This window comes from Coprobacter sp. (assembly GCF_982436375.1).
The window spans coordinates 1-41,514 of sequence record NZ_CEWDCG010000003.1; the positions used below are offsets into that span (position 1 = coordinate 1).

The 41,514-nt window shown below is 38.8% G+C and carries 35 protein-coding genes; 19 read left to right on the plus strand and 16 right to left on the minus strand.

What is annotated here, in order from left to right:
* Positions 1–431: 431 nt before the first annotated feature.
* The 3 genes from rpsA (at position 432) to AC1WHX_RS00320 (ending at position 4,426) form a co-directional block, all read left to right on the plus strand.
* Positions 432–2,231, plus strand: coding sequence for a 30S ribosomal protein S1 (rpsA, locus tag AC1WHX_RS00310; protein WP_009317779.1), 1,800 nt, complete (start codon positions 432–434; stop codon positions 2,229–2,231).
* A 235-nt stretch (positions 2,232–2,466) separates the two neighbouring features.
* Positions 2,467–3,366 carry a hypothetical protein gene (locus tag AC1WHX_RS00315; RefSeq protein ID WP_009317782.1) on the plus strand — a complete coding sequence of 300 codons (900 nt, stop codon included), beginning with the start codon at positions 2,467–2,469 and terminating at the stop codon, positions 3,364–3,366.
* A gap of 145 nt (positions 3,367–3,511) precedes the next feature.
* Complete coding sequence (locus AC1WHX_RS00320) at positions 3,512–4,426, plus strand: ribonuclease Z (RefSeq protein ID WP_009317783.1); 915 nt, start codon at positions 3,512–3,514, stop codon at positions 4,424–4,426.
* A gap of 45 nt (positions 4,427–4,471) precedes the next feature.
* On the opposite strand, the gene AC1WHX_RS00325 is transcribed toward AC1WHX_RS00320, so the two are convergent.
* The 3 genes from AC1WHX_RS00325 to AC1WHX_RS00335 are packed head-to-tail and all read right to left on the minus strand — an operon-like array spanning position 4,472 to position 5,979.
* Positions 4,472–4,804, minus strand: coding sequence for a hypothetical protein (locus tag AC1WHX_RS00325; protein ID WP_122337966.1), 333 nt, complete (start codon positions 4,802–4,804; stop codon positions 4,472–4,474).
* Positions 4,805–4,817: 13 nt separating this feature from the next.
* A complete protein-coding gene (locus AC1WHX_RS00330; RefSeq protein WP_122337965.1) occupies positions 4,818–5,258 on the minus strand; it encodes a nucleoside deaminase in 441 nt (146 codons plus the stop codon).
* A gap of 7 nt (positions 5,259–5,265) precedes the next feature.
* Positions 5,266–5,979, minus strand: coding sequence for an SIMPL domain-containing protein (locus AC1WHX_RS00335; RefSeq protein WP_009317786.1), 714 nt, complete (start codon positions 5,977–5,979; stop codon positions 5,266–5,268).
* Between the two features lie 177 nt (positions 5,980–6,156).
* Between AC1WHX_RS00335 and AC1WHX_RS00340 the strand changes: the two genes are divergently transcribed.
* Genes AC1WHX_RS00340 through AC1WHX_RS00350 form a run of 3 tightly spaced genes read left to right on the plus strand, consistent with a single transcriptional unit; the run spans position 6,157 to position 7,687 of the window.
* Positions 6,157–6,522 carry a YraN family protein gene (locus AC1WHX_RS00340; RefSeq protein WP_022600338.1) on the plus strand — a complete coding sequence of 122 codons (366 nt, stop codon included), beginning with the start codon at positions 6,157–6,159 and terminating at the stop codon, positions 6,520–6,522.
* Positions 6,523–6,535: 13 nt separating this feature from the next.
* Positions 6,536–6,922 carry an MmcQ/YjbR family DNA-binding protein gene (locus tag AC1WHX_RS00345; protein ID WP_481228789.1) on the plus strand — a complete coding sequence of 129 codons (387 nt, stop codon included), beginning with the start codon at positions 6,536–6,538 and terminating at the stop codon, positions 6,920–6,922.
* 27 nt (positions 6,923–6,949) lie between these two features.
* Positions 6,950–7,687 (plus strand): biotin--[acetyl-CoA-carboxylase] ligase, encoded by a 738-nt coding sequence (locus tag AC1WHX_RS00350; protein WP_122337963.1) that lies wholly within the window; start codon positions 6,950–6,952, stop codon positions 7,685–7,687.
* Here the strand turns inward: AC1WHX_RS00350 and AC1WHX_RS00355 are convergent.
* On the minus strand, positions 7,662–8,546 hold the full coding sequence (locus tag AC1WHX_RS00355) for a tetratricopeptide repeat protein (RefSeq protein WP_022391292.1): 885 nt from the start codon (positions 8,544–8,546) through the stop codon (positions 7,662–7,664). The genes AC1WHX_RS00350 and AC1WHX_RS00355 overlap by 26 nt on opposite strands.
* Positions 8,547–8,720: 174 nt before the next feature.
* On the opposite strand from AC1WHX_RS00355, the gene pyrH reads away from it, so the two are divergent.
* The 3 genes from pyrH (at position 8,721) to rsgA (ending at position 11,239) form a co-directional block, all read left to right on the plus strand.
* Positions 8,721–9,431 (plus strand): UMP kinase, encoded by a 711-nt coding sequence (pyrH, locus tag AC1WHX_RS00360; protein ID WP_009317793.1) that lies wholly within the window; start codon positions 8,721–8,723, stop codon positions 9,429–9,431.
* Between the two features lie 161 nt (positions 9,432–9,592).
* The gene (frr, locus tag AC1WHX_RS00365) at positions 9,593–10,153 is read left to right on the plus strand and encodes a ribosome recycling factor (protein WP_009317794.1); all 561 of its coding nucleotides are present in this window, start codon (positions 9,593–9,595) and stop codon (positions 10,151–10,153) included.
* A 150-nt stretch (positions 10,154–10,303) separates the two neighbouring features.
* Positions 10,304–11,239 carry a ribosome small subunit-dependent GTPase A gene (gene rsgA, locus AC1WHX_RS00370; protein ID WP_022391291.1) on the plus strand — a complete coding sequence of 312 codons (936 nt, stop codon included), beginning with the start codon at positions 10,304–10,306 and terminating at the stop codon, positions 11,237–11,239.
* Positions 11,240–11,333: 94 nt separating this feature from the next.
* On the opposite strand, the gene AC1WHX_RS00375 is transcribed toward rsgA, so the two are convergent.
* From AC1WHX_RS00375 to AC1WHX_RS00395, 5 genes are read right to left on the minus strand one after another with little or no spacing between them, the layout of a single operon-like run.
* Positions 11,334–12,680, minus strand: a complete 1,347-nt coding sequence (locus AC1WHX_RS00375) for a TolC family protein (RefSeq protein ID WP_039927889.1) — start codon at positions 12,678–12,680, stop codon at positions 11,334–11,336.
* A 1-nt stretch (position 12,681) separates the two neighbouring features.
* Entirely contained in the window at positions 12,682–13,785 is a 1,104-nt protein-coding gene (locus AC1WHX_RS00380) for an efflux RND transporter periplasmic adaptor subunit (protein ID WP_031258244.1), read from the minus strand.
* 24 nt (positions 13,786–13,809) lie between these two features.
* Complete coding sequence (locus AC1WHX_RS00385) at positions 13,810–15,069, minus strand: ABC transporter permease (RefSeq protein WP_122337960.1); 1,260 nt, start codon at positions 15,067–15,069, stop codon at positions 13,810–13,812.
* 15 nt (positions 15,070–15,084) lie between these two features.
* Positions 15,085–16,329, minus strand: a complete 1,245-nt coding sequence (locus AC1WHX_RS00390; protein WP_303115566.1) for an ABC transporter permease — start codon at positions 16,327–16,329, stop codon at positions 15,085–15,087.
* Positions 16,330–16,336: 7 nt separating this feature from the next.
* A complete protein-coding gene (locus AC1WHX_RS00395; protein WP_009317800.1) occupies positions 16,337–17,011 on the minus strand; it encodes an ABC transporter ATP-binding protein in 675 nt (224 codons plus the stop codon).
* 426 nt (positions 17,012–17,437) lie between these two features.
* Between AC1WHX_RS00395 and AC1WHX_RS00400 the strand changes: the two genes are divergently transcribed.
* Positions 17,438–18,232, plus strand: a complete 795-nt coding sequence (locus AC1WHX_RS00400) for a thymidylate synthase (RefSeq protein ID WP_022391290.1) — start codon at positions 17,438–17,440, stop codon at positions 18,230–18,232.
* A gap of 44 nt (positions 18,233–18,276) precedes the next feature.
* Positions 18,277–18,771, plus strand: coding sequence for a dihydrofolate reductase (locus tag AC1WHX_RS00405; protein ID WP_122337958.1), 495 nt, complete (start codon positions 18,277–18,279; stop codon positions 18,769–18,771).
* A 71-nt stretch (positions 18,772–18,842) separates the two neighbouring features.
* On the opposite strand, the gene AC1WHX_RS00410 is transcribed toward AC1WHX_RS00405, so the two are convergent.
* Entirely contained in the window at positions 18,843–19,307 is a 465-nt protein-coding gene (locus AC1WHX_RS00410) for a PepSY-like domain-containing protein (protein ID WP_122337957.1), read from the minus strand.
* 289 nt (positions 19,308–19,596) lie between these two features.
* Complete coding sequence (locus tag AC1WHX_RS00415; RefSeq protein ID WP_122337956.1) at positions 19,597–21,645, minus strand: protein-disulfide reductase DsbD family protein; 2,049 nt, start codon at positions 21,643–21,645, stop codon at positions 19,597–19,599.
* 388 nt (positions 21,646–22,033) lie between these two features.
* Between AC1WHX_RS00415 and AC1WHX_RS00420 the strand changes: the two genes are divergently transcribed.
* The 4 genes from AC1WHX_RS00420 (at position 22,034) to AC1WHX_RS00435 (ending at position 28,534) form a co-directional block, all read left to right on the plus strand.
* Complete coding sequence (locus tag AC1WHX_RS00420) at positions 22,034–23,287, plus strand: exonuclease SbcCD subunit D (protein ID WP_481228790.1); 1,254 nt, start codon at positions 22,034–22,036, stop codon at positions 23,285–23,287.
* Positions 23,288–23,291: 4 nt separating this feature from the next.
* Positions 23,292–26,408: an AAA family ATPase gene (locus AC1WHX_RS00425; protein WP_270214307.1), complete on the plus strand. Its 3,117-nt coding sequence runs from the start codon at positions 23,292–23,294 to the stop codon at positions 26,406–26,408.
* A gap of 69 nt (positions 26,409–26,477) precedes the next feature.
* Positions 26,478–26,729 (plus strand): GlsB/YeaQ/YmgE family stress response membrane protein, encoded by a 252-nt coding sequence (locus tag AC1WHX_RS00430; protein WP_009317809.1) that lies wholly within the window; start codon positions 26,478–26,480, stop codon positions 26,727–26,729.
* A gap of 266 nt (positions 26,730–26,995) precedes the next feature.
* Entirely contained in the window at positions 26,996–28,534 is a 1,539-nt protein-coding gene (locus AC1WHX_RS00435) for a hypothetical protein (RefSeq protein WP_481228791.1), read from the plus strand.
* A gap of 355 nt (positions 28,535–28,889) precedes the next feature.
* On the opposite strand, the gene AC1WHX_RS00440 is transcribed toward AC1WHX_RS00435, so the two are convergent.
* The 4 genes from AC1WHX_RS00440 to AC1WHX_RS00455 all read right to left on the minus strand — a co-directional run bounded on the left by AC1WHX_RS00440 (position 28,890) and on the right by AC1WHX_RS00455 (position 31,945).
* Positions 28,890–29,864, minus strand: coding sequence for an alpha/beta hydrolase (locus AC1WHX_RS00440; protein ID WP_302545243.1), 975 nt, complete (start codon positions 29,862–29,864; stop codon positions 28,890–28,892).
* 65 nt (positions 29,865–29,929) lie between these two features.
* Positions 29,930–30,466 carry a flavodoxin family protein gene (locus tag AC1WHX_RS00445; protein WP_122337953.1) on the minus strand — a complete coding sequence of 179 codons (537 nt, stop codon included), beginning with the start codon at positions 30,464–30,466 and terminating at the stop codon, positions 29,930–29,932.
* 191 nt (positions 30,467–30,657) lie between these two features.
* A complete protein-coding gene (locus AC1WHX_RS00450; protein ID WP_022391282.1) occupies positions 30,658–31,287 on the minus strand; it encodes an outer membrane beta-barrel protein in 630 nt (209 codons plus the stop codon).
* Positions 31,288–31,300: 13 nt separating this feature from the next.
* Positions 31,301–31,945 (minus strand): DUF4136 domain-containing protein, encoded by a 645-nt coding sequence (locus tag AC1WHX_RS00455; RefSeq protein ID WP_122337970.1) that lies wholly within the window; start codon positions 31,943–31,945, stop codon positions 31,301–31,303.
* Between the two features lie 239 nt (positions 31,946–32,184).
* Here AC1WHX_RS00455 and AC1WHX_RS00460 point away from each other — a divergent pair, with 239 nt between their 5' ends.
* The 4 genes from AC1WHX_RS00460 (at position 32,185) to carB (ending at position 39,653) form a co-directional block, all read left to right on the plus strand.
* A complete protein-coding gene (locus AC1WHX_RS00460) occupies positions 32,185–32,880 on the plus strand; it encodes a 2-C-methyl-D-erythritol 4-phosphate cytidylyltransferase (protein WP_481228792.1) in 696 nt (231 codons plus the stop codon).
* Positions 32,873–34,969, plus strand: coding sequence for an ATP-dependent DNA helicase RecG (recG, locus tag AC1WHX_RS00465; protein WP_481228793.1), 2,097 nt, complete (start codon positions 32,873–32,875; stop codon positions 34,967–34,969). The genes AC1WHX_RS00460 and recG overlap by 8 nt, the downstream gene beginning before the upstream one ends.
* 279 nt (positions 34,970–35,248) lie before the next feature.
* Positions 35,249–36,184, plus strand: coding sequence for a M23 family metallopeptidase (locus tag AC1WHX_RS00470; protein WP_122337950.1), 936 nt, complete (start codon positions 35,249–35,251; stop codon positions 36,182–36,184).
* Between the two features lie 250 nt (positions 36,185–36,434).
* Positions 36,435–39,653, plus strand: a complete 3,219-nt coding sequence (gene carB, locus AC1WHX_RS00475; RefSeq protein ID WP_122337949.1) for a carbamoyl-phosphate synthase (glutamine-hydrolyzing) large subunit — start codon at positions 36,435–36,437, stop codon at positions 39,651–39,653.
* Between the two features lie 118 nt (positions 39,654–39,771).
* On the opposite strand, the gene AC1WHX_RS00480 is transcribed toward carB, so the two are convergent.
* On the minus strand, positions 39,772–41,106 hold the full coding sequence (locus AC1WHX_RS00480) for an NADP-specific glutamate dehydrogenase (protein ID WP_009317819.1): 1,335 nt from the start codon (positions 41,104–41,106) through the stop codon (positions 39,772–39,774).
* Positions 41,107–41,514: the final 408 nt, after the last annotated feature.

Consider the following 41,514-nt stretch of genomic DNA (forward strand, 5'->3'; position numbering starts at 1 on the left):
TTAAAGAATTAAATTTTTATCTTAAAAATAGAACACGATCATTCAATCTTCAGAAATGTTAATAAATATATAAAACACAAATTATGAGATCTAAACATTATGATAAATATACCTATTACACAAATTTCCAATAATACTAACAAGAAAGAATATACTACCAATCAATTAAAAAAAGAATAGTAAATAAGCATTTCCGCATTAACTCGATTGATATATTCGACAAGAGATAAAAAATACACAATTAAAATCCTGTATAAATTTTCCGCCCAAAATATCATCAAGAAGTGTTTGAATTTTATGAAAATATTTTATTTACAATCAAAAAAGGGTTTCAGAACTCTTTGTATATCAAAATAAATCACTACCTTTGCCCCGATTTTGAGACCATATAATGTCTAACTTATTAACAAGAAAATCAATTATTTAAACAAATGGATCAAGAATTAAAAAACTCACCCGTTGAAAATTTCGACTGGGATGCCTACGAAAAAGGCGAAGTGTTAGGTGAAAAAAGCCGTGAAGAATTGATCAACACTTATGATCAATCTCTTAACACTGTAAAAGACAAAGAAGTAACCGAAGGAACGGTTATCTCTATGAACAAAAGAGAAGTTGTCGTAAACATCGGTTACAAATCGGACGGCGTTATTTCGATGAACGAATTCCGTTACAACCCTGATTTAAAAGTCGGAGACACTGTCGAAGTGTATATTGAAAGTCAGGAAGATAAAAAAGGCCAATTGGTGCTTTCTCACAAAAAAGCGCGTGCTACCCGTTCTTGGGATCGTGTTAACTCGGCTCTTGAAAACGATGAAATCATTAAAGGGTTTATCAAATGCCGTACCAAAGGCGGTATGATCGTTGATGTATTCGGTATCGAAGCCTTCTTGCCGGGTTCTCAAATCGATGTTAAACCGATTCGAGATTACGATGTATTCGTGGGCAAAACTATGGAATTCAAGGTGGTAAAAATTAACCAAGAATTCAAAAATGTCGTTGTTTCTCACAAAGCTCTCATCGAAGCAGAACTGGAACAACAGAAAAAAGATATTATCGCCAAACTCGAAAAAGGACAAGTACTTGAAGGAACTGTTAAGAATATCACTTCTTACGGTGTATTCATCGACTTGGGTGGCGTAGACGGTTTGATTCACATCACAGATCTTAGCTGGGGACGTGTCAGCCATCCTGAAGAGGTCGTTTCACTCGATCAAAAATTGAATGTCGTAATCCTTGATTTCGATGATGAAAAGAAACGCATCGCTCTCGGCCTGAAACAACTTACTCCTCATCCTTGGGATGCTTTGAGTTCTGAACTGAAAGTTGGAGACAAAGTAAAGGGTAAAGTAGTGGTTATGGCAGACTATGGTGCATTTATCGAAATTGCTCCGGGTGTCGAAGGTTTGATCCATGTTTCTGAAATGTCTTGGTCACAACACTTACGCAGCGCACAAGACTTCATGAAAGTAGGAGATGAAGTAGAAGCCGTTATTTTGACTTTGGATCGTGAAGAACGTAAAATGTCTTTAGGTATCAAACAATTGAAACCAGATCCATGGGAAAATATCGAAGCTAAATATGCCGTAGGTTCTCGCCACATGGCTAAAGTTCGTAACTTCACTAACTTCGGTGTATTTGTTGAAATCGAAGAAGGTGTTGACGGTCTGATCCATATCTCAGATCTGTCTTGGACTAAGAAAATCAAACATCCGTCAGAATTTACTCAAATCGGTGCAGAAATCGAAGTTCAAGTTTTGGAAATCGACAAAGAAAACCGTCGCTTAAGCCTCGGTCACAAACAACTCGAAGAAAATCCTTGGGATGTATTCGAAACAGTATTTACTGTCGATTCGGTTCATGAAGGAACAATTATCGAAATGCTCGACAAAGGCGCTGTTATCGCATTACCTTATGGTGTCGAAGGATTTGCAACTCCGAAACATTTGGTAAAAGAAGATGGTACTCAAGCTCAACTGGAAGAAAAATTACCTTTCAAAGTAATCGAATTCAATAAAGATGCTAAACGTATCATTTTGTCTCACAGCCGCATTTTCGAAGACGAAGCTAAGGCAGAAGCTAAAAAAGAATCTGCAGCCAAGAAAGCTGCTAAGAAAGCAGCCAAAGCAGAAAATGAAACTGCAGCTATCAACAGCAATGTAGAGAAAACTACTTTGGGTGATATTGAAGAGCTTGCTGCATTGAAAGAAAAATTGGAATCGGAAAAGAAATAATCCGAGAATAGCCATATCCTAAATAAACAGGCTGCTTGCAATAAGCAGCCTGTTTTATATTCAATAATCAGCATTTATTAGCTCTGCTCAGATAAAATCCTATATACGTGCGACAAACTTCTAACACACACATAAAAGCACACTATTACTTACTTCTTCTTTTCCTAAATTATATTCCTAACTTTATATTTAATATAAAAGAATACAAGTATAAATAAAAAACATATATCAAATTATGGTAATTCGTAAACAAGCTATAATATCATGGTTATTGGATAAAAAAAATGTTATCGACGAGTATAGCATAGGTACACCAATAACAGAAAACAAAATACATTTCGGATATCTATACAATGGCATGAATCACCTCGCAAAGGTACGTCAAAACAATCCAGATTGGGGCTTGCCGGAACTATTAATGCCCTCATTTGAAAAAATGATGGAGAAAAGCGCAAAATCATTTCTCAATATTGACCATGAGCTTTTTCAGGAATTCTACAACGATAACACCTGTGGTATTCTTCTCTCCAAAGATTGCGGAACTATCATATACGGTTTTGGAGAAAACAAATTATATATTTGGGTATTTAAAGAAGACAGGGGACAAAGTAAATTATGCATATATTTTTATGCAGAATCCACAGAAAATAATAGTCGGAAAATTTACACATGTCCAACCCTAATAGATGATAATCAGCTTTTCTCCGGTGATAAAGAAAAACGAGAACAAATATATGGAACTTTAATAAACAAACTTATGATATATCTCGCTCTCAAAAAACATGCAAAAGTAGAAACGATTATCATACCAACAGGCACTATTAATAACATTAATAATACTATCAACGAATATAAACAACATAAGGAAAAAGTAAGAAATGAAAGCGGACAAAAGGTAATCGTTATGGATTCCAAATGGTTTAGAAAGATCATTAATGATAATAATATTTTTGTAAGAGCCCACTTTAAACTACAGCCTAAAAAAAACAAAATGGGCGAATGGTATAAAGAACTTATCTTTATAGAATCCTATACTCGACATGGGTATCATCGCAATGCAACAATCGAATGCAGGAAAGAGACTGAAAACGATATTAACCAACCAGAGGCAAATAACTCTAATTGTCAAAAATAAGTTTTTCAAGTCTTTACAAAAACTCTGAATAAAATTCGATATTTTCTCGGCCAGAATTTATATATTTGTTTACACAAACGGCGGAAACCGGCATCCGAACTCTTTCCGAAACGTTTTTGGAATAATTAAATCCTAATTATATATTATGGAAAACTTCGAACTAACTATTTTAGGATGCGGATCAGCCATGCCTACAACTCGCCACTACCCAAGTTCTCAGATTCTAAATCACAGAGAACGTCTTTTTATGATAGACTGCGGAGAGGGAGCTCAATTACAATACAGAAGAAACAAAATAAAATTTACCAGATTACAACATCTTTTCATTTCGCATTTACATGGAGACCACTGCTTCGGATTGATAGGACTGATCTCCACCTTAGGTATATTGGGACGCACATCCGAACTGATTATTCATGCACATTCGGATGCAGAACGCGTGTTCAGACCTCAATTGGATTATTTTTGCCGGGACTTACCATTTAACGTTCGTTTTAATGCCATATCTACGAATCAAAATGAAATGATCTACGAAGATAAAGCATTAAAAGTTTCCACCTTACCTTTACGTCACCGGATACCGACATGCGGATTCTTATTTGAAGAAAAAGAAAAAGAAAGACATCTAATCCGCGATATGATACAATTTTACAATATCCCTATCAGAGAACTTGCCAAAATAAAACAAGGTGAAGATTTTATTACGTCTGAAGGGTTGATTATCCCTAATGAACGATTAAGCCGACCTGCTGATCCGGTTTCCCGATACGCCTATTGCTCTGATACTATTTATCAAGAAAAACTTATTCCCTTGATTGAGGGAGTAGACTTGTTATATCATGAAGCGACATTCGCAGAAGATAACAAAGCCCGAGCAAAAGAGACCTTTCACTCAACAGCAGTACAAGCCGCCACCCTTGCACAAAAAGCACAAGTCAAGAAATTAATATTAGGACATTTCTCGGCCCGTTATCAAGACGACTCTATTTTTTTGCAAGAAGCCCAAGAAATTTTTCCACATACCATCATTGCTAAAGAAAGTATGCAGATACGTTTCTGAGCACTATCTTCTTTACTTATTTACGTACAATAATTGCCACTGACTTTATTTTTTCGATTCAGCACTTCGGAGCTCTTTGAAAAAAGCCAATTCTTCCGGATTGAGACGTGTCAACAATTCTTTTTCGTATGTAGCCATATCACGCTCCGACTCTACCTGATCTATAATACTCTGACCGATGTCGTGAAGATCTTTCAGACTTTTGGGCGTCAATAACTTACTAACCACATTATAACCGTATGTACCTCCATGCAATACCATGCCTAATAAAAGGGCCATTTCCGGTTTTATTTCCAATTCTACTTTTACTCGAGTGTTTTCCATATTCTCCTGTACATTTTCAAGTTTTTTGCTATAATCTATATTATCAACTACCATTTATTATCCCTATCTACCTCTTATTTCTAAAGAAGTCTTGCATCAATCGCGCGCAATCTTCTTGCAAAACACCTCCCTGAATCTCGGTCTTAGGATGCAAAGCCTTCGGGGCAAATTTTTGAAATCCGCGCTTATCATCGGCTGCTCCGTAAACAATCCGAGAAATTTGCGACCAGCCCAATGCTCCGGCACACATGATACAAGGTTCTAAAGTCACATATACAGTACACCCTATCAAATATTTACCACCCAATACACCTGCCGCCGAAGTAATCGCCTGCATCTCGGCATGAGCCGTAACATCGTTCAGAGTTTCTGTCAGATTATGACCTCTGGCTATTATACGATCTTTATAAACAATCACCACACCGACAGGAATTTCATTTCTGTCATAAGCCTCTTTCGCCTCAAGCAGAGCCTGACGCATAAAATATTCATCCCGGTTTTCTTCCATTGAGTTTTCAATCTTCAAGATAATAATCGACAGTCGTCACAACACGTACGCTTTTTATATACGGAGTATTTACATCCCTGTCCTCGATAATGAATTGTCCTTGATTGGCACGTTTTATTTTACCTAATTCACTATCAGAATCCTTTGCAAATTTTTCGGCCGAAGAACGGGCATTTTTAGTCGCCTCTTCTATCATTCCAGGTTTTATTTCATTCAATTTTGTAAAGAAAAATTGCGGGCTATATTGATATTCTCCGCCTGTAATAGCAACTCCCAATTTCAATAAATCGGCCTGTTTATCCATTAATTTACGCACCCGATCAATCTGTCCCGAAGTAACGGTTATCACCGATGTAATGTTATAACGGTAAGGTGACTGAGTATTCGAATATCTTTCAGCTTTCATATCGATAATCTGAGGTGCAGACAATGATATTTCGTTATCGGTTATTCCGTTATTTTTCAGAAAAGTTACAATAATCTGATTTTTACGGTTCAATTCATCATACATCGAAATCATATCATTACCGATTTCTTTAAATGCCAAAGGCCAGATCACCTTATCGGCAGGAACTTCCTTTTCCGCCAATCCTTTAACCGTAACAACTCTGTCCCTATCCTTAATTTCCGTCAAAGCATGACTTAATGTCCACCCTAACAAATAAAGCCCAATAGCAATCAATAATCCAGCTATCGGCAATTGAAATCGTTTTGAATCCATTATCGTCAGTTTTTAATTAATAAATCCTTCTATTCACAAATATAGCATTTAAAAGAGAATAAGAGTTATCTTCCTCTGTTTTTTTAAACAAAAAATAAAAAGCGTTGAGATGCATTTTGCGTAATTCACCGGAAAGGCGTATTTTCGTAAACAGATTCATTTTCAATATTTCCGATTATGGCAAAACATAACCAAACAGGAAAGACAGGAGAAGAACTAGCCGCAGAATATCTCATTGCCAGAGGTTATATAATCCGGGATATTAATTGGAAAAACGGAAAACTCGAACTGGATATTGTCGCATATAAGGATCGGACACTGATCGTTGTTGAAGTAAAAACTCGAAGTTCCGATTTATTCGGGCATCCGGAAGATGCGGTAAACACCCGAAAGATACGACATATCATAGACGCGACGGACGCATATATACAAAAATACGATCTCCCGTTCGAAGTCCGGTTCGATATTATTTCTATCGTTAAAAAAGAAAACGAATATGAAATCGAACATATTCCGGATGCTTTTTATCCTCCGTTACTATAAAACTTAAAACAATATGGATATAGAACAAATACGGGAATTTTGCTTAAGTCTTCCCGAAACGACAGAGTGTTTTCCGTTTGACGAAACTACTTTGGTCTTTAAAGTCGCAGGAAAAATGTTTCTTTATACGAGTCTCGAAGCCGAACAACATTGGGCAAATATAAAATGTGATCCTGATCTGGCAATCGAACTACGGGAACAATATAGCTATGTAATGCCCGGATATCACGCTAATAAAAAATACTGGAATACGATCGTCTATGATAAAGCGAAAGAGGAACAAATGAAAGAATGGATGCTTCACTCATATACCGAAGTCGTAAAAAAACTGCCTAAGATCAAACGGGAAGAATTATTCGAACAACTCAAAAAAACGGGAAATTTAGACGACAGGCTCTAAAATAGCAGAAAGACAAAATATAAAAAAATGAGCGAAACTTTTATACACCTAAACGAAACTCATTCGACCAATTCTTACTTAAGAGAATTGATTATGAGAGAAAAAGAGCAACCCGAAGGTACAGTCGTAATCACCGATTACCAAACTGCCGGACGTGGACAAAAGGGCAATAGTTGGGAGTCTGAACGGGGTAAAAATTTAACATTCAGCATTCTACTTCATCCAAACCATATTCCACCGGGAAAACAGTTTATTCTGTCCCAACTCATTTCCATAGCAATCGTCAAAGTTCTAAAAGAATATGATCGGTATTTCTCCATAAAATGGCCGAATGATATTTACTGGAAAGAAAAAAAAATAGCCGGAATGCTGATCGAGGTCGATCTTACCGGTTCATCCCTCAGTAATGCCATAATAGGAATCGGCATCAACATAAACCAGAGACATTTCAAATCAGATGCCCCGAATCCGGTATCGCTTACCCAAATCACAGGTAAAGAACATAACCTCTCTGAACTTCTTGAGAAAATTCTCGACAGCATTGTCGATGCATACAACAAATACTCTCCCGATAACGAAGAAGAAATAAGACAAAAATATATGGCGTTACTTTTTCGCAACAAAGGAGTATATCCCTATTTATATGGGGAAGAAATATTCAACGCTTCGATCGAAGGAATAGAACCTAACGGACAGTTGATACTGAAAAAAGAGAACGGCTCTATCCATACTTTTGCATTTAAGGAGATTTCTTTCGTGATTTAGACTCGTTCAAAATCATCTCTGCTTTTCCTATTTCTGCCAAACGTGTATAAATAGAATACAGAGTCTTACGCAGATAAGGGGTAGTATATTGTTTATCGGCTTTCTCAAGATAAGATGCGGCTTCTCGAAAATCGGTATCCAGAATTCTGTTTTTCTCCCATTCATAAGAAGCATATTGCATTCGTGTAGGAGACATCAGACTGTCATAGTGCATTTCCAACTCCTTTAATTGTTCTATTCCCCGATTATACATAAAATTGCCCAGAAAGATCAGAGCATCCCGATTAGTCGAATCTTTTTGATATATCCGTTTATAACAGTCAAAAGATTGTAGCTCTTCTCCCTGTTCAAGTAAAGCATCCCCTTTGAGTTTAAGAAGTCTTTCATCATCCGGAAACATCTCTAAAAGTTCGTCCGAAATCTCTACTATACGAGGCGCATCATTTCTAAAACGATAAAAACGTAATAGATAAGTATTGATCAATTTTTTCAGCCAAGGTTGTTCTTTCTTAATCAACAATAGCATATTCTCATATATCTTAGATTTTCGGTGAGCCATAGTCAAAGCATTCACCCCGATGAACAAAGAATCTAAAGACACACCGTTACGCTCCGATAATTCGACATAATGCATTACCGATTGGGGAGCTTCCTTGTAAGATGCCGCCACTACAGAAGATACATATAATTTTACCTCTTTCGGATTCTCGATCAACAAAATATTATACATAGAAAGCGCCTCGCTCCATTCCCGATTCTCAAAATGAGTCTCTGCTTTACGATACAATTTCTCATTAATAATCGCCCCCTGAAGCGAATACACCACACTCAAAAATAATATGATAATAATCTTCCTCATCTATAATTTTCGAAACAAAGTAACAGGCTCTTATGTTGCAAATTTAATAAAAAAGGAAGTATATATTTCTCTTTTTTGAACAGGAGTTTATCCCCGTTCATTTAAAATGTTTAAATTTGGCAAGGAAACAACAAAACAGGGAATAAGAATTTCCTCAATCATAAAATCAAAAATATGGATATCAAGTACAAACGTATATTACTAAAATTGAGCGGTGAGTCGCTTATGGGAGAAAAACAGTACGGTATAGACGAAAAACGGCTGAACGAATATGCCGAACAAATTAAAGAAATCGCCGGGCTGGGTATCGAAATCGGCATCGTAATCGGAGGTGGAAATATTTTCAGGGGATTGAGCGGTGCAGCCAAAGGATTCGATCGTGTTAAAGGCGACCAAATGGGTATGCTCGCTACCGTAATCAACAGTCTCGCCCTCAGTTCGGCATTAGATTCTCTGGGACAAAAAGCTCACGTATTCACCGCAACTAATATGTTCCCCATAGGTGAACATTATAGCAAATGGAAAGCGATAGATGCCATGAAACGAGGTGAAATCGCTATTATCTCGGGCGGTACGGGCAACCCGTATTTCACTACCGATACGGGGTCGGCTTTGAGAGGCATAGAGATAGAGGCCGACGTAATGCTAAAAGGTACTCGTGTCGATGGTATTTATACTGCCGACCCCGAAAAAGATAAAACAGCCGTAAAATTCGATAAAATCAGTTATGATGAAATCTATACACGAGGACTTAAAGTAATGGACCTGACGGCAACAACGCTTTGCAAAGAAAACCGACTTCCGATCATCGTATTCGATATGGACACCAACGGTAACTTGAAAAAAGTCCTCACCGGCGAGAATATAGGCACGTTAGTCTATTAATCCGAGAAACGTTTTGAGATTTGCCGAAACTATTTTATATTTGTTCCATAAAGAAATAAATTATCGTTTCGATAATACATTAACATATCGGTTAAATAAGATCGAAACCGTTTATTCCTACTGAAAACCGAATTTTATAAACCATCGTATATAAAACCACTATGACAGACGTAAAAACATATCTGGATGCCGCTGAAGAAAAAATGGCGATGAGTGTTGAGTTTTTAGATGAAGCTCTGGCTACAATCCGTGCAGGAAAAGCCAGTGCCCGCATTCTTGACCCGGTACGGGTAGAATACTACGGCAGTATGGTACCTATCAGTAATGTAGCCACTATTACCACTCCCGATGCTAAAACCATCGCCATACAACCGTGGGAAAAATCGATGTTCAAAGAAATCGAAAAAGCTATTCAAAATTCCGAAGTGGGCATTACTCCCGAGAACAACGGTGAAATTATCCGTTTAGGATTACCCCCATTGACAGAAGAGAGACGTAAAGCTTTAGTCAAACAAGCAAAGCAAGAAGCTGAAAACGCAAAAGTAAGTGTACGAAATGCACGCCGAGATGCTATCGATGGGTTGAAAAAAGCTATTAAAGCCGGAATGCCCGAAGATGTTGAAAAAGACGGAGAAGCCAGTGTTCAGAAAATTCACGATAAATACATTAAAAAGATAGACGATATTTTCAATGCAAAAGAAAAAGAGATTTTAACCGTATAACTTGAATCTCACATTTATTTTCATTGTAAAAAGAATTTTTTGAACAGCATAAAACATATTGGAAGAACTAAAAGTCAGAACGGTTTGTTTTGCTTTTAGTTTTTCTTTTTTAAAATTACCCGGACAAGGATATAGTTTTATCAAATTAATATGGAACACGGACTCGTAATAAAAAACACCGGTAGTTGGTATATCGTAAAAACGGATGATGGGAAAGAAATCAAATGTAAAATAAAAGGTAATTTCCGTTTAAAAGGAATCCGCAGTACCAATCCCATTGCGGTTGGAGACCGGGTAGAAATAGAAAATAATAAAGAGGGGACGGCCTTTATCTCGAAAATAGAACCGCGAGAAAATTATATTATACGAAAATCGTCAAACCTTTCCAAAGAGTCTCACATTCTGGCGGCCAATATCGATCAAGCCTTGTTAATTATCACAGTCAGCAATCCTACTACCCATACGATTTTTATAGATCGTTTTCTCGCTACTGCCGAAGCATATCGAATCCCGGTAAAAATTGTCATCAATAAAACAGACAGTTACAACGAGGACGATACAGAATACATGAATGCTTTGATCCATCTTTATGACACTATCGGATATGATTGTTTTAAGGTATCGGCATTGACGGGAAAAGGCATCGAGGAGATCAAATCTCTTCTAAAAGGAAAAATCACTTTACTGTCCGGTAACTCAGGTGTTGGAAAATCCACTCTGATCAATACTATCCTTCCGGGATTAAACCTGAAGACGGGAAATGTATCGACATCACACCATAAAGGGATGCACACTACAACATTTTCTGAAATGTTCCCATTGCCCGAAGGAGGATATATTATCGATACTCCGGGAGTAAAAGGTTTCGGTACTATCGATTTCGAACCGGAAGAGGTCGCTCATTTTTTCCCCGAAATATTTAAAATTTCCCATGATTGCCGTTTTAACAACTGCACACATCGCCATGAACCGGGTTGCGCCGTACTTGCGGCAGTAGAACAACATAGGATCAGCGAATCCCGATATGCAAGCTATCTGAGTATCATAGACGACAGCACCGAAGGAAAATACAGAGAAGGTTACTGATTTTCGCCATCATCCTTCATTAACATATACCGTCAAGTCGCCATTGTCTCCGAATGCGCTTGCATACGACATCCGGAAGACAAACAACCGTTAATTAAAAAGCTAAAGGCTTCCCATTATAGAAATCTAAAACTTTTGAACGGAATAAAAAATCATAACGCGCTTGAACTTGTTCGGACAGACTTTTTTCATATTTATTTTTTGCATCGCTATATTCAAAAACCGTTGATTTTCCGGCATCATACTTTTTCTGCTCATACTCGAATGAGATACGGGCCGCATCCACCGACTTTTGAGAAGAAATATACTTTTTATGCGCGGCGACCGCGGCATAATACGCCTGTTCTATTTCTTTATAAAGTTGCTGACGGGCATTATCCAATGCCAATTCTTGCAATCGTATTTGCAATCGGGCTTGCTTTACTTGATTGCGGGTTACCAAACGATTAAAAAGCGGGACAGATAATGTAAAACCGAGCGTTTCACTCCCATTATTACGCATCTGTTCGGCAAAAGTCCAGTTATTTTCATCTCCCCCCTTATAAGCATGATAATAGCTCGTCCCGTAAGACGCTCCGAAAGAAAGTGTAGGATAATATCCCGAACGTGCTTGTTTCAACCCAAAACGACTGCTCTCTAAAGCATACAAAGCAGACTTTATACCGGGACGATTTTCTACAGAAAACTTAAATGCATCCTTCGGGGAAACCAAAGATGCTGTTTGTTGTAAAGTGACCGAGTTCATATCGGGTTCTTCAATATCAAAACCCTCTGCCTTTTCTAAATTCAGTAATTGGGAAAGATCGACTAAAGATAAAAGCAGATTATTTTCCGATTGGGTCACATTCATTTCATCTTCTGCAACTAAAGCCCGGCTTTCATACAAAGATGCCTCGGAACTCCGTCCTTGCTCCACCATTTTTTCGATTTTTTTCAATTGCAAACGACTAATTTCCAGTTGTTTTTGCGCAATACATAATATCTCTTTATTAAAAAGGGCCTGTAAATAATAAGATGTTACATTCAAGGCAACATCTTCTTTCGCCTTATTCAACTCTTCTACGGCAGCTTTCAAGTCGAACCGGGCCGAACCGATCTCACTCTGTATCTTAAATCCTGTAAATACAGGGAGTGACGATGATATGCGAAATGATGTTGAAGATTGAGATTGGTCTTCATAAACTCCTGTACGTGAAGGACTCCGTCCGAAGTAAAAATCTTGTCCGGCACTTCCGGTCAAATCAGGTAAACGACTCATTCGAGTTGTATTCAACCGTATTTCACTATTTTCTTTTTCCAGTTGTTTTTGCTTTACCTGAATATTATTTTGTACGGCATAATCGATACATTGCGACAGCGACCATTTTTCTTGTGCTACAAGCGAAAAACAGCATGATGTTATGCCCAAACTTATTACGGCTATTTTACGAATATCCATCATTTCATTTCTTTATAATTCTATTTCCCCGAATAAAATCTCCCGCTTTCACTCCCGAAATTACCTCTATCGATATTCCATCCGACAATCCGGTTTTTATCGGTTTTTGCACAAATACCTGAGGACGGCTTATACTATCCTGCACCAGTTGCACAAAAGTAGAATCCCCATGAAACTCCACCGTACTTTCCGGTATCGTGAGCACGTTTTCTCTCCTATCCAGAATAATTTCAGCATTCGCACTATATCCGGCACGAACAAATACGGTATCAGGAATCGAAGCCGCTGCTTTAATTTCGAACAAGACTGTCCCGTTCTCCTCTGTGCTTTTCGGTGATATGTACTCCAGAACCGCATCAAAACAAGCATCTCTGAGTGCACCGACAGTAAGCTTGATCGGCATGCCCTCATGAAGTTGACCGACTTCTGTTTCGTCTATTTTACCTTTGAAAATCATATCATTCATATTTGCAATAGAAGCTATCGTAGTACCGTCATTAAAATTGTTTGATTGTATCACAGAGTTACCTACTTTTACCGGAACATCGAGAATCATCCCATCGATAGTGGAACGAATCTGAGTATTGCTATACTGTGCCGAACGCCTGGAAATTCCATCTCTTACAATTTCCAGATTATCCTGAGCATTCTGTAATTCTTCTTTCGCCCGGTTATTTTCCAACTGGCTTTTTTCAAACTCCTCTTTTGAGATCACACCGGAACGAAATAAATTTTGAGCCCGGTCGAAGTCCCGTTGAGTCTGACCGAAATTGATCTGAGCGACATTAACCCGAGACTCTGCAGCATTCAATGTTCCCATTTCCGGAATCACCTTCACCAAAGCAATTACATCACCGGCTTTCACCATCTGACCAGCTTCTTTATAAACCGCAGACACAATACCCGAAATCTGAGGCTTAATCAAGACTTCATCACGTGGCTCTACTTTTCCGGTAGCTATTGTTTTTTTCTCTATCGTCCTTTTCTGAGGAGCAACTACTTCATATACAGTTATCTCAGGACGGGACTTTTTCCATAAAAATACAAACGTTCCCACAAGCATTACTGCAAATACCAACAGTAAAAAAAACCTTACATATCTTTTCATAATCTATATTATTATTTTTCTTATTTATTCTTCCCGTATCGCATCTATTGCTTTTATCTGTAAAGCTCTCCATGCAGGCAGGCATCCCGCCAACAAACCGGTAACGATCAAGACTATCGATGCCGAAACCGCTGTTGCAAAAGAAATTTGAGGTGGAGCAAAAAATATCTGTTCTCCGGATTGCAACATGTTTTGCATAAATATATCCACCACATATAGAAGAGCTACCCCCATAAACAAACCGAAAAAACCGGCCAGCAATGTCAAGATGAGACTTTCGGACATAATTTGCATCAATATAAAACGAGGACAAGCTCCCAATGCCCGACGGATACCGATCTCTTTAGTCCGTTCCCGTACGGTCACCAACATAATATTACTCACACCTACCGCCCCAGCCAACAATGTCCCTATTCCTACAATCCAAATCAGAATATTTATCCCACCGAATAAAGAGTAAAACATTTTAAATTCTTTCTCAACATTTATACTGCCGACGGCTTGCAAATCGTCAGGAGAGATTTGATTATGCTTCTTAACGACATTTTTCATTTCCTCCTCCAAAGCAGAAACCGAAAACTTTTCATTTACAGACAATGCTACACAGTCTATCTTGTCCCCTCTATTATAACCCTGCTGCATAGTACTAAACGGTAAAATAATAGATGCTTCGGAACGGCCTCCGATCTGTATTTTCGTTACCGGAATATTCACACCTACTACCCGATAAGCCACTCCATTTATCTGTAACAACTTTCCTAACGGATTCTCTCCCGGCATAAACATCTCTTGATACACCTGTTCCCCTATTACGCAGACTTTTCGCCTCTCCCTAATATCCACTTCATTTATATAGCGCCCATAAAGCATACGTTGGGGTTCTATAAAAAGGTAATCAGGAGAAAGCCCTTTTACCATATAAGCCCCATATTTATTATTTCGCAACGTATTTTTCTCATTCCACTCAAACATAATAGCAGATATTCGCTCTATTTCGGGAAAACGCTCCCTCAGTACTTCCACATCCGACGTATGTATAGACCAATTACGCCCTTTTGCAAAACCGGCATAAGCTTTAGAGGTCCTCTCAGAGAAGAAATAACAAGAATTTTTCGGAAAATCTTTCACCCCGGAAATTATCCCTTCTTCAAGCCCGTTTCCCGATCCTGACATGAGAACTAACATAAATATCCCCCAAAACACCCCAAATGCAGTCAAAAGACTACGGATTTTATTCCGCGTGATCGTAAGCCATATTTCCTGCCATCTATCTTTATCAAACATAACTTCAAAACTTAATCATTCACTCCGCAATGCTTCTATCGGTTTTACCCGTACGGCTTTCCGAGCCGGAAAATATCCGGCAAGAACTCCGGACACAACAAGAACCAACGTAGCAGAAACAGCTATCGAAAGATCTACCGTAGGGTTCTGAAATATCATATCCTTATTCATTCCTCCTCCAACCAACAAAGCATTCACACCTTCCGTCAAACCGATTCCTGCAATCATTCCCAAATAGCCGAAAAAAAGTGTTACAAACACCGATTCAATCACGACCAGTCTCAAAATCGAAGCTGGAGTAGCACCTAATGCTTTTCGGATTCCTAGTTCCCGAGTCCGCTCTTTTACCGAGATCAACATAATATTACTAACCCCTACAATCCCGGCGATAAGAGTTCCGATGCCGATAATCCAAATAAAAATCTGGATTCCGTTAAATATTCCCTGTGTCTGCAAATAATTCGATATCGTATTACTGACATACAACGCACTCCTATCATCCGGAGAAAAATCTCCGAGCTGGCCCAACGTTTCCCGCATCCCTCGTTCAAAAGCAGCATTTTCCTCTAACGAGTTTACACCTTCGACCAAAATCTCCAAGCTCTTATATTTTTCGTCAGGAAAATAAATTTTCCCGGCAGTCGATAACGGAATAAATACATCTGGCGAACTCTGCATAAGTTCTTCCGTATAAATGCCGACAACTTTATAGACGATATTTCCGGCTTTGATCTGCTGTCCTATAGCTGGTTTGGATTTAAATAACGTCTCGGCCGTACGCTCGTGAATTACAGCTACTTTACGAGCCATTTTCATATCAGCTTCATTAATAAAACGCCCTCCTCCCGCTACAATCTCTACATTACGAATAGATGGATATTCGGGAGAAACAGCCTTTATCAAATTAAACATAGATTCTTTTCCTACCGACAAAGTATCTCCCCAACGATCAAGAACGGCTGTAAAACGGGTAACCTCCGGGTGAAGTTTACGAAACTCGGAAACATCTTCAGGACGGAAACTTACTTGTCTGTTTTTAGGCATACCTTTATACGGAAGATAAGTCTTTCCCGTCCATAATGCTACGGCATTCTTTGCACGCCATGAAAATTTACTCTGCACCCCGTTCTTCAGCCCGTTACCTGCCCCCAATAACAGAATAAGCATAAAAATGCCCCAAGCAACAGAAAATCCGGTCAAGAATGTTCGTAATTTATTATTACGTAAAGCTCCCCATATTTCTTGAACAATGTTCCACATACTCGTTTTATCTTAAAATTTCGACCGAACCGATAATCCCATCTTTGATATGAACGATCTTATTCGTCTGAGTGGCAATATCTCTCTCATGAGTTACGACAACCAAAGTCATTCCTTCTCTATTCACTTCTTTCAACAGATCCATAACCTCCTGGCTCGTCTTACTGTCCAACGCTCCGGTCGGCTCATCAGCCAATATAATCTGCGGACGGGCAATCAGTGCCCTTGCTATGGCAATCCGCTGTTTCTGACCTCCGGATAATTCTGAAGGTAGATGCAAAGCATGTTCTTTAAGTCCCATTTTTTCGAGATATTCCATTGCCTGCATATTTCTTTTTTTACGTGATACATTTTGATAATATAGAGGAAGAGCAACATTCTCCATTGCATTTTTAAAAGATATCAAATTGAATGATTGAAAAACAAATCCGATCATTCGATTACGATATTCAGCAGCTTTAGTCTCCGATAAATTCTTAATAAGCACATCATTCAAATAATAATTACCCGAGTCATAATCATCCAAGATACCCAATATATTCAACAGAGTGGACTTTCCAGATCCGGATGCCCCCATTATCGAAACCAACTCCCCCTTGCCGATCTCCAAATCGACACCTTTCAGTACATGTAATGGAGAACCATTATGGTAAGTTTTGTGAATTTGCTCAAGGCGTATCATAGTCAAATATTCTATATAATTTTAATTTTAGACGTATTTTACAGATCTAAAGGTTGCAAATAATAATTTTTAGTCAAAAAAAATATCTGTACAAAATTTTAACAGACTCAAATCTACCTCTTATTCTACTCCACAAATATATAAAATATAAAGTACCATGTAATACATAGTACCATTAAACACAAATAAAACAGCATAATTTAACATTTATGATTAAAAACTATAAAAAAGCCTATAGAAATCGGATCGATGAAAATTCGATAACACCCCAACAAGAAGATAGTCATGTCGATAAAAGCCATATAAACCGGCCCATAAAAACAAACCGATACTACAAATTAAATGTTAACCCGCCCAAATATATTTCTTTTCTATATAATAATTGACATAGAATTACTATTTTTGTATTCCTATTAACTACCGAACATGAAGCAATATTTAGATCTTTTACAACGTGTATTGCAGGAAGGGACTCATAAGGAAGACCGTACCGGGACAGGTACGATCAGTGTATTCGGACACCAAATGCGATTCAATATGGAAGATGGTTTTCCGCTATTGACAACAAAAAAACTGCATTTGAAATCGATTATATACGAACTTCTATGGTTTCTTAAAGGTGATACAAATGTCAAATATCTTCAAGATAATGGAGTAAGGATATGGAATGAATGGGCCGATGAAAACGGTGATTTGGGACATATATACGGTTATCAATGGCGATCATGGCCTGATTATAACGGTGGCCATATAGATCAGATAACCGAAGCTGTGGAAACAATCAAACACAATCCCGATTCTCGCAGGATAATCGTAAGTGCATGGAATGTCGCAGATCTTCCTCAGATGAATTTACCTCCATGCCATGCGTTTTTCCAATTTTATGTAGCAAACGGACGCTTAAGTCTGCAACTCTACCAACGTAGTGCCGACATCTTTTTAGGTGTTCCGTTCAACATTGCATCATACGCTTTGTTATTAAAAATGATGGCACAAGTTACCGGATTAAAAGCCGGAGATTTTGTTCATACATTGGGAGATGCCCATATCTATAGTAATCATATCGAACAGGTAAAATTACAATTGACCCGGGCGCCTCGTCCATTACCTCAAATAGAAATAAATTCGAATGTAAAGGATATATTCGGATTCAAATATGAAGATTTTACACTTACCGGATACGATCCGCATCCTCATATAAAAGGAGAGGTTGCGGTATAAGTTTCGGCAAAACTATTTAATAATAACCTAATACAGATAATATTATGCCAACAATTTCTTTAATCGCCGCAGTAGCTGAAGACATGGCTATCGGCAAAAATAAAGAGCTTTTGTGTCATATGCCCAACGATCTGAAACGGTTTAAGGACTTGACCGTAAATCATGCCGTTATCATGGGACGCCGTACATTCGAATCCCTTCCCGACGGGGCATTACCTAATCGTAAAAATTTGGTTCTTACTTCTATTCCCGAATCATTTTATGACAACGCCTTTGCTTGTTCTTCTATAGAAGATGCACTGAATCTATGCGAATCGCAAGATGAAGTTTTTATCATCGGAGGAGCCATGATATACAAACAAACTATCGAAATGGCTGACAAATTGTATATTACGGAAATTCATCATAAGTTTGAAAATGCCGATACATTTTTCCCGGTCATAGATCCTAATAAATGGAAAGAGGTCTTTCGGGAAGATCATCCGGCAGACAAAAAACATTCTTATCCTTACTCCTTTGTTATTTACGAAAAGAAATAATACAAAAACAACCCGGAAACATCTCTCTATATTTTAAGTGATGTTTCCGGGTTTAATCATCTATTTATCAATCAGTCCACAATTTCAGTGATAATTCCTCCATCACGATTAAATTTCAATTTCACCTCCGGTTGGGTTTCAAGATTTACCTCATAACCATAACTATGCTGGCTGATCTCAACAATAGAAGCATCCGGATATTCTTGGGCGACATACGTCAAAATAGCTCCCGGTAACAGATCATACAAGACAGGCCCTGGAATTTCAACGCCATTTCCATCTACTTCTTGCCATCCGCCATTCCTGTAAAATCGCAATACAAAACCGTTTGCAAGCTCCACTTTATAATGAGGCTCTCCGTCCTCTTTCTCAACTGAAGTCACATCTACCCCGGAGAAATAATTCTCTATAAAATGTCGACTCTCGACCGGCAAATTATTATAAACGATTTTTTTATCGTCATCATCACACGAGAAAAATATTCCCATGACCGAAAATAATAATATTGTAACTATCCCAATAGATTTCAATTTCATCGTCTTTTCGATTTAGCATTTGTAATACATTGGGATAACAAGGCAGCATGCAAAAGTTTCACGGGATTAAGATTATTTGACTACATTTAAGAGGTTGTCCGAATTTTCCGATAAATAAATATTTACAGGCTTTTTTTGCGTTCTCTCTCATAAAGACAGAAAAAAAACATTTTCTCAAAAACTATCAGATCTGGCCCGAATAAAATTTAGACGACAGGTTCTAATTCATAATGAAAAATCCGCATCTTACAAAAAATGCGGATTTCAGACCGATAAAGATCAAGTATCATTACTTGATTCTATTCTCGAAAGTTTCGATTCCTCCTTTTAAGAAATTCAAATAAGCGGAAATATCCTCATTATAAGAATACGAAGGAGCTATAGGATAACCATCGGTATCCAATAAAACATAAAACGGTTGTGCATTAGCACCGAATTTCGACCGTTGCAAATAACTCCAACGATCCCCTACCGTACGAAGCGTACGCATCTTTCCATACTCTTCTATTTTTACCGGTTCAGACAAGGGAGTCTTGTCATCTACCATTAAAGTAATCAACACATAATCATTATCGATCACTGCTTTTACGGCCGGATCAGTCCATACAGCAGCCTCCATTTTCCGGCAATTCACACAACCGAATCCTGAAAAATCGATCATAACCGGTTTATTAACTTTCTTGGCATACGCCATACCCTCATCATAATCCGTAAATTTGGCATGTACTTCTTCCTTATAAAGATTAAAGTCTTGTGTATTCAACGGAGGAGTAAATGCGCTGATCGCTTTCAAAGGTGCTCCCCATAAGCCGGGAATCATATAAATAGCAAATGCGAAAGAAATAATTGCCATAAAAAGGCGTGGTACAGAGACATATTTTATATCACTGTCATGAGAAAATTTAATTTTACCGAGTAAATAAAATCCCAATAAAGTAAAAATAATAATCCATAAAGTCACGAATACCTCTCTGTCAAGGATATGCCAGCCATAAGCCAAATCGGCAACAGACAAGAATTTTAAAGCCAAAGCCAGTTCTAAGAAGCCTAATACCACTTTTACAGAATTCAACCAACCTCCCGATTTAGGCATCGACTTGAGCATAGAAGGGAATATGGCAAACAAAGAGAAGGGAATAGATAATGCTACTGCAAATCCCAACATTCCGATCGCAGGTCCGGCAATTTCACCCATCGATGCCGCCTGAACCAAAAGCGTACCGATAATAGGACCGGTACAAGAGAAAGATACCAGAACCAAAGTAAATGCCATAAAAGAGATACTCAAAATACCGGTAGTTGCATCGGCTTTACTATCCAGTTTTGTAGTCCATGAAGCCGGCAACGTTAATTCGAACGCTCCGAAAAATGATATGGCAAACAGTACCAACAATGCAAAGAATATAATATTGAATATTGCATTCGTCGCTAAATTATTCAAAGCACTCGCCCCGAAAATAGCCGTAATAATCAAACCTAACACTACATAAATAACGATAATGGCAATACCGTACATAACAGCATCCCTTATCGATTTTTTACGATCTTTCGTACGTTTCAAGAAAAAACTTACAGTCATCGGGATCATAGGCCACACGCAGGGAGTAAGCAAGGCAAGCAAGCCTCCACCGAATCCCAAAAAGAAAATAATCAGAAGCGATCTTTCGGCAGTTCCGCCATTCTCGCCAAAAGCATTGAGCTCATCTATTACCGGAGTCCACAAATCGTTTTCCGAATTCTTTGTGTGAACAGTAGCAGAATCGACAGCAACAACCCGGGCAGCCATAAGTGTATCGGCTTTCAAAATTCTGCTCTTTTGTTCCGGTTCAAATGTTGATTTTATATTTTCTTTTTGTAAAGACTCCGGCTTCGTTGTTTCTGCAGGAGTACCTTTTCCCGTAAAAGTAAACTCCTCAGTCGTCGGAGGAAGACAACTCTGGTCATTACAAGCCATTGCCCTCACATTACCCGTTATAGAAAATGTCGGTGCCGTCAATTTTATTTTCTGAATAAATACGGCCTGCTTTTCATACCAACTGAGTTCCATTTCGAACTGTTTATCATATTTTTTTATCAGACGAGACGACGAGGTTACCCCGCCATCCAAGACCGCACCGTGTATCTCATCAAATGAAAACGTTGTTGCCGCAGGTCCTCCATCCGGAATATTCATTCCGTAAAGATGCCATCCGTCATCCATATTGGCAGTAAATACAAGCTCTTTTTCAGAATCGGAAATATCTTTTACAGAAAAACGCCAATGTACCGCGTCGATAATTTGAGCATAGCTGATAACACTCACACACAAAAGCAACAACAGTGAAAATAATTTCTTCATTATCATTTAGTTTTTTAACTTCTCATACTACCGGAATCTTCTGATCCATAGAAAACAACTCTATATAATTAACAGAAAAGCCGAAAAAAAGATTGTTTCAAAACATCTGTAAAACCTATTTTGAAACAATCCAGTCCTACTTTCTACAAAGTTATTCAATGACTACGGTATTTGATATAATTTCACCTGCTTTATTAACAGTTTTTACAAAATAAATCCGATAACGAGATTTGAAATTCTCTCTTTCAAAATTCCTTTCATCTATACTACCAATGTACCATAAATATAGAACTTTAGAGATATTCCTATATCTATTAAACTCCCGACAAATAAATCCCGTTTAAATTTTCCGATAAAGTAATTTAATCAGATCCTAAAAAACGCTCACATGAATCAAATTTGTTTTGTACATTTGTTTTATCAAGATCATAATCGATATATGAAACTAATTCATACGGCAGATTGGCATATAGGACAATCATTTTACGGATATAACCGAGACAACGAACATCAAATGTTTTTTGAATGGTTGTGTGCTGTAATAAAAAGAGAAAAAGCCGATGCCCTGCTCATTGCCGGAGATGTTTTCGATTCTCCTAATCCTCCGGCCTCGGCACAACGTTTATTTTACCATTTTCTGAGAAAGGCCACTGAAGAAAATCCACAACTGCAAATCATAATTATATCGGGAAACCACGACTCGGCTGCCCGCTTGGAAGCTCCCATGCCTTTGTTGGAATCGATGAACATCACGATCAAAGGTGTTATAAAAAGAAATGAAGACGGAATCGACTACTCAGATTTGTTAGTTCCCATTTATGATAAAGAGGGAAATATCCTCATTTGGTGTATGGCTGTCCCCTACATAAGACAAGGAGATTATCCTCCTTCAGACAGTTACGCAGAAGGTGTAAAAAATCTGTATAACGCCATATATAACGAGGCTTTGAAGCATGCAGAGCTCGACCAAATGATTATCGCTATGGGACATCTGCAAGCCACAGGATCTGAGATTTCAGAAGACGACCAGAGCGAACGTACCGTAATCGGCGGTTTGGAGTGCATTTCTCCCGAAGCCTTTGCTCCCGGCATTTCTTACACGGCTCTCGGCCATTTGCACAAAGGGCAGCGTGTCTCGAAACGAGAAAATGTCCGTTATGCCGGAAGTCCTTTGCCGATGTCTTTCGCTGAAAAAAATTATAAGCACGGTATCGAAGTCATCGAATTAGAGAAAAACAAAATTATAAATATACACCGAGAAATCTTCGATGCACCGATTCCTCTGCAATCGATACCCGAAACAGCCGAACCGATAGATAAAGTTTTACAGGCAATAGATCACATAGACCCGTCTTCAAAAAATTATATAGAGGTGCTTGTATCGGTCGATGGTCCAGAACCGTCTCTTAATTATAAAATAGAACAAGCACTGGAGAATAAGCAAGTACGTCTTACTCGTATTTTGCGAAAATCGACAATCATTTCCGGATCAGGCGAGCAACGGATAATAAATTATGACGAGTTTAAGAAGATCAGTCCTATAGAGATGGCAAAGGAGGCTTTTTTGAAGAAATACGGATCAGAAATGCCCACAGATATAGAAAGCTTGTTAAAAGAAGCAATCGAACAAACGGAGATTTGAGAACATGAAAATATTAGCCATACGAGGAAAAAACCTCGCCTCGTTAGCCGGGGAATTTACAATAGATTTTACAACCGAACCATTATCTTCTGCCGGAATATTCGCAATTACCGGAGCTACAGGCTCTGGCAAATCGACTTTACTCGATGCATTATGTCTGGCTCTATTCGATAAAACTCCCCGCACCGAAGGCAGTTCGGACAGTATATCGGTTTCTGATACCGAAGGACAAAGTATCGGACAAAAAGATCCTCGTAGTATTTTGCGCAGAGGTACGACACATGGATATGCAGAGGTAGATTTCAAGGCATTAAACGGTCTCTGTTACCGTAGTTCTTGGTCGGTGGCACGCGCCAGAGATAAAATAACCGGGAAATTAAAAAATGCCGAAATACGGGTATTCAGACTCGATAATCAAGAAGAAATACAAGGTACAAAAACCGAGATTCTGTCTCGTATTCAAGAACTGCTCGGCATGAATTTCGAACAATTTACTCGATCGGTACTATTAGCTCAAAATGATTTTTCTACCTTTTTAAAAGCTAAACAAAACGAAAAAGCGGAATTGCTGGAAAAACTTACCGGAACTGATATCTATTCCCGTATATCGAAAACAATATACATGCGTGCAAAAGATGCTGAAGAACAATGGCAATTTATGCATAACCGCATTAAAGACATCGAACTGCTGCCGGAAGAAACCGTAAAACAATATTTAACAGAGCAAAACTCGATCATCGAATCTCTTTCTCTTTTGCAAAAACAGCAAAAAAGTATCGAAGAGAAATTGAATTGGATTAAAAACCGAGAAACACTTTTCCTTGAAAAGGAAAAAGCACAAAACGATCTGACAAAAATACGACAAGAACTTCTTGAAGCTCAGCCCCGCTTCAACTATCTGCAACGTATCGACTGCATACAACCGATAAAAGAATACTATCTGAAACTAAAAACAGCAGAAGAACAACATATTAAGGCCAAAATTCTCTATCAAACGTTACAAAAACAACGAAACGAAATTTCAGAAAAATATAAAACAGCAGAAGAAGTTTATAGGCAAAACGAATCTCAACTGAAAAAGATAGAAGATACCTATATTCTTATAGAACCTCAATTAAGAAGGGCTCGTGAACTGGATATACGAATCGAGAACGGGAAAAAACAGACCGACACTCTAAAGTCCGATATAGACAAGATTACAAAAGAATTGGACGCAGAGCAACAAATATATGAAACTCTGCACAAGGATATATCTACAACCGAGACTCAAATAAAAGAGATTAAGAAATGGTTTACCGAACACGAGCACTTTAAAGATATAATCCCTCACATAAGCTTGATTTTGAATTTAATCCACGAAACGGAGATCGCTCGCAACCAGAAATTATCAAATGAAAAGACACTTATATCATTAAATAAAACTCTCGAAGCGCAAGAGAAAAAATTAACGCAAGCAAAAACAGAACGTGAAAATCTGGAAAAACATCTTCCCAAAGAAATCATTTTATGGCGTTCCCGACTTGTCGAAGGCTCTCCGTGCCCGGTATGCGGGAGCATACACCATCCGATAAAACAAAATACCGACACTTCGGAAGAGTCTTTACAATCAGAAAAATTGGAAGAACTCAAAGAAAATGCCGATAAAATGATCTCTTCCCTTTCGGAAGAAATCGGACAAATCTCGATTTCTATCGAGCGATACCGCACTTTAATACAGAACTACGAAACATCGTATAAAAATGCGCATGAAAATATTGCCGGATATTTCGAGACTTTTCCTGATTGGGAAAAGTTACTGCACGAAAAAACACTGGGAAAACTATTAAAAGAAACTGCGTCCTTTTGGCAAATAAAACAAGAATCTCTTTCTCGTTTATCAGAAAAACAAAATACATCGAACGAAAAGCTCTCTGCAAAAACCGATCTTATCAAACGATTGACAGAGACCCGAAAAGAGAGGGAGCGACAACAACTCTCAGAGTCTTCCCGATTGTCTCAACTGCTCGAAGAAAGAAAAAGTTTATTTGAAAGAAAAAGTTTATTTGAAGGACGACTGGCAAACGATATACAAACAAATTATGAGAAACGAAAACAAGAAGTTTCAAAACAACTCGAAGATTCTCGAAAAACATTAAACGATATTGCCGGAAAACAAGAGCATCTAAACGGTATATCCGCAGCAAACGAACTCGAACTTAACCGGCTTTTACAAGAAATCGAAACGGAAAAGCAAAACATAAAGATATGGATTTCCGATTTTAACCATACCTCGGCTTTCCGTCTCTCGTCAGAAGACTTGCCGGAACTCTTATCACGGTCTCCGGAATGGATTACCCGTGAACGAGAACAATTGGCAAACCTTTCTCGTCGAGAAAGCATCTGTAAAGCAACGCTTATCGAAAGAGAAAACAAACTTAAAACTCACGAATCGAATAATCCGGGAGTTATAAGCACAAATCATGATGAATCTTTGATAAAACAAATTGAAGAGATTAATAACAGTATAAAATCATATCAACAAAGAAATACCGAGATTTCCGTATTGTTACAATCCCACCAACGAAATTCAGAAAAAGTAAAACAGTTTACAAATGAACTCGATCGGTTAAGTCTTGTTTCGGAAAAGTGGAATAAACTAAATGAACTATTAGGTTCTCAAAGCGGTGATAAATTCAAAAAAATCGCACAAGGATATACCCTCGACATATTGTTATCTTATGCAAACAAACATCTGCAAGAGTTATCAAGACGGTATGTACTACAACGCATTCCGGACACACTCGGGCTTCAAATCTCCGACCTCGATATGGGAGGAGAAATAAGATCGGTACACTCTCTATCGGGAGGAGAGTCTTTCCTCATCTCTCTGGCTCTTGCCTTGGGCTTGTCTTCCGTATCTTCGAACCGCATGCAAGTCGAATCCTTGTTCATCGACGAAGGATTCGGTTCTCTCGACATAGATACCCTGCGTATTGCAATGGATGCTCTTGAACGGTTACAAACAGGAGGAAGAAAAATCGGTGTCATATCACACGTGCAAGAAATGACCGAACGCATCGCTGTGCAAATACAAGTAGAAAAAATAAACAACGGAAAAAGCAAGATATCGATAACAGGATAAAAAAGAGATGACAAAACCAAACAGTCTGTAAAAATGTTTATACCATATAAATTCTAAAAACAGATTGTCATGAGTTTTTTATGGTACATATTGATCGGTATTCTCGCAGGATGGGTCGCCGGAAAAATTATGAGAGGCGGAGGTTTCGGATTGGTTGTTAATTTGGTAGTCGGCATTATCGGCGGTTTGCTCGGAGGTTGGTTGTTCGGGCTTTTCGGTCTTATTCCCGTCGGCTCGATCGGTAGCTTTATCACATCCGTAATCGGAGCTATTGTTCTGTTATGGCTGGTTTCATTCATGCAACCCAAACAGAAACAATAAAAATTTCCGCTGAGCTTTCTTTCATTTAGAGCCTGTTTAAAGAAACCCAAAACCTGATTCGGGTAAAATTCAGACGACAGGCTCTTAACTCCGTTCTTAAAAAATAGTCGCATAATTACCTACCTAATTTTACACTTATTTCTTCTCCACGATTATTAATCCCCAATTAATTAAAATATAATTGATCTAATAATCGTCTCATCACATATTTACAATAATGTTAACCGACAGTTATTTCCGAACTATTATTTCTAATAAATATACTTATGAAAACATGTACATTCAAACAGGCAGCCTCTTTACTCTTATGCTGTCTCATTACTACGGCTTCTGCCAAAGAAATCTATCTATCATCTAATGGGAAAGACAAAAATGACGGTACAACTCCTGCTACTGCCGTAAAAACCCTCTCAAAAGCTTTATCGCTTGCAGATAAAGGCGACGAAATCAAAGTATCGGGATTTATCGATATTTCTAAAGAGCCGACTTCTGATCAATACGGAAACGGATGCTACAACCTGAAAGGTAACCAAGGAGTAAAATTTCCCAACAAGGCGTTGACTATTACAGGAGATAATCGAGAAACCTGCGGATTTGACGGAAAATCAAATTCCGGAAACGGAACAGGCTGCCTTCGCTTAGATGGTGTATACGACGGATTAACTGTCAAGAACCTTACTATAAAGAATGGTGATCCTTGCGGAGATAAAGGTGGAGGTGCTTATATCCGGGGAGGTAAAATCACATTCGACAACTGTGCTTTCATAGACAATCGAAACTATAAACAGAATAACAGTACTACTCGAGGAGGCGCTATCTATTACGAAGGAAATCATCCGGACTCTAAGTTGACCCTTAACAAATGTATATTTAAAGGTAATCTGAACAAAGAAGGTAGTGATATCTTTTTCAGTAACGGAACATTACTTGCCGACGGTTGTTCTTTTGAAGGAACTGATGCCAGCATATATGCAGGATCAGAAGGCGGAGTGCTAAAAACTACTACACAAGGAGACTTCAATGACATCGTATTCCGCAACTCGGTTATCAGAAACTATAAAGTAGATACGAATGGTGCGGCATTCAGTCTGAAACATCTCGTAAAAGATAAAAATTTAAATCTCCGGGTTGAGAACTGCCTCATTTACAATAATCAATGCCTGAAATATCAGGGTGGAGTATGCATTGTAGATAACAGCCAACCTTCGGGCACAGATAAAGTAACCTTTATCAATACGACCATGTACGGAAACAAAGCCATGTCCGGTGGAGCTATCATGCTCGACCAAGTTCCCGAGACGACAAGCACATTCGACCTTATCAACTGCACTATCGTAGGTAATGACTCCCAATCCGGCGGAGGGGTACGCATCAACAATAGAGCTGTAAATATGACCAAACGCATCTATAACTGCATTCTGGAAGGCAATACCGAAAAAGGAGAACGCCCTTCTGACTTGTCCATACAATATAATGATGTCAATGAAAACGAACTGGTTATCAAAAATTCATTTATAGGAGCAGAATCCAGCAATAAATTAAGCGACGGCTTTGCCGCCGAAAGCCAAATGAATTATACCCCGAACGGCATATCATGCGGTCTTGTGGAAAATCCGATCGAGTGCATACAAAAACTAAAATGTATTCCTTTAAAAGACAATTCTCAAGCACTAAAAGCCGGAAATACACAATATTTGAAAGAAGTAGGCATATATGTCGATCAACTACAAAAAACAAGATCTTATACCGATAACAAGTGTGCCGCCGGAGCAATAGAAAACCCGATCGGTAAAATCGGAAAGTAACTTTATAAATTAAGAGCCTGCTAAAATTTAGACTTAGTTACCATTCGGAAGAATCATTCGAACTCCGGATGGTAACTTTATTCTGCAAATTATTTTTTAGAGCCTGTTTAAATTTTACTCGGGTCAGGTTTTGAGAATTTCTTCCGAGTATGTTTTTCTGTTTTTAAGAGGATGATAGCGAGCTATCTGACGAGGGAAAACGAGGAAAAAGACCGGAAGAAAACGCAAAATGACCTGATAGCATTTTTTTATTGGAAAATTTAGACTAGCTCTTACTATTTCATCTTTCAGAACCTACGAAAAACTAAATGATTATAATACACCCAAAGAAAACAATCCATCAAATATTTTACAATCACTTCAGATTTTCTTTAAAAAATGTCTCTAATTTGTCAAAAGGAATCATATCGGCACGATCATAGAGGTCGATATGGCGCGCTCCCGGTACGATATAAAGCTCTTTCGGTTCAGCAGCCCGCTCATAAGCATCTTCACTGAAATAACGCGAATGCGCATTCTCTCCTATAATAAAAAGTAAAGGACGAGGAGAGATAGTCTCGATATAGTTCATCAGAGGGAAATTAATAAACGATAAATGACTCGTTTCGGAAAAACCTCCCCGGGCACGAGGATGATGCCCTCGTTTAAGAGCATAGTATTCCCAAAACTCAGCACCTATCGAATCGAGTCCTGCAGGTATCTCTGTCGCAGTCTCGACCGGAAATGACGGATTATACTCAGGTTCTCCGGCCTCAAAATCTTTCCAACGCTGCTCACTGAGACGTTCGAGCATCCGATCATATTCAATCTTCGTCATAGAATCTTTCCATCCGTAATGATCTGCACGACTAATATCGTACATACTTGCCGTAGCAACGGCTTTAATACGTTTATCTACCTGGGCCGCCGTAACAGCAAAGCCTCCACCCCCGCAAAGTCCGATCACACCGATACGATTTCGGTCAACAAACGATCGTGTACCGATAAAATCGACCGCAGCACTAAAATCCTCGACAAAAATGTCCGGAGAAGAAATATGGCGAGGTTCACCGCTGCTTTCTCCATTATAAGACTCATCAAAAGCCAAAGTTATAAACCCTCGTTCGGCAAGTTCCATAGCATAAATACCTGCACCTTGTTCCTTCACCCCACCATAAGGCGTTCCTATGACAATTGCCGGATATTTTTCAGACTTGTCAAAGTCTTTCGGCACATACATATCTGCAGCAATCGTAATTCCGAAACGATTTTTATATCGGACATTCTCAACTTCTACCTTATCACTGACGATAAAAGTCTTATCATTTTTTTGAGCACCAAGCGTATTCATAATTAGCGACATTAAAAATATCAAAAAACATAATTTTCTATTCATCCTATCCTATTTTTATAGAATCACACATTTTTACCCATTTCGTATGCCTCTTGCATAGCAGCATTACCCTTAATTTCGCCAATATTCCATACTCCCAAACCGAATACAATTCCTTTTATCACCGGATTCTCTAAACAATCGAGAAAACCTTGAAAAGTATCGATCGTACGTGACATTTTTTCTTTATCGTCTTCTGCCGCCGTTACAATAAAAAAGAATTCTTTATTTTTTATCTCTGTATAACGTGCACAGCAACGATCGATAAGGGTCTTCATTTGTGCCGACATCGTATAAAAATATACCGGAGTAGCCATAACAATAACATCCGCAACAAGCATTTTTTCTACGATTTCGGACATATCATCTTTCTGAGGACAAGGCTTACCATACATACTGCACACGCTACATCCTGTACAGTAATTAATATTTTTATCCCGAAGAAAGATCTTTTCTGCCTCATTACCGGCTTCTGTAGCTCCTCGTAAAAATTCATCACACAAAGTGTCGGAGTTACCGCCACGACGCGGACTCGATGAAAGAATCAATATTTTTTTCATTTTCTTGCTTAATGTTTTTATTCGGCACAAAAATAATAGCTCTTCTATTACAGACTTGTAGATAAATCTCCGATTCTATTAACCAAATTACGGATTTTTCTATCAGAATAATTTTTACATGAATATCTCATAACATAAAAAAGGCCATCAGACAATCTGCCCGATGACCTTTTAGGAAATAATATATAGTTTTAGAATGCCAAACCGAGACGGAATCCGAAGTTATTTAATCCGTCGAGCGAATAAGTAAGAACATTTCCTTTATTGGTAGCATAACTATAATATAACGCTACATGGAAACCGACTGACTTGTCCTGAGTAGGATACATTGTAATACCTACTTCAGGAGAAATATAGAATCCCCAATCATAATCATGCGATTTATACACATTATAATATGATGACATCTCACTATATTCAGGACCTAATTTCAATGACAAATAAGGAATGAACTGACTTTCGGGAACAAAACGATAACGGAAAGACGCTCCGAAAGGCAATTGGAACAACGAGTGTTGTTGATCTGTGGTCATTGCTGCTGTTTCGGAAATATTCAGTGTTTTCTGCCCAAAATATTCATTATTCGTACTGTAAGCCAAGAAAAGACCTACTCCAATATTATCGGTGATAAAATAACCACCTTCAAAGTTCATACCCCAACCACTGGCAGTGCTTGCGAATTTATTACTTAGCGGTACGTTGAATTGCCAGTCGACATTAGCATAACCTTTTTTCACCTGAGCTTGTCCTACCGCAGGAACAGCCATGAAAACCGCCATTATAACGGCGAGTTTCAATCCTATATTTTTTATTGTTTTCATCTTGTCTGTAATTTTATTTTTTCAAATAAGGAGATTGGACATAAGCTTGATTTACAGCCGTGATAGCAAGTTGTGTATTAAAGCGGTTAGAACCGGAAAGCAAACCGGTCATATACGCACTCCACAAAACAGGAAGTTTTTCTTTTTGTCCGGTCGGCGCACTCAAATTTACCAATTCTGCGAGCATAGAACCTACATTATAGCTATAAACTACGCTATAAGGATAGTACCAGCCGCCACCCCAGTAGCCACCCCAATAACCGGGATACCAGTAACCGGGATAATCCCACCACCAATAGGGGTTGCTATAACCCGTAAAATAGTACGAATCCTCTACATAACTTACCTGAATACCCAAATCGGCATCTTCTTTTTCCTCGACCCTTGTGTAGCCTCTTTCATCCATGTTTTTCACATAAGTGTCGATAATATTCAACGCATTGTCATCTTTCCAATATTTTGCCTCTTTACTGTCCGAGATAAGCAAAATACTGTCCGGAATATAATACGTTGAAAACTCACTGAAATTTTCTTTTTTATCATAATCGGTATAGACCATGAAATTGTCATCCAATTTAGACATATCGGGGTCTTTCTGACACGATGTTGATAAAAATAATACGAATAATACCGATAGTACAGAAATCATTTTTTTCATATTACTTTCCATTTAAATTTATTATTAGAAACGATTATGATTCCATAACAATACTTATAAAAGAAAGTTTGAAAAACAGATGTTAATAAGCTATAACCGGATACAGTTTTAACATTTTATCCCCTAAAAGCCTATCTGAAAATCCCTATAAAAATTGTATTTTCTACAAAACAACTCACCACAACACGTTTTTCGTTATTTTTATGTAAGTTTGCCGGTAAATGCAAAAAACCGGAAAAATGCAAACCGATAATTGTCTTCAACTTCCTAAATACGCTATTATCGTGGCCGGAGGAAAAGGATTGAGAATGGGTGGAGAAATTCCCAAACAATTCCGCCCGATCTCAGGTCATCCGGTACTGATGCACACCCTCGAAGCTTTTTATAGATATGATCCCGAAATAGAAATAATTTTGGTGTTACCCGAAGAACACCAAAATTATTGGAACGACTTATGTCTTCAATACCGATTTACCCTTAAACACAGAGTCGTTACAGGAGGGCCTACCCGTTTCCATTCAGTAAAAAACGGACTCGATACTTTACCTGATAACGGGCTGGTAGCCGTGCACGACGGTGTACGCCCATTAGTTTCCGAAGAGGTAATCGACAATGCATTCGAAGAAGCAAAACGGTCAGGCGCGGTAATTCCGGTCATTGAAGTAACCGATTCTCTACGAGAGTTGACCCCGAACGGAAAAAGCAAATCTGTCCCGAGAAGTTTATACCGAAGTGTACAAACTCCCCAAGTGTTCAAAACCGCACTTTTGAAAGAAGCATACAACCAACCGTTCTGCGATTGTTTCACCGACGACGCATCAGTCGTCGAGGCTACAGGCAAAGAGGTCAAGTTGATAAAAGGAAATGCGGAAAACATAAAAATTACAACCCCGAAAGATTTGTTATTGGCAGAAATGTTATTATCCCATGTCTGATTTATCGACCCGCGACATAAAATTTCTACCGGGAGTAGGTCCGAAAAAAGCGGAACTGTTCAATAAGGAACTGAAAATATTCAGCTTCGAAGATCTTTTATACTATTTCCCTTACAAATATATAGACCGCAGCCGTACCTATAAAATCAAGGAAATAGACGGAAATATGCCCTATATACAACTACGGGGAGAGATCTTGAATTTCGAAACACAAGGCGAAGGCAAAGGTCGTCGACTTATCGCCCGTTTTTCGGACGGAACAGGCATTATCGAACTCGTATGGTTTAAAGGAATAAAATTCATTATCGAAAAATACAAACCGGGTGTAGAATATACTCTGTTCGGGAAACCGACCCGGTTTGGCAGCAAATTCAATATCGCTCACCCCGAAATCGATCCGATCGACGATATTATCGATAAAGCTCCGGGATTACAAGCTTATTATAGCACGACAGAGAAGATGAAAAGTCATTTTCTCAATTCGAAGGCTATACAAAAAATCATGTATAATCTTTGGAAAAGTATTAATGGCCCTCTTCCCGAAACACTACCGGCACAGGTTATCGCCCGTTCCCAAGTCATTTATCTGACCGAAGCCATACAAAATATACATTTCCCGCAATCTCCCGACTTGCTTAGAAAAGCACAATTCAGACTCAAATTCGAAGAACTGTTCTACCTGCAACTGAATATACTCCGCTTTACCCGACAAAGACAAAAAAAACTGGGCGGTTTTCGGTTCGACCATATCGGAGACTATTTCAACAATTTTTATCACCAATGTTTACCTTTTGAGCTGACAAACGCTCAAAAAAGAGTATTACGGGAAATTCGTGCGGATGTCGGAAGCGGAAAACAGATGAATCGCTTGTTACAAGGGGACGTCGGAAGCGGAAAAACCTTGGTGGCCTTAATGAGTATGCTGATGGCTGTCGATAACGGATTTCAAGCATGCCTCATGGCTCCCACCGAAATACTGGCATCTCAGCATTACGAATCGATCAGCGAATTGGTTGCCCCGATCGGCATTCATGTAGAATTGCTGACCGGATCGACACGAAAGAGAGAGAGAGAACGCATTCATGAAGGATTACTGACCGGAGATGTAAATCTGATTATCGGCACACATGCACTGATCGAAGATACCGTACTCTTTTCGAATCTGGGATTAGTAGTCATCGACGAACAGCACCGTTTCGGAGTAGAACAACGTGCACGACTGTGGAAAAAGAATAACCGGCCTCCCCACATACTGGTAATGACGGCAACACCCATTCCCCGAACATTGGCAATGACCGTTTACGGAGATCTGGACGTTTCGGTAATCGACGAACTTCCTCCGGGAAGGAAGCCGATACAGACCATACACCAATACGATAATAAACGAGGAGCTCTATATGCATCTATTCGCAAACAGATCGAAATGGGCCGACAGATTTATATCGTATATCCGCTTATACAAGAAAGTGAACGTTCGGATTTGAAAAATCTGGAAGACGGATTTAAACATATACAAGAGGTCTTTCCCGAGTTTAAAGTTTGTATGGTACATGGCAAAATGAAACCGGCCGAGAAAGATGCTGAAATGCAGAAATTTGTTTCAGGAGAAGCCCACATTATGGTGGCGACTACTGTAATCGAAGTAGGTGTAAATGTTCCGAATGCCTCGGTAATGATCATAGAAAATGCCGAACGTTTCGGATTATCGCAATTGCACCAATTACGAGGACGTGTAGGACGGGGAGCAGATCAATCCTATTGTATCTTGATGACTTCGCACAAGCTCTCCCAAGAAACACGAAAACGACTCGAAATCATGGTACGCACGAACGACGGTTTCGAAATATCGGAAGCCGATCTGCAATTGCGAGGTCCGGGTGATATGGAAGGTACTCAACAAAGCGGTATCGCTTTTGACTTAAAAATCGCAAACATCGCTAAAGACGGACAAATATTGCAATTAGCTCGTGATATTGCTAATGAAATTTTAGATAAAGATCCTGAATTATCTCTGACAGAAAACTATGTCCTGAACCGCCAATTACAAAAAATATTCAAAAAGAAAATCAATTGGAGTCTGATCAGTTAAAAGCCTGTCCAAATCTTTATTTCTTAAATTGTTCAAACATGTTGCAAAACATATTTTGAAATAAACACCTAAAAAACAAATAATTACCAATAAATAAAGCTCTGTTTTTCTCCTCACTACCGTAAAAGATGTTAATCAGAAAATCCTTTTTCCGGACAAAATCATTACCTTTGGAAATGTGAGCCTAAATCTGGGCACATAGCGTATCGATTACGATATCCACATTTACATTATCCATGTTCCGGGAAATCCGGAAAAGTAAGACAAAAAATCATCGGAATGAAATTGATTGGATTAAAACAATTTATTATTACAGGCTTATTCACAGTGATCCCCTTTGGTTTAGTTTCAGCGCAAACCACAAAGCCGGCCACTAAAAAACATACCTCCATTCAAGAAGACCTTATCGCCTACAACAAAGTAATTCCCCGCATTATGAATGTGGTGGATTCGGCCGCTCTAAAAAAAAGGCTGGAACAGGAATATAACGAATACCCCGCTCTTGATCTTTACGGAGACAACTGGAATACAGAATGGGTAAATCCTTACAAATCGACTGTGCAACTTCCCGACTCGTTTTCAATCGACGTCTCTAACTATTGCATGCCAGTTCCGGGATACAAAACCTCTGATTACGGTCCTCGTTGGCGCAGAATGCACAGAGGAGTGGATTTGAAACTTCAGGTAGGAGATACCGTAAGAGCCGCATTTTCAGGAAAAGTAAGAATCACGAAATATGAAGCCAGAGGATACGGCTACTATGTCTTATTAAGACATCCGAACGGATTGGAAACAATTTACGGGCATCTTTCAAAAATATTGGTTCGCCCCAATCAAATTGTCAAAGTAGGTGATCCTATTGCATTAGGAGGCAACACCGGAAGATCAACAGGTCCCCACCTCCATTTTGAAACGCGCTTTTTAGGTCTGGATATAAATCCGAACGAAATTTTCGATTTTGTCAATCAAGTTCCCCATACCGATACTTATGTATTCAGAGCAAAAACATCCGTAAAGAACGTTTATTCGGCACGCACTGCAGCATCGAAAAGTGGAAATAACGGAAGCAAATATGTCACTTACAGAGTGAAAAAAGGAGATACGCTCTCTTCTATTGCCGTCAAATACCGTACAACAGTAAATACATTATGCCGATTGAACGGTATCAGTAAAAATAAGATATTGCGATTGGGACAACCTATTCGAGTAAAATAAAAAAAGAAGTGAAAATTTGACATTCTGATTAAAAGCTGTTATCTTTGCCGAGATTTTGAAAAACAGGAAAGATATGATAATTAATATTTATCTGAATAGTGGCATACCGCATTCAAGCATGTCGAATCCCGACAGCAATTTCCCGTTTTTCATTGACAATGAACTTAAAATTTTTATTATATAATGCGTTGGCTTTATTGCTAACGCATTTTTTTTGATCGGACAACAAGAATTTAAATAATATCCATTTATGCAGAAATCTATTAAAAAAGTACTGGTATTAGGATCCGGCGCTTTAAAAATCGGACAAGCGGGAGAATTTGACTATTCCGGATCTCAAGCGTTAAAAGCATTAAAAGAAGAAGGAATCAAGACAGTCCTTATTAATCCTAACATCGCGACAATACAAACGTCGGAAGGGATTGCCGATCAAGTATATTTCTTACCTGTAACCCCTTATTTCGTAGAAGAAATTTTTAAAAAGGAACAACCCGACGGCATTCTTCTCGCATTTGGCGGTCAAACAGCACTGAATTGTGGTACAGAACTATATAACAAAGGAATTCTGGATAAATACAATGTAAAAGTATTAGGTACTTCGGTAGAGGCGATAATGAATACCGAAGACCGGGATTTATTTGTTAAAAAGCTAAATGAAATCGGAGTAAAAACACCGAAAAGCATCGCTGTAGAATCTATGGAAGATGCTTTCAAAGCAGCCGAATCGATCGGATATCCTCTGATCATACGTTCGGCATACGCTTTAGGCGGTATGGGTAGTGGTTTCTGCTATAACGAGAAAGAATTAAAAGAACTTGCCGAAAACGCATTCTCCTATTCAAACCAGATTTTAGTAGAAGAATCCCTGAAAGGATGGAAAGAAATTGAATTCGAGGTTATCCGAGACAAAAACGATCACTGTTTTACCGTTGCGAGTATGGAAAACTTCGATCCGCTGGGCATACATACCGGTGAAAGCATCGTTGTAGCACCGACTTGTTCTCTTGACGAAAAAGAACTGGCTCTGTTACAAGAACTTTCTAAAAAGACAATCCGCCATCTGGGTATCGTAGGAGAATGCAATATACAGTACGCCTTCAATTCAGAAACAGATGATTATCGGGTAATCGAAGTCAATGCTCGGTTGAGCCGTTCTTCAGCTTTAGCCTCAAAAGCGACCGGTTATCCTTTAGCATTCGTCGCTGCAAAACTCGCTCTGGGTTATTCTTTAGATCAAATCGGAGAAATGGGAACTCCCAATTCGGCATATGTAGCACCGAGTCTCGACTACTATATCTGTAAAATTCCCCGCTGGGATTTGAACAAATTCGCCGGAGTATCCCGACTGATCGGATCGAGCATGAAATCGGTAGGAGAAATCATGTCTATCGGTAAAAGTTTTGAAGAGATCATTCAAAAAGGTTTAAGAATGATCGGACAGGGAATGCACGGTTTTGTAGGAAACAGCGACCTGAAATTCGACAATCTGGCAGAAGAACTCTCCCACCCGACTGATATGCGTATCTTCGCCATTGCCGAAGCATTCGACAAAGGTTATACAATCGAGAAAATACATGATCTGACAAAAATAGACCCATGGTTTCTCGGTAAGCTGAAAAATATCCACGACTATAAATTAAAACTTCAGACATACGATCATATAGAAAATATTCCTGCAGACGTAATGCTCGAAGCAAAACGTCTCGGATTCTCCGATTTCCAGATTGCCCGTTTTGTAGAAAACCCACAAGGGAATATGGAAGCTGAAAATATCCGTACCCGTAACTATCGGAAGAAATTAGGAATACTTCCTTCGGTAAAACGGATTAACACGGTTGCGTCAGAACATCCCGAATTGACCAACTACTTGTATTTGACGTATGACGGAAGCGATCATGACATTCCCTACTACAAAAACGACAAATCGGTTGTCGTGCTCGGATCAGGAGCATATCGTATAGGTAGTTCGGTAGAATTCGACTGGTGTTCGGTAAATGCCGTGCAAACAGCTCGTAAATTAGGATATAAATCGATAATGATTAACTACAATCCTGAAACCGTATCGACAGACTACGACATGTGCGACCGGCTTTATTTCGATGAGCTGACTTATGAACGTGTACTCGATGTGATCGACTTGGAATCTCCTAAAGGGGTCATCGTATCGGTAGGCGGACAAATTCCGAATAATCTGGCAATGAAGTTACATCGTCAGCAAGTACCTATTCTCGGGACATCTCCGGTCTCTATCGACCGTGCAGAAAACCGTCACAAATTTTCCAGCATGCTCGATCAATTGGGTATAGACCAACCGGCATGGAAAGAGCTCACCAGTATGGACGAAATCGATGCTTTTATCGAAAAAGTAGGATTCCCGGTATTGGTACGTCCGTCATATGTACTTTCCGGAGCTGCCATGAATGTTTGCTACGATAAAGAAGGATTGAGAAACTTCCTCGATCTCGCTGCTCACGTATCAAAAGAATATCCCGTTGTAGTTTCTCAATTTTTACAGAACGCCAAAGAGATAGAATTCGATGCCGTAGCCAAAAACGGAGAAGTTGTGGAGTATGCCATCTCCGAACATGTCGAGTTTGCAGGAGTACATTCAGGAGATGCGACTCTGGTTTTCCCGGCTCAGAAAATCTATTTTGAGACTGCTCGCCGTATAAAGAAAATCAGCCGGCAGATCGCAAAAGAATTGAATATCAGCGGACCTTTCAACATTCAGTATCTTGCCAAGAATAATGAAGTGAAAGTTATTGAATGTAACTTGCGGGCATCTCGAAGTTTTCCGTTCGTTTCTAAAGTATTGAAGCGCAACTTTATCGAAACGGCAACCCGCATTATGCTCGACGCCCCATACTCACAGCCCGATAAATCGGCTTTCGATGTTGATTGCATCGGCGTCAAAGCCTCACAATTCTCTTTCGCCCGGTTACAGAATGCCGATCCTGTATTAGGTGTGGATATGGCATCTACCGGAGAAGTCGGATGTATCGGAGAAGATTTCAATGAAGCTCTTTTGACTTCTATGATTGCAGTAGGGTATAACATTCCCAAAAAGAGCGTAATGGTCTCTTCAGGATCGGCAAAATCTAAAGTCGATTTATTAGAAGCTTGCCGACTACTCGATCAAAAAGGGTATGATTTATATGCCACAGCCGGAACACAAAAATTTCTAAAAGACAATGGCGTAAAGAATGTGCAAGTTGTCTCATGGCCGGATGAAAATAAAGAAAACAACGTCATGGACATGATCTCGGAACATAAATTCGAATTGGTCATCAATATCCCTAAAAATCATACTAAACGGGAACTGACCAACGGTTACAAGATACGCCGTGCTTCGATAGATCACAATATTCCGTTACTGACAAATGCCCGTCTGGCAAGTGCATTTATAGAAGCATTCTGTAACATAGGAATGGAAGACATAGAAATCAAAAGTTGGAAAGAATACAGATAAAAGATTATTTCAAGAACCTTTTAAGTACAAAACTTAAAAGGTTCTAAATCATACGATAAAAAGTAAGGCGGATAAAATTATCCGCCTTACTTTTTATCGTATGATTTAGAAAACTCCACTACAACACGCCTTGTGCCATCATTGCTTTTGCAACTTTCATAAATCCGGCAACATTAGCACCCTTGACATAGTTAACAGTACCATCCTCTTGTTTTCCATAACGTACACATTGAGTATGGATGTCGAACATAATCTGTTTCAAACGAGCATCGACTTCTTCTGCCGTCCAGTTTAATTTGATAGAGTTCTGAGTCATTTCGAGACCACTAACAGAAACACCTCCGGCATTAGCCGCTTTACCCGGAGCATAAAGAATCTTCGCTTTCAAGAATTCATCGATAGCCTCAGGAGTCGAAGGCATGTTCGCACCTTCTGACACGGCAAAACATCCATTTGCAAGCAAAGCACGAGCATCATCTCCATCCAATTCGTTCTGAGTAGCACTCGGCATGGCGATGTCGCATTTTTCTCCCCAAGGACGACCGCCTTCTACATACTTGCAACCATACTGTTCTGCATATTCCTTTATACGTCCGCGATACAGATTTTTCAATTCAAAGATATACTTCAATTTGGCTTCATCAATACCGTCAGGATCATAAATATAACCGTTACTATCAGACATGGTGACAACTTTAGCTCCGAGACTGATCAATTTTTCTACTGTATATTGAGCTACATTTCCCGATCCCGATACCGTAACGACTTTACCTTTAATATCGATATTCCGGGTTTTCAACATTTCAAGGAGGAAATATACATTACCATAACCGGTAGCCTCAGGACGAATCAAAGAACCTCCGAATTCAAGTCCTTTACCGGTAAAAGTCCCTGTATTTTCACGAGCCAGTTTTTTATACATACCATACATATAACCGACCTCACGTCCTCCAACTCCGATATCACCGGCAGGAACATCAGTTTCCGGTCCGATATGACGCCACAATTCAGTAACAAAAGCCTGACAAAAACGCATGATTTCCGTATCGGATTTTCCTTTCGGGTTAAAGTCCGAACCTCCTTTACCACCCCCCATAGGCAATGTCGTCAAAGAGTTTTTAAAAGTCTGTTCGAACGCAAGGAATTTAAGGATAGATAAGTTTACGGATGAATGGAAACGAATCCCCCCTTTGTACGGTCCGATTGCATTATTATGCTGTACACGATATCCCATATTGGTTTGTACCTTTCCCTTATCGTCCAACCAAGTTACACGAAACGAAAAAATACGATCAGGAATACACAATCTTTCGATAAGATTGTAACGGTCAAACTCAGGATGTTCATTGTAGGCATCCTCGATAGTTGACAACACTTCTTCCACAGCCTGATGATATTCAGGTTCATTCGGGAAACGTCTTTTCAATTCACTCAGTACGTTTTGCGCATTCATTTTCTTAATAATTTATAGTAGTAAATAATTCAAATTACGATCCCATTTTTGCATAAAGCAAGCCTTTATTCCCTTTTTCGCTTCTGACTTTTTACTTTTCAACTGCTCATTAGTAATAAAAACGCAAGAAATAGAGGCCATATCTTTTATTTTGACGCAAATTTAAAACAAATAATTTGATAATTGCAAGAAATAACAGAAAATAAATAACAAAAAGCGCAATAAAATTATTTTTAATGGCAAAAAGTTTCGTTTTTACTTATTTATTAGAAATTTTGACACAAAGGGAAATACAATATACTCAAATATTCTGTCTAAATTTTCCTACAACATTGTTTTGTCGGAAAATTTAAGCGGGCTCTTAATCGGTTATTAAATTATATTTCATATCTTTAATGCATCTAGAAT

Excerpts from the sequence above, each read along its gene's own strand:
- rpsA (WP_009317779.1), top strand. The coding sequence starts at position 432 with ATGGATCAAGAATTAAAAAACTCACCCGTTGAAAATTTCGACTGGGAT.
- AC1WHX_RS00315 (WP_009317782.1), top strand. The coding sequence starts at position 2,467 with ATGGTAATTCGTAAACAAGCTATAATATCATGGTTATTGGATAAAAAA.
- AC1WHX_RS00320 (WP_009317783.1), top strand. The coding sequence starts at position 3,512 with ATGGAAAACTTCGAACTAACTATTTTAGGATGCGGATCAGCCATGCCT.
- AC1WHX_RS00325 (WP_122337966.1), bottom strand. The coding sequence starts at position 4,804 with ATGGTAGTTGATAATATAGATTATAGCAAAAAACTTGAAAATGTACAG.
- AC1WHX_RS00330 (WP_122337965.1), bottom strand. The coding sequence starts at position 5,258 with ATGGAAGAAAACCGGGATGAATATTTTATGCGTCAGGCTCTGCTTGAG.
- AC1WHX_RS00335 (WP_009317786.1), bottom strand. The coding sequence starts at position 5,979 with ATGGATTCAAAACGATTTCAATTGCCGATAGCTGGATTATTGATTGCT.
- AC1WHX_RS00340 (WP_022600338.1), top strand. The coding sequence starts at position 6,157 with ATGGCAAAACATAACCAAACAGGAAAGACAGGAGAAGAACTAGCCGCA.
- AC1WHX_RS00345 (WP_481228789.1), top strand. The coding sequence starts at position 6,536 with ATGGATATAGAACAAATACGGGAATTTTGCTTAAGTCTTCCCGAAACG.
- AC1WHX_RS00350 (WP_122337963.1), top strand. The coding sequence starts at position 6,950 with ATGAGCGAAACTTTTATACACCTAAACGAAACTCATTCGACCAATTCT.
- AC1WHX_RS00355 (WP_022391292.1), bottom strand. The coding sequence starts at position 8,546 with ATGAGGAAGATTATTATCATATTATTTTTGAGTGTGGTGTATTCGCTT.
- pyrH (WP_009317793.1), top strand. The coding sequence starts at position 8,721 with ATGGATATCAAGTACAAACGTATATTACTAAAATTGAGCGGTGAGTCG.
- frr (WP_009317794.1), top strand. The coding sequence starts at position 9,593 with ATGACAGACGTAAAAACATATCTGGATGCCGCTGAAGAAAAAATGGCG.
- rsgA (WP_022391291.1), top strand. The coding sequence starts at position 10,304 with ATGGAACACGGACTCGTAATAAAAAACACCGGTAGTTGGTATATCGTA.
- AC1WHX_RS00375 (WP_039927889.1), bottom strand. The coding sequence starts at position 12,680 with ATGATGGATATTCGTAAAATAGCCGTAATAAGTTTGGGCATAACATCA.
- AC1WHX_RS00380 (WP_031258244.1), bottom strand. The coding sequence starts at position 13,785 with ATGAAAAGATATGTAAGGTTTTTTTTACTGTTGGTATTTGCAGTAATG.
- AC1WHX_RS00385 (WP_122337960.1), bottom strand. The coding sequence starts at position 15,069 with ATGTTTGATAAAGATAGATGGCAGGAAATATGGCTTACGATCACGCGG.
- AC1WHX_RS00390 (WP_303115566.1), bottom strand. The coding sequence starts at position 16,329 with ATGTGGAACATTGTTCAAGAAATATGGGGAGCTTTACGTAATAATAAA.
- AC1WHX_RS00395 (WP_009317800.1), bottom strand. The coding sequence starts at position 17,011 with ATGATACGCCTTGAGCAAATTCACAAAACTTACCATAATGGTTCTCCA.
- AC1WHX_RS00400 (WP_022391290.1), top strand. The coding sequence starts at position 17,438 with ATGAAGCAATATTTAGATCTTTTACAACGTGTATTGCAGGAAGGGACT.
- AC1WHX_RS00405 (WP_122337958.1), top strand. The coding sequence starts at position 18,277 with ATGCCAACAATTTCTTTAATCGCCGCAGTAGCTGAAGACATGGCTATC.
- AC1WHX_RS00410 (WP_122337957.1), bottom strand. The coding sequence starts at position 19,307 with ATGAAATTGAAATCTATTGGGATAGTTACAATATTATTATTTTCGGTC.
- AC1WHX_RS00415 (WP_122337956.1), bottom strand. The coding sequence starts at position 21,645 with ATGAAGAAATTATTTTCACTGTTGTTGCTTTTGTGTGTGAGTGTTATC.
- AC1WHX_RS00420 (WP_481228790.1), top strand. The coding sequence starts at position 22,034 with ATGAATCAAATTTGTTTTGTACATTTGTTTTATCAAGATCATAATCGA.
- AC1WHX_RS00425 (WP_270214307.1), top strand. The coding sequence starts at position 23,292 with ATGAAAATATTAGCCATACGAGGAAAAAACCTCGCCTCGTTAGCCGGG.
- AC1WHX_RS00430 (WP_009317809.1), top strand. The coding sequence starts at position 26,478 with ATGAGTTTTTTATGGTACATATTGATCGGTATTCTCGCAGGATGGGTC.
- AC1WHX_RS00435 (WP_481228791.1), top strand. The coding sequence starts at position 26,996 with ATGAAAACATGTACATTCAAACAGGCAGCCTCTTTACTCTTATGCTGT.
- AC1WHX_RS00440 (WP_302545243.1), bottom strand. The coding sequence starts at position 29,864 with ATGAATACGCTTGGTGCTCAAAAAAATGATAAGACTTTTATCGTCAGT.
- AC1WHX_RS00445 (WP_122337953.1), bottom strand. The coding sequence starts at position 30,466 with ATGAAAAAAATATTGATTCTTTCATCGAGTCCGCGTCGTGGCGGTAAC.
- AC1WHX_RS00450 (WP_022391282.1), bottom strand. The coding sequence starts at position 31,287 with ATGAAAACAATAAAAAATATAGGATTGAAACTCGCCGTTATAATGGCG.
- AC1WHX_RS00455 (WP_122337970.1), bottom strand. The coding sequence starts at position 31,945 with ATGAAAAAAATGATTTCTGTACTATCGGTATTATTCGTATTATTTTTA.
- AC1WHX_RS00460 (WP_481228792.1), top strand. The coding sequence starts at position 32,185 with ATGCAAACCGATAATTGTCTTCAACTTCCTAAATACGCTATTATCGTG.
- recG (WP_481228793.1), top strand. The coding sequence starts at position 32,873 with ATGTCTGATTTATCGACCCGCGACATAAAATTTCTACCGGGAGTAGGT.
- AC1WHX_RS00470 (WP_122337950.1), top strand. The coding sequence starts at position 35,249 with ATGAAATTGATTGGATTAAAACAATTTATTATTACAGGCTTATTCACA.
- carB (WP_122337949.1), top strand. The coding sequence starts at position 36,435 with ATGCAGAAATCTATTAAAAAAGTACTGGTATTAGGATCCGGCGCTTTA.
- AC1WHX_RS00480 (WP_009317819.1), bottom strand. The coding sequence starts at position 41,106 with ATGAATGCGCAAAACGTACTGAGTGAATTGAAAAGACGTTTCCCGAAT.